At 60.8% G+C, this 57,671-nt stretch carries 47 protein-coding genes and 1 tRNA gene (2 of these 48 running past the window's edge); 29 read left to right on the top strand and 19 right to left on the bottom strand.

Features of this window, described 5'->3' with window-relative positions; genetic code table 11:
* The 4 genes from BT116_RS09030 to BT116_RS09015 form a co-directional block, all read right to left on the bottom strand.
* Positions 1-724: the 5' portion of an ABC transporter substrate-binding protein gene (locus BT116_RS09030; RefSeq protein ID WP_072342487.1), read on the bottom strand. 320 nt of this gene lie to the left of the window's left edge; 724 of the gene's 1,044 nt are visible here — the first part of the coding sequence; the start codon lies at positions 722-724; the stop codon falls past the left edge of the window.
* A gap of 49 nt (positions 725-773) precedes the next feature.
* Positions 774-1,898 (bottom strand): ABC transporter ATP-binding protein, encoded by a 1,125-nt coding sequence (locus BT116_RS09025; protein ID WP_072342484.1) that lies wholly within the window; start codon positions 1,896-1,898, stop codon positions 774-776.
* Positions 1,899-2,185: 287 nt separating this feature from the next.
* Complete coding sequence (locus BT116_RS09020) at positions 2,186-2,815, bottom strand: response regulator (RefSeq protein WP_003206156.1); 630 nt, start codon at positions 2,813-2,815, stop codon at positions 2,186-2,188.
* Positions 2,816-2,935: 120 nt separating this feature from the next.
* Positions 2,936-5,332: a PAS domain-containing sensor histidine kinase gene (locus BT116_RS09015; RefSeq protein ID WP_072342476.1), complete on the bottom strand. Its 2,397-nt coding sequence runs from the start codon at positions 5,330-5,332 to the stop codon at positions 2,936-2,938.
* A 74-nt stretch (positions 5,333-5,406) separates the two neighbouring features.
* Here BT116_RS09015 and BT116_RS09010 point away from each other — a divergent pair, with 74 nt between their 5' ends.
* Positions 5,407-6,399: an alpha/beta hydrolase family protein gene (locus BT116_RS09010; protein WP_072342473.1), complete on the top strand. Its 993-nt coding sequence runs from the start codon at positions 5,407-5,409 to the stop codon at positions 6,397-6,399.
* Positions 6,400-6,571: 172 nt separating this feature from the next.
* Here BT116_RS09010 and BT116_RS09005 read toward each other — a convergent pair whose 3' ends face one another.
* From BT116_RS09005 to BT116_RS08995, 3 genes are read right to left on the bottom strand one after another with little or no spacing between them, the layout of a single operon-like run.
* Positions 6,572-7,339, bottom strand: a complete 768-nt coding sequence (locus BT116_RS09005; protein WP_072342471.1) for a TerB family tellurite resistance protein — start codon at positions 7,337-7,339, stop codon at positions 6,572-6,574.
* Position 7,340: 1 nt separating this feature from the next.
* Entirely contained in the window at positions 7,341-8,012 is a 672-nt protein-coding gene (gene murU / locus BT116_RS09000) for an N-acetylmuramate alpha-1-phosphate uridylyltransferase MurU (protein ID WP_072342467.1), read from the bottom strand.
* Positions 8,009-9,034 carry an aminoglycoside phosphotransferase family protein gene (locus tag BT116_RS08995; protein WP_072342464.1) on the bottom strand — a complete coding sequence of 342 codons (1,026 nt, stop codon included), beginning with the start codon at positions 9,032-9,034 and terminating at the stop codon, positions 8,009-8,011. The genes murU and BT116_RS08995 overlap by 4 nt, the downstream gene beginning before the upstream one ends.
* Positions 9,035-9,164: 130 nt before the next feature.
* Between BT116_RS08995 and BT116_RS08990 the strand changes: the two genes are divergently transcribed.
* The 11 genes from BT116_RS08990 (at position 9,165) to BT116_RS08940 (ending at position 23,254) form a co-directional block, all read left to right on the top strand.
* Positions 9,165-11,963, top strand: a complete 2,799-nt coding sequence (locus BT116_RS08990; protein WP_072342462.1) for an LPS-assembly protein LptD — start codon at positions 9,165-9,167, stop codon at positions 11,961-11,963.
* Positions 11,944-13,260: a peptidylprolyl isomerase SurA gene (gene surA / locus BT116_RS08985; RefSeq protein ID WP_139197732.1), complete on the top strand. Its 1,317-nt coding sequence runs from the start codon at positions 11,944-11,946 to the stop codon at positions 13,258-13,260. The genes BT116_RS08990 and surA overlap by 20 nt, the downstream gene beginning before the upstream one ends.
* Entirely contained in the window at positions 13,257-14,246 is a 990-nt protein-coding gene (gene pdxA / locus BT116_RS08980) for a 4-hydroxythreonine-4-phosphate dehydrogenase PdxA (RefSeq protein ID WP_063324110.1), read from the top strand. The genes surA and pdxA overlap by 4 nt, the downstream gene beginning before the upstream one ends.
* Positions 14,243-15,061, top strand: a complete 819-nt coding sequence (rsmA, locus tag BT116_RS08975; RefSeq protein ID WP_018607222.1) for a 16S rRNA (adenine(1518)-N(6)/adenine(1519)-N(6))-dimethyltransferase RsmA — start codon at positions 14,243-14,245, stop codon at positions 15,059-15,061. Before pdxA ends, rsmA begins: the two co-directional genes overlap by 4 nt.
* A 115-nt stretch (positions 15,062-15,176) precedes the next feature.
* Positions 15,177-15,557: a Co2+/Mg2+ efflux protein ApaG gene (gene apaG / locus BT116_RS08970; RefSeq protein WP_003206172.1), complete on the top strand. Its 381-nt coding sequence runs from the start codon at positions 15,177-15,179 to the stop codon at positions 15,555-15,557.
* Positions 15,557-16,432, top strand: a complete 876-nt coding sequence (locus BT116_RS08965) for a symmetrical bis(5'-nucleosyl)-tetraphosphatase (protein WP_072342460.1) — start codon at positions 15,557-15,559, stop codon at positions 16,430-16,432. Before apaG ends, BT116_RS08965 begins: the two co-directional genes overlap by 1 nt.
* A gap of 32 nt (positions 16,433-16,464) precedes the next feature.
* The gene (gene glpE, locus BT116_RS08960) at positions 16,465-16,794 is read left to right on the top strand and encodes a thiosulfate sulfurtransferase GlpE (RefSeq protein ID WP_072342457.1); all 330 of its coding nucleotides are present in this window, start codon (positions 16,465-16,467) and stop codon (positions 16,792-16,794) included.
* 300 nt (positions 16,795-17,094) lie between these two features.
* Positions 17,095-19,017 (top strand): PrkA family serine protein kinase, encoded by a 1,923-nt coding sequence (locus BT116_RS08955; protein ID WP_003206178.1) that lies wholly within the window; start codon positions 17,095-17,097, stop codon positions 19,015-19,017.
* Positions 19,018-19,130: 113 nt separating this feature from the next.
* The gene (locus BT116_RS08950; RefSeq protein ID WP_072342454.1) at positions 19,131-20,402 is read left to right on the top strand and encodes a YeaH/YhbH family protein; all 1,272 of its coding nucleotides are present in this window, start codon (positions 19,131-19,133) and stop codon (positions 20,400-20,402) included.
* Positions 20,399-21,964 carry a SpoVR family protein gene (locus BT116_RS08945; RefSeq protein WP_072342452.1) on the top strand — a complete coding sequence of 522 codons (1,566 nt, stop codon included), beginning with the start codon at positions 20,399-20,401 and terminating at the stop codon, positions 21,962-21,964. The genes BT116_RS08950 and BT116_RS08945 overlap by 4 nt, the downstream gene beginning before the upstream one ends.
* A gap of 63 nt (positions 21,965-22,027) precedes the next feature.
* Positions 22,028-23,254, top strand: a complete 1,227-nt coding sequence (locus BT116_RS08940) for a multifunctional CCA addition/repair protein (RefSeq protein WP_072342449.1) — start codon at positions 22,028-22,030, stop codon at positions 23,252-23,254.
* A gap of 80 nt (positions 23,255-23,334) precedes the next feature.
* Here BT116_RS08940 and folK read toward each other — a convergent pair whose 3' ends face one another.
* Positions 23,335-23,853, bottom strand: coding sequence for a 2-amino-4-hydroxy-6-hydroxymethyldihydropteridine diphosphokinase (gene folK / locus BT116_RS08935; protein ID WP_072342446.1), 519 nt, complete (start codon positions 23,851-23,853; stop codon positions 23,335-23,337).
* Positions 23,844-24,197: a dihydroneopterin aldolase gene (gene folB, locus BT116_RS08930; RefSeq protein ID WP_003206187.1), complete on the bottom strand. Its 354-nt coding sequence runs from the start codon at positions 24,195-24,197 to the stop codon at positions 23,844-23,846. The genes folK and folB overlap by 10 nt, the downstream gene beginning before the upstream one ends.
* 74 nt (positions 24,198-24,271) lie before the next feature.
* Here folB and plsY point away from each other — a divergent pair, with 74 nt between their 5' ends.
* Positions 24,272-24,841: a glycerol-3-phosphate 1-O-acyltransferase PlsY gene (gene plsY / locus BT116_RS08925; protein WP_003206189.1), complete on the top strand. Its 570-nt coding sequence runs from the start codon at positions 24,272-24,274 to the stop codon at positions 24,839-24,841.
* 8 nt (positions 24,842-24,849) lie between these two features.
* Here plsY and tsaD read toward each other — a convergent pair whose 3' ends face one another.
* The gene (gene tsaD / locus BT116_RS08920) at positions 24,850-25,875 is read right to left on the bottom strand and encodes a tRNA (adenosine(37)-N6)-threonylcarbamoyltransferase complex transferase subunit TsaD (protein WP_072342444.1); all 1,026 of its coding nucleotides are present in this window, start codon (positions 25,873-25,875) and stop codon (positions 24,850-24,852) included.
* 199 nt (positions 25,876-26,074) lie between these two features.
* On the opposite strand from tsaD, the gene rpsU reads away from it, so the two are divergent.
* The 5 genes from rpsU to BT116_RS08895 all read left to right on the top strand — a co-directional run bounded on the left by rpsU (position 26,075) and on the right by BT116_RS08895 (position 34,607).
* Entirely contained in the window at positions 26,075-26,290 is a 216-nt protein-coding gene (gene rpsU, locus BT116_RS08915) for a 30S ribosomal protein S21 (RefSeq protein ID WP_002551877.1), read from the top strand.
* A 480-nt stretch (positions 26,291-26,770) separates the two neighbouring features.
* The gene (dnaG, locus tag BT116_RS08910) at positions 26,771-28,729 is read left to right on the top strand and encodes a DNA primase (RefSeq protein ID WP_072342441.1); all 1,959 of its coding nucleotides are present in this window, start codon (positions 26,771-26,773) and stop codon (positions 28,727-28,729) included.
* A gap of 67 nt (positions 28,730-28,796) precedes the next feature.
* Positions 28,797-30,644: an RNA polymerase sigma factor RpoD gene (rpoD, locus tag BT116_RS08905; RefSeq protein ID WP_063324103.1), complete on the top strand. Its 1,848-nt coding sequence runs from the start codon at positions 28,797-28,799 to the stop codon at positions 30,642-30,644.
* Positions 30,645-30,771: 127 nt separating this feature from the next.
* Positions 30,772-34,515, top strand: a complete 3,744-nt coding sequence (locus tag BT116_RS08900) for a bifunctional diguanylate cyclase/phosphodiesterase (protein WP_072342438.1) — start codon at positions 30,772-30,774, stop codon at positions 34,513-34,515.
* 15 nt (positions 34,516-34,530) lie between these two features.
* A tRNA-Ile gene (locus tag BT116_RS08895) sits at positions 34,531-34,607 on the top strand.
* Between the two features lie 58 nt (positions 34,608-34,665).
* Here the strand turns inward: BT116_RS08895 and BT116_RS08890 are convergent.
* Both BT116_RS08890 and BT116_RS08885 read right to left on the bottom strand, forming a co-directional pair.
* Positions 34,666-35,862 (bottom strand): type II toxin-antitoxin system HipA family toxin, encoded by a 1,197-nt coding sequence (locus BT116_RS08890; RefSeq protein WP_072342436.1) that lies wholly within the window; start codon positions 35,860-35,862, stop codon positions 34,666-34,668.
* Complete coding sequence (locus tag BT116_RS08885) at positions 35,862-36,113, bottom strand: helix-turn-helix transcriptional regulator (protein WP_170845954.1); 252 nt, start codon at positions 36,111-36,113, stop codon at positions 35,862-35,864. Before BT116_RS08885 ends, BT116_RS08890 begins: the two co-directional genes overlap by 1 nt.
* A gap of 335 nt (positions 36,114-36,448) precedes the next feature.
* Here BT116_RS08885 and BT116_RS08880 point away from each other — a divergent pair, with 335 nt between their 5' ends.
* Both BT116_RS08880 and BT116_RS08875 read left to right on the top strand, forming a co-directional pair.
* On the top strand, positions 36,449-38,812 hold the full coding sequence (locus BT116_RS08880) for a hypothetical protein (protein ID WP_305883130.1): 2,364 nt from the start codon (positions 36,449-36,451) through the stop codon (positions 38,810-38,812).
* Between the two features lie 36 nt (positions 38,813-38,848).
* Positions 38,849-39,310 (top strand): Lrp/AsnC family transcriptional regulator, encoded by a 462-nt coding sequence (locus BT116_RS08875; RefSeq protein WP_018607342.1) that lies wholly within the window; start codon positions 38,849-38,851, stop codon positions 39,308-39,310.
* Positions 39,311-39,428: 118 nt separating this feature from the next.
* On the opposite strand, the gene BT116_RS08870 is transcribed toward BT116_RS08875, so the two are convergent.
* Positions 39,429-39,743, bottom strand: a complete 315-nt coding sequence (locus BT116_RS08870; protein ID WP_072342430.1) for an XRE family transcriptional regulator — start codon at positions 39,741-39,743, stop codon at positions 39,429-39,431.
* Positions 39,736-40,014, bottom strand: coding sequence for a type II toxin-antitoxin system RelE/ParE family toxin (locus BT116_RS08865; protein ID WP_072342427.1), 279 nt, complete (start codon positions 40,012-40,014; stop codon positions 39,736-39,738). The genes BT116_RS08870 and BT116_RS08865 overlap by 8 nt, the downstream gene beginning before the upstream one ends.
* Before the next feature lie 355 nt (positions 40,015-40,369).
* Between BT116_RS08865 and BT116_RS08860 the strand changes: the two genes are divergently transcribed.
* The 9 genes from BT116_RS08860 to BT116_RS08820 all read left to right on the top strand — a co-directional run bounded on the left by BT116_RS08860 (position 40,370) and on the right by BT116_RS08820 (position 50,571).
* Positions 40,370-42,052, top strand: a complete 1,683-nt coding sequence (locus BT116_RS08860; protein ID WP_072342425.1) for a flavin monoamine oxidase family protein — start codon at positions 40,370-40,372, stop codon at positions 42,050-42,052.
* A gap of 12 nt (positions 42,053-42,064) precedes the next feature.
* On the top strand, positions 42,065-42,859 hold the full coding sequence (locus tag BT116_RS08855) for a carbon-nitrogen hydrolase family protein (RefSeq protein WP_072342423.1): 795 nt from the start codon (positions 42,065-42,067) through the stop codon (positions 42,857-42,859).
* Between the two features lie 62 nt (positions 42,860-42,921).
* Positions 42,922-45,363 (top strand): pyrroloquinoline quinone biosynthesis protein PqqF, encoded by a 2,442-nt coding sequence (pqqF, locus tag BT116_RS08850; RefSeq protein ID WP_072342420.1) that lies wholly within the window; start codon positions 42,922-42,924, stop codon positions 45,361-45,363.
* A 169-nt stretch (positions 45,364-45,532) separates the two neighbouring features.
* Entirely contained in the window at positions 45,533-45,607 is a 75-nt protein-coding gene (pqqA, locus tag BT116_RS08845) for a pyrroloquinoline quinone precursor peptide PqqA (RefSeq protein ID WP_003177660.1), read from the top strand.
* An 80-nt stretch (positions 45,608-45,687) separates the two neighbouring features.
* A complete protein-coding gene (gene pqqB / locus BT116_RS08840; RefSeq protein WP_072342417.1) occupies positions 45,688-46,599 on the top strand; it encodes a pyrroloquinoline quinone biosynthesis protein PqqB in 912 nt (303 codons plus the stop codon).
* 11 nt (positions 46,600-46,610) lie between these two features.
* Positions 46,611-47,363 carry a pyrroloquinoline-quinone synthase PqqC gene (gene pqqC / locus BT116_RS08835; protein WP_072342414.1) on the top strand — a complete coding sequence of 251 codons (753 nt, stop codon included), beginning with the start codon at positions 46,611-46,613 and terminating at the stop codon, positions 47,361-47,363.
* Positions 47,360-47,635, top strand: coding sequence for a pyrroloquinoline quinone biosynthesis peptide chaperone PqqD (gene pqqD / locus BT116_RS08830; RefSeq protein ID WP_063324089.1), 276 nt, complete (start codon positions 47,360-47,362; stop codon positions 47,633-47,635). Before pqqC ends, pqqD begins: the two co-directional genes overlap by 4 nt.
* Positions 47,607-48,776 carry a pyrroloquinoline quinone biosynthesis protein PqqE gene (gene pqqE / locus BT116_RS08825; protein ID WP_072342412.1) on the top strand — a complete coding sequence of 390 codons (1,170 nt, stop codon included), beginning with the start codon at positions 47,607-47,609 and terminating at the stop codon, positions 48,774-48,776. The genes pqqD and pqqE overlap by 29 nt, the downstream gene beginning before the upstream one ends.
* Entirely contained in the window at positions 48,742-50,571 is a 1,830-nt protein-coding gene (locus BT116_RS08820) for a S9 family peptidase (RefSeq protein WP_072342409.1), read from the top strand. Before pqqE ends, BT116_RS08820 begins: the two co-directional genes overlap by 35 nt.
* Positions 50,572-50,697: 126 nt before the next feature.
* Here the strand turns inward: BT116_RS08820 and BT116_RS08815 are convergent, their stop codons facing one another.
* From BT116_RS08815 to BT116_RS08795, 5 genes are all read right to left on the bottom strand, one after another.
* Positions 50,698-50,856: a YqaE/Pmp3 family membrane protein gene (locus BT116_RS08815; RefSeq protein ID WP_003177654.1), complete on the bottom strand. Its 159-nt coding sequence runs from the start codon at positions 50,854-50,856 to the stop codon at positions 50,698-50,700.
* Between the two features lie 345 nt (positions 50,857-51,201).
* Complete coding sequence (locus BT116_RS08810) at positions 51,202-52,980, bottom strand: acyl-CoA dehydrogenase C-terminal domain-containing protein (RefSeq protein ID WP_072342406.1); 1,779 nt, start codon at positions 52,978-52,980, stop codon at positions 51,202-51,204.
* 245 nt (positions 52,981-53,225) lie between these two features.
* On the bottom strand, positions 53,226-55,022 hold the full coding sequence (locus BT116_RS08805; RefSeq protein ID WP_072342403.1) for an acyl-CoA dehydrogenase C-terminal domain-containing protein: 1,797 nt from the start codon (positions 55,020-55,022) through the stop codon (positions 53,226-53,228).
* A gap of 91 nt (positions 55,023-55,113) precedes the next feature.
* Positions 55,114-56,403, bottom strand: a complete 1,290-nt coding sequence (locus BT116_RS08800; RefSeq protein ID WP_072342400.1) for a GGDEF domain-containing protein — start codon at positions 56,401-56,403, stop codon at positions 55,114-55,116.
* Positions 56,404-56,748: 345 nt separating this feature from the next.
* Positions 56,749-57,671: the 3' portion of a phenylacyl-CoA dehydrogenase gene (locus BT116_RS08795; protein WP_072342398.1), read on the bottom strand. It continues 883 nt past the right edge of the window; only the last 923 of its 1,806 coding nucleotides appear in the window; its start codon lies off the right edge, out of view; its stop codon occupies positions 56,749-56,751.

Here is a 57,671-nt window from a genome sequence, read left to right as displayed (position 1 = left end):
TGCTTTCTTTCTGTACCGCAGCGATTCGGCCGTTGTAGGCCGAGCTCATGACCACGTCACCAGAAGCCAGGTATTGCGGCGGCTGGGCGCCGGCTTCCCACCACTGGATATTCGGCTTGAGCTCGTCGAGCTTCTTGAACGCACGGTCCTGGCCATCCTTGCCGGCCAGCACTTTGTAGACGTCTTTCGGCGCTACGCCGTCGGCCATCAGGGCGAATTCCAGGGTGTACTTGGCGCCTTTGCGCAGGCCGCGCTTGCCCGGGAATTGCTTGGTGTCCCAGAAGTCTGCCCAACTGGTCGGCGCGGTCTTGAGTTTGTCGGCGTTGTAGGCCAGCACGGTCGACCACACGAAGAAACCTACGCCGCAAGGCTGGATGGCGCCCTTGACGTAGTCTTCGGCCTTGCCGAACAGGGCTGGGTCCAGTTGCTCGAACATGTCTTCGTCACAACCACGGGACAATTCCGGAGACTCGACTTCCACCAGGTCCCAGGAAACGCTCTTGGTATCGACCATGGCCTTGACCTTGGCCATTTCGCCGTTGTATTCACCAGCCACGATCTTGCCGTTGCCGGCGGCTTCCCACGGTGCGTAGAAGGCTTTGACCTGAGCCGCCTTGTTCGCCCCGCCGAAAGACACCACGGTCAGGTCCGGGCCCGCCGCCATCGCGCTTGCCGCACCCATCATGCCCAGTGTCAGGGCTGTGAACTTCAGGGATCTCAACATTTATTGTTCTCTCCACGTGCAGGGTTGGTGTTGGTACAGCAGGGGGCGATCAATTCGCCTCTAGAAGGGGATCGAGCGCACGCACATGCTCGACTTGCCAGCCAAGCGGAACCACGTCCCCGACGGCGAGCGCGGGATCGAGCTCGGCAATCGGCTGTTTCACGAAGAAGTCGTTCTTGCCGCAGACTTCCAGGCGAACCCGGACGTGGTCGCCCAGATAGATGAATTCCGCCACCCTCCCTGAGAAGCGGTTGACACATTGTTCGCTGACGCCGTTGAGGCTGACCCGCTCTGGACGGATCGACAGGGTCACCGGCTCGCCGGGCTGACCGACATTCACCGCCAGGGCCTCGACTTTCTCGCCGCGTGCCAACTCCACCAGGCAACGATCGCCGGTGTGGCTGTGCAGGCGACCGTTAAGACGGTTGTTTTCACCGATGAAGTTCGCGACGAAAGTGTTTTTCGGCTCTTCATACAGGGTGCGCGGTGGAGCGATCTGCTGGATTTCGCCCTGGTGGAACACCGCCACGCGGTCGGACATGGTCAAGGCTTCGCCCTGGTCGTGGGTCACGTAGACCACGGTCACGCCAAGGCGCTGGTGCAGGTGCTTGATTTCCATCTGCATGTGTTCACGCAATTGCTTGTCCAGCGCACCCAGGGGTTCGTCCATCAGCACCAACTGCGGCTCGAACACCAGCGCCCGGGCCAGGGCCACCCGTTGTTGCTGGCCGCCGGACAATTGCGCCGGGTAGCGCTGGGCGAAGCTGTCCAACTGGACCATGCTCAGGACACGCTTGACCCGATCGCTCACGTCGCTCTTGTTCAGGCCTCGCACGGTCAACGGGAAAGCAAGGTTCTCGGCGACAGTCATGTGCGGGAACAAGGCGTAGTTCTGGAACACCATGCCGATGTCGCGCTTGTGCGGCGGCACATTGTTGATCGAGCGCCCGGCCAGCAGGATCTCGCCAGCGGTTGGGGTTTCAAACCCGGCGAGCATCATCAGGCTGGTGGTCTTGCCGGAGCCGGAAGGCCCGAGCAGGGTCAGGAATTCGCCTTTGCGAATGTCCAGGTTGAGGTCTTTGACGATCAGGTTCTCGCCGTCGTAGCTCTTCTGCACACCACGAAAGCTGACCAGCACATCGCTGGCCCCCGCGCTTGAATCGACCTGGCTCATACCCGCACCTTTTGTTTTGATGACTGCTTGTGAATCAAGCCTAGTGGACCCTGGGGTCCGCGCAAATCGGGGCGCAGGAGAGAATCGCCTCAGCCGGATGGAAGAGTCGGGGTAGGGATTGCCCTACAAGGATGGCGGGATTGGGTAAATGCAGCGGCGCGTTTTAAGCGGCAAGCCGCAAGCAGGGGCAAAAAGCGCTGTCGGGGTGTGTCGCAAATGGATATGCCGAGACAAAACCCTGTGGGAGCGAGCTTGCTCGCTCCCACAGGGGGAAACTGCGGTGGGGTTCAGAGCAACTTGTGCTCCATCGCATATTTCACCAACTCGGCCAATGAGGTGATGTTGAGTTTCTGCATCAGCCGCGCCTTGTGGGTGCTGATGGTCTTGCTGCTCAGGGCCAGTTGCTGGGCGATGTCGTTGACGTTGGCGCCCTGGGCCAGGCGTTCGAAGACAGAGAATTCACGCTCGGACAGCAGCGAATGCAGCGGTCGCGTGTCGGTCAGGCCGACTTCAAAGACCATGCGGTCGGCCAGGTCCGGGTCGATATAGCGTCCGCCGGCCGCAACCTTGCGAATCGCCATGAGCAGCAGGGCCGGGTCGCTGTCCTTGGTCGCGTAGCCGGCGGCGCCGACCTTCAGGGCGCGGGCGGCCATTTGCGCTTCGTCATGCATCGACAGCACCAGGATGGCCGGTGGATTGTTCAGCGCCCGGATCCGTGGGATCGCCTCCAGGCCGTTGACGCCGGGCATGGAAATGTCCAGCAGCACCACTTCGCAGGGCACATGCCGCAAGGTTTCGAGCAACTGCTCACCATTGCTCGCCTCCCCGACCACCACCAGATCCTTGGCCAGGCCGATCAGTTGCTTGATGCCTTCACGGACGATGGTGTGGTCTTCGGCTACCAGTACACGGATCACATTGTTCTCCAGATTCAGGATCCCTCATCGCGAGCAAGCTCGCTCCCGCAGGGCGTATGTGTACATCTCAATCAACCTGGAGCGAGCTGGCTCGCGATTGGACCCGCCCCAGGCAACCCATCAGGCCTCATGCAACGGCACCCGCACCGACAGGGTCGTCCCCTCTCCCGGCTCACTCTCCAGGATCAACCGCCCGCCCATGATCAATACCCGTTCACGCATGCCGACCAGGCCAAAGGACGTTGGCCGACTCGTATCAGCAATAAATCCTACACCGTCGTCGCTGACGGTCAGACACAATTCGTCGCCCTCCTGAACCAGCGTCAGTTCTACAGTATGCGCTTGGGCATGGCGCATCACGTTGGTCAGCGCTTCCTGGAGAATCCGGAACAGGCCAATGGCCTTGGCATCGCTCAGGGCCGGCAGGTTGTCCGGCACCTGCACCAGGCATGGGATCTGCGTACGCGCCTCGAAACGCCGAGCCTGCCATTCGATGGCCGAGGCAATGCCAGCATCCAGGATCGGCGGGCGGAGCGCCGTTGCCACATCCCGCACCAGTTGGAACAACTGAGCAATCAGGCGCTTCATGCTATTGAGCCGCTCATGCAGGCCCGGATCGAGTTGCGCGTAGGCCAATTCACACATGGATGTTTCTATCTTCAACACCGTCAGCATCTGGCCCAGCTCGTCGTGGACCTCCCGGGCAATGCGCGCCTTTTCCTCTTCCCGCACACTTTCCAGGTGCGCTGATAATTCGCGCAACTGTTCCCGGGAGCTGGCCAGCTCCAGTTCGATGCGCTTGCTTTCGGTGATGTCCCAGACGATTCCGTCCCAGACATAGGCGCCATCTTCGAGACGGCGGGTGATCGCTTTGATCTCGGCCCAGCGCTCCTGGCCTTCGCGGGTCAGGATGCGGCCTTGCCATGACCAATCACTGTCGGTGTCCAGCGCCTGGTCCTGAGTGCGGTGGTAATCGGCCTTGTCCTGCGGGTGCACCAGGCTGCGCAGCCCGGTGTCGCTGCGGGCCAGGGTTGCAGGGGAATAACCCACCAGGCTTTCGCTGCCTTCGCTGATGTAGGCAAAGTCGATCTGGCCGGTCACCGGCGCCCGCTCCAGGCGAAAGACCAGGCCTGGCACATTAGCGGCGATACCTTGCAACCGCGCTTCGCTTTCGCGTAACGCCGCCAGCGCACGTCGACGTTCGGTCACATCGTTGAGGTAGACCACCAGGTATTCAGCGTCGCGAAAGCGCAGGAAGCTCAGAGAAACGTCAGCCGGCAAGATGCTGCCATCGGCTCGCACGCATTCGGTTTCGAAACTCTGCGGCCCATCTTCGCTGGCCCGGGCGCGCTTCCACAGGTTCAGCCAGCGATCCATGTGCAAACCCGGCTCGAAGTCGATCAAGGGGCGGTCGATGATGGCGCCCGAGGCATAGCCGAGCATGGTTTCAGCCGCTCGGTTGGCATAACGCACGTGGCTGTCCCAATTGACCCAGAGGATGCCGACCGTACTTTGATCGATGGAAAACTGCGTCAGGCGCAAGGCTTCTTCGCTGGCCGTACGCTGGGCGATGTCCTCCCTCGCGGCACGCAGACGACGCTCCAGTGCGCGTTGCTGGCGGCGCTGCCAGAACACGATGGCGACGCTGCTGAGCAGCAGGGCCAGAATCAATAGGGTCAAGTTCTGCCAGAAGCCCGGGGTCTCGGTCAGGCGTGGATATTTTGGCTTGAGCCAACGGCTGTGCAATTGCTCCAGCGCCTTGGCCGGGATCGCCTGCAAACCGCTGTCGATGATCTCGGCCAGTTCCGGCCAGTCCCGGCGTGTGGCAACCCGCAGCAACTGCGGCAGGCCGATGTCGCCCACCACCGCCAGCTCGGCGAATTCGGGCTCGACCATCAACCGCCCGAGCTGTGCCTCGTCGACCACCGCGTATCGAGCCTGCTGGGTCAGCAATAATTGCAGGGCCTCGCGCTCCATCGGCACACCTTGCAGATTCAGCGTCGGGTAGTTGCTGCGCAGGTAATCGGCCGTCGCGCTGGGCATGCGCACCGCGACCCGGGCCTGGCTGTCGAGTTTTTCCAACTCCACCCCTTCGGCGCCCTTCTGCGCGCCGACGATCAGTTGCGGCACGCGCATATAGGGATCGGAAAACTGCCAGAGCTTGAGCCCGCCCGGCGATTGGGTCAGGCCCGGAGCTACGTCCACCTCGCCGGCGCGCACCGCTGCTTCCAGTTGTGCCAGGTCCTGGAAATTGCGCCAGGTGAGCTCGACGTTCAACGCCTTGCCCAGCCATTGCATCAACTCGACGTTAGTGCCGGACAAACGCTGCAGGCGCCGGTCGTATTGGGCATAGGGCGCCTGCAACACCAGGCCGACCCGCCATTGCGGATGCTGCACCAACCACTGACGCTGTCCCGCATTCAATTGCACCCCATGCGTCGACGGCGCGGGCGCGGCCCACGCCATCAAGGGAAGCCATAAACAGCCGATAACCCACAGGCAGCAAAAACGCATCATCGAAGTCTCATGCACTGACAAATACTGACCAACCCATTAGGCTGCCGGAAATACTTCTGGTCATGGAATATCCGATGCCCTCTGTTTATCGCCTGGCGTTGCCAGCATTGTGCCTGTCGCTGATCCTGCCAAGTGCCTTTTCTGTACAGGCCAGCGAAACAGCGCCCGCCGCGCAGCAACCTGCCGAGGAAAAACCCGTCGAGCGCCAACCCTTGCTCGAGCGTAGCCAGGAAGAGGCGACCGCACTTGAACGAAGAGTCCCGGCCCAGGAACAACAACAGTTACAGACCGGCAGCGATGCCTTCCTGGCACTGTGGAAACCGGCCAATACCGGCGACCCCAGAGGCGCAGTCATCATAATCCCCGGCGCCGGCGAAACAGCTGACTGGCCTCAAGCTATCGGCCCTTTGCGGAAAAAATTGCCAGATGTTGAGTGGAGCAGCCTGAGTATCACCCTGCCGGACCTGCAAAGCGACGTCATTGCACCGCGCGTGGTAGAAACACCGCCCGAGACCAAGCCAACCGACACCGCTGCCGCAGCACCGGACGCCACCACTGCGGCGCCGATCGAACAGGCCGCAGGCGGCGAAGCCGATGCAGCAGATCCCGTCGTCGGCCAAACCGATGAAGAACATGCCAAGGCCGACGCCGAGCGCATCTTCGCCCGTATCGATGCAGCCCTGGCCTACGCCGAACAGCAAAGCGCACGCCGTATCGTGCTGCTGGGCCATGGCACTGGAGCCTATTGGACGGCGCGTTACTTGAGTGAAAAGCAGCCCTCACAAGTCGAACGCTTCGTGATGGTGGCCGCCCAGACCCCGGCCACCGCCAAGCCGGCCCTGGCCGAACTGACCTCGACCTTGAAACTGGCGACCGCCGACATTTTCTACATGGACAAGCCGCTGGATCGAAACGCGGCGCTGGAGCGCTTGCAGGCGAGCAAACGCTTGAAAGGCTCGACCTTCAGCCAGGTGTCCCTCAAGGCCCTGCCGAACCCGGCGGCGGAGCAGGAGCAGCTGTTTCGTCGGGTCCGGGGTTGGTTGAATCCGCAGAAGCCGGGGGAGTGAGGCGGACCCGTTCGGGATGTCGGCGCCCACTCTCCTGTGGCGAGGGAGCTTGCTCCCGCTGGAGCGCGAAGCGGTCCCCAAAGCGCGCACTGCGGTTCTTCATAAAGACCCGGACTGCGACTGCTGCGCAGCCGAACGGGAGCAAGCTCCCTCGCCACAGGGGATAGTGGCGCTACCGGAAATTCCGCCGTTCCCGTATCAAGCGATAGGCGTTGTGCAACTCCCGAGTCCTGTCAGTGGCTTCACGCACCTGCAAGGGCGTTGCCCCGCTGCCGGCAATCTTGTCCGGATGGTGGCGACTGAGCAATCGTCGGTAGGCTCGCTTGATCTGCGACGGTTCACTCGTGGCGGAAACGCCCAGCAAACGCAACGCCTCCTGATACGTCACCCCACTGCTGGGCAACGACAGTTTGTGCGGTTCGTAATCGCTGGCCAATGCCTGGACCTGTTGTTGGGTCCAGCCCAGCCACTTGCCCCACCGGGCAATCAATTCACGCTCGCCGACGCCCGCCTTGCCATCAGCCCAAACCATTCGCCAGCAGGCCCGCAGCACGCCTTCCGCCGCATGCGGTTGGGTGCTGAGACGGCGCAGATAACCGCGTAGGCGGACATCTCCAGACTTGCCCCGGTTGAATGCAGCGATGGCCCGGCGTTGCGCCGATTCGCTCAGGTCCAGGGCTCGCATTTCCTGGCGAGCCTGTTGGATGTGACCGTCGACCACACGCCCATCGCTTTTCGCCAAACGCCCCAGCAACACAAACAACAATTCATCGTTGCGCAACGCTGGGCGCCCGCCCAGGCGTTCACGAAGCTGCTCCCAGCTTTGCACGTTTAGGCGCCTATCCAACGCTTGTCCTAATAACGCCCCAAGCATGGCCCCCGGGATGCTGGCTATGGCAAAGCCCGCCCCGGCTCCAATCAGAGTCCCTGGCCACCACATATCAACCGCTCGCTTCTATCAAGGTTTCGACCTGCGCCAAACGTTCATGGGTGCCGACATCGACCCAATGCCCTTTGAGGTGCTCGCCACTGACGCGTCCCTCGGCCATGGCCGCGCGCAACAGCGGTGCGAGCTTGAACGCACCGTCCGCGCAACCGTCGAACAACCGCGGGTGCAGAACGGCGATGCCGCTATAGGTCAGGTTGTCGGCAGGGGCGTGCCTATCGTGAACCTTTCCGTCGACCAGGACGAAATCGCCGTCTGGGTGATGCTCGGGATTATCGACGAGCACCAGGTGCGCCAACCCTTCGAGCGGCCGACGCAAAGCGCTGAAGTCGTAGTCGGTCCAGACATCGCCGTTCACCACCACAAACGCTTCATCGCCCAGCAGTGGCAAGGCCCGGAAGATTCCACCGCCGGTTTCCAGCGGCTCGCCTTCAGGGGAAAACCGAATGCTCACGCCAAACCGTGAGCCATCCCCCAGGTGATCTTCGATCTGCTGACCGAGCCAGGCGTGATTGATCACGATCTCGGTGAATCCGGCCCTGGCCAGCGCCCGCAAGTGGTATTCGATCAAGGGAACACCGCCGACGCGAATCAACGGCTTTGGCGTGGTAAGGGTCAAGGGGCGCATGCGTTCGCCCTTGCCCGCCGCCAGAATCATCGCCTTCATACCGTTGCTCCGGCCGATTGCCGCAGGCTGCCCAGAAGTTCATCGAGCGGTGCCAGTTCCGGACGGCGGGCAATGACCGTTTCTATATAAGCAAAGAATCGCGGCACATCACCGAGGTAGCGTGGCTTGCCATCACGATGACAAATGCGCGCGAAGATCCCGATGACCTTTAGATGACGCTGCACGCCCATCAAATCGCTGGCCCGCAGGAAGTCCTCGAGGTCCGGCTGGACGGGAATGCCGAGGGCGCCGGCCTGCTGCCAGTAACTCTCCAGCCAGCCGCGCACGCGCGCCTCGGGCCAACTGAGGAAAGCGTCCTTGAACAGGCAGGTCACGTCGTAGGTAACGGGACCATAGACGGCATCCTGAAAATCCAGCACGCCGGGGTTCGGCACGCTGAGCATCAGGTTGCGTGGCATGTAGTCCCGGTGCACCAGCACTTTGGGCTGGGCCAGGGCGCTGTCGATCAGCAGCTCGCTGGCCTGCTGCCAGAGTTGCTGCTGGGCCGAATCCAATTCGATCCCCAGCTCGCGCTTGACGTACCACTCGGGGAACAATTCCAGCTCCCGACGCAGCAACGCGACATCGTAGCTCGGCAACGGCGCAACCATTGGCAGTTGCTGGAAAGCCAGCAGGGCTTGCAGGGCATCGCGGAATAAATCGTCGGCATTTTCGCCGCTGATCACGTCCAGATAGGTTTGATTGCCCAAGTCATTGAGCAAAAGAAAGCCGCGATCGAGGTCTTCGGCATAAATTTTTGGCACGTTAATGCCGGATTTCGCCAGCAAAAAAGCAATATCCACGAAGGGTTTGCAGTTTTCCTGGGGCGGTGGCGCATCCATTACGATCAAACTGCGACCCTCGCCTTCCCAGCGGAAATAACGCCGGAAACTCGCGTCACTGCTGGCGGCGGTCAACGTGGCCGGGGGTACGGAGCCCCAGCCCTGTCGAGTGAAAAGGATCGGCAGTTGTTCATCGAGCCAAACTTTCAGGTGTTGCAAGCGTACATCTTGGTCGGGCATTGCAAGGGTCTCCGACGGCGCTAGCCGTCAAGCGGGTCATGCTTTATTATCCAGCATCTTTTTCAGACCATCGAGAGGCGTGCGGCCCACACCGCGGGCAGATGGCACGCAGGAAGCCCGGACTAATAAGATGGCATTGAAATCCCCCGCGTTTCGTAAAAAATTTCCGTTGCTGGTCACCGGCAGTCTGCTGGCCCTGCAACCCCTGGCCTCTTCATTCGTCGTCGCGGCGCAGCAGTATGACTGCTCCGTCTCCGCTTCGGGTGCCTGGGACTGTGCGCCCAAGACACCGGCCGCCGCGTTGCCGCCGCGTCCCGTGCATGACGGCAGTGCGGTTTCCGACAGCGGCGCGGCTCCGGCCGACAGCAGCTCGGGCGAGGAAGCCGGCGAAAAGCCGATGCTCGTTACCGAAGCCAAGGGCCGTGGCCTGAAGTCGCGCAGTGCAGACTACAGTCACCTGGATTGGGTTCCACGGGAGAACCTCACCCCGGCGCAATTGGCTGAAACCGGCCCTTACTGCTCGGGTGCCTATATCGAGCCGACCCGTCCTGGCATGAACGACAAGACGGCCAAGAGCGACGCTCCTACCTTCCTGGGCGCCAAGGCTTCGCGCTATCAGCAGGAAGAACAGGTGGCGACCCTGGCCGGCGACGTGGTCATGCGCCAGGGCAGCATGCAGGTCGAGGCCGACGAGGCCAGCCTGTACCAGGCTGAGAACCGCGGTGAGCTGAGCGGTAACGTACGCGTTCGCGACAACGGTGCACTGATCGTCGGCGACCATGCCGATGTACAGCTGGACACCGGCGAAGCCAAGGTCGACAACGCCGAATACGTGATGCACAAGTCGCGCATCCGCGGTAACGCGCTGTACGCCAAGCGCGCCGAGAACGCGATCATCCGCCTCAAGGACGGTACGTACACCACGTGCGAACCGAACAGCAACGCCTGGACGCTCAAGGGCAACAACATCACCCTGAACCCGGCCACCGGCTTCGGTACCGCGACCAACGTGACGCTGCGGGTCAAGGACATTCCAGTCCTGTACACACCTTATATTTATTTCCCGATCGACGACCGTCGCCAGTCCGGCTTCCTGCCGCCGACCATCGGCAGCGGCAGCGATACCGGCTTCCTGCTGGTCACCCCGTACTACTTCAACCTGGCACCGAACTACGATGCCACGTTGTACCCGCGCTACATGGGCAAGCGTGGCCTGTTGATGGAAGGCGAGTTCCGCTACCTGACCAAGTCCAGCGAAGGTCAGTTCGGCGCGGCGTACCTCAACGACGAAGAAGACGAACGCGCCAAGCAGTCCGACTACAGCAAGACCCGTTACATGTACAACTGGCAGCACAAGGGCGGGTTGGATTCGCGTGTGCTGACGGAAGTCGATTACACCAAGATCAGCGATCCTTATTATTTCCAAGATTTGCAGACCGATCAGATTGGTGTTGAGTCCAAGGATTATGTGAACCAGCAGGGTGCGGTGAGCTATCGCGGCGACAACTACATTGCACGAGTGAACGCCCAGGCGTATCAGATGGCGACGATTTCGAAGATCACGCCCTATAACCGCCTGCCGCAGATCACCTTTGATGGCGCACTGCCTCAGCATCCGTATGGCCTGGATTTCGCTTACAAGACGGAATTGGTTCGGTTTGATCGGGATTTGAGGAATGGCCTTTACAGCAACGAAGAAGGCGATACAACACCGTGGCTGGATAACAACATCCGTGGCCTTGCGCGGGCTAACGGCAATCGCCTGAATTTGGCGCCGGTCATGAGCCTGCCGATGGAAGCCAGCTATGGCTACATCAAGCCATCCCTGAAATATCAGTACACCCAATATGACTTGGATCTGGATGGCAGAGGCAAATCGCAGGTTGCCCTACAGAACGCCGAGGCCGACCGCCTACGTGGCACGTACAGCAGTAGCCAGAGCCGTGGTGTTCCGATCGCCAGCATTGACAGCGGCCTATATTTTGACCGCGATACCCAATGGTTCGGCACCAACTATCGCCAGACCCTGGAACCACGCCTGTTCTACCTCTACGTACCAGAGGAGGATCAGAGCGATATTCCGGTCTTCGATACCAGCGAATCGACTTTCAGCTATTCCTCGCTGTTTCGGGACAACCGCTTTACCGGCTCCGACCGTGTCGGCGACGAGAACAAGCTGTCCTTGGGTGTGACCAGCCGCTGGATCGAGGAAAACGGCTTCGAGCGCCAGCGCATCAGCGTCGGGCAGGCCCTTTACTTCAAGGATCGCGAAGTCCAACTTCCAGGCATCGACTTCAAGACACGCGAAGACGCCAAGTCGGACGTTTCCCCATACGCACTGGAATACGAATACCGCTGGAACCGCGACTGGCGCACCACGGCCACCTACAACTGGGACCCGGATACCCACAGTCCTCGCTCGGGCAGCGCGATGTTCCACTACCAGCCGGAAGACAACCCGAACAAGGTCATCAACGCCGGTTATCGCTATCGCAACGATCAGGTCCGTTACGACGAGACCACTGGTCAATGGCAAGTGGGCGGTGGCGACTACGGCCGACCGGGTGATCCGAACTACGTGAAGGACTACTACAAGATCAAGCAGCACGACTTCTCGGTCATCTGGCCAATCGTGCCGCAGTGGAATGCAATCAGCCGCTGGCAGTATGACTACAACCGCAACCGCACCCTGGAAGCCTTCGGTGGTTTCGAATATGACAACTGCTGCTGGAAACTGCGCCTGATCAACCGTTACTGGGTCGACTATGAAGAGTTCAGTCAGGCCGCCCCGGAAAACGAAAAAGGCGACCACGGCGTCTTCCTCCAAATTGTTCTGAAGGGACTCGGCGGCCTTACTGGCGCCAAGGTAGAGAGCTTCCTCGACAAAGGCATCCAAGGTTATCGTGAACGTGAAGACCAAGCTTTCTGATTGTCTGCGCCCGCTGATGCTGGGCGCGCTGTTCCTGGGTACCGCGGCCAACGCCGCGGTACAGTCCATCGATAAAGTGGTGGCCATTGTCGATAACGACGTGGTCATGCAGAGCCAGCTGGACCAGCGCGTCCATGAAGTGCAGCAAACCATCGCCAAGCGTGGCGGTGGCCTGCCGCCTCCGGGCGTGCTGGACCAGCAAGTGCTCGAACGCCTGATCGTCGAAAACCTGCAGTTGCAGATCGGCGAACGCTCTGGCATTCGCATCACCGATGAAGAACTGAACCAGGCCGTCGGCACCATTGCCCAGCGCAATAACATGAGCATCGACCAGTTCCGCGCCGCCCTGGCTCGCGACGGCCTCTCCTACGAGGACGCCCGTGATCAGATCCGCCGCGAAATGGTTATCAGCCGTGTGCGCCAGCGCCGTGTGGCCGAACGCATCCAGGTGTCGGAGCAGGAAGTGAAAAACTTCCTCGCCTCGGACCTGGGCAAGATGCAGCTTTCCGAAGAACTGCACTTGGCGAACATCCTGATTCCGACCCCGGAAAGCGCCAACTCCGAAGCGATCCAGAGCGCTTATCGCCAGGCAATGGATGTCTACCAGCAACTCAAGCAAGGCGCTGATTTCGGCCAAATGGCCATTGCCAAGTCGGGCAGCGACAACGCCCTGGAAGGCGGTGACATGGGCTGGAGAAAACCCGCTCAGCTGCCGCCTCCGTTCGACCGTGAACTGAGCGCCATGGCCGTGGGCGACATCACCCAGCCAGCACGCACCCCTGGTGGCTTCATTATCCTGAAAGTGCTGGAAAAACGCGGTGGCGGAACCCAGGTCCGTGACGAAGTCCATGTTCGCCACATCCTGATCAAGCCAAGCGAAATTCGCAGCGAAGCCGAGACCAAGCGCCTGGCGGAAAAACTTTACGACCGCATCGAAGCGGGCGAAGACTTTGCTGAACTGGCGAAGAGTTTTTCCGAAGACCCGGGCTCGGCCCTCAACGGCGGCGACCTGAATTGGGTTGACCCCAATGCGCTGGTTCCCGAGTTCCGCCAGGTCATGGCCGACACGCCGCAAGGCCAGTTGTCCAAACCGTTCAAGAGCCCTTATGGCTGGCACGTGCTGGAAGTCCTTGGCCGCCGCGCCACTGACAGCACCACCCAGGCTCGCGAACAGCAGGCAATGACTGTCTTGCGCAACCGCAAATACGACGAAGAGCTGCAAACCTGGCTGCGTCAGATTCGCGACGAAGCCTACGTTGAAATCAAACTTCCTGGTGCAGACCAGGCAGCGCAGTGAAACCCAAGCGTTTCGCGCTGACCCCCGGCGAACCAGCCGGCATTGGTCCCGACCTGTGCCTGCTGCTCGCCTCGCAAGCCCAGCCACACCCCCTGATTGCCATCACCAGTCGCGACCTGCTCCTTGAGCGGGCCGCGCAACTGGGGCTGGTCGTCAACCTGTTGCCCGTGACCTCGCAAGCCTGGCCGGACGTCCCGGCGCCCGCCAACAGCCTGTATGTCTGGGATACGCCCCTGGGTGCTCCGGTCGTCACAGGGCAGTTGGACAAGGCCAACGCCGCGTTCGTCCTCGAGACCCTGACCCGCGCCGGCCAGGGCTGCCTGGACGGTGCGTTCGCCGGCATGATCACCGCACCGGTGCACAAAGGCGTGATCAACGAATCCGGGATTGCCTTTTCCGGGCACACCGAATTCCTGGCGGACCTGACCCACACCGCGCAAGTGGTGATGATGCTCGCTACCCGTGGGCTGCGTGTGGCCCTGGTGACCACTCACCTGCCCTTGCGGGACGTCGCCGACGCCATCACCCCGGAACGCCTGGAGCGGGTCACGCGCATCCTGCACGCCGACTTGCAGGAAAAATTCGGCATCGCCCGGCCGCGCATCCTCGTTTGCGGGCTCAATCCCCACGCGGGTGAAGGCGGACACCTGGGCCGTGAAGAAATCGACATCATCGAACCCACTTTGGAGCGCCTGCGCAGCGAGGGCATGGACCTGCGTGGCCCGCTGCCTGCCGACACTCTGTTTACCCCCAAATATCTGGAGCACTGCGACGCGGTGCTGGCGATGTACCACGACCAGGGCCTGCCCGTGCTGAAGTACAAAGGTTTCGGCGCGGCGGTCAACGTGACGCTGGGCCTGCCGATCATCCGCACCTCCGTGGACCATGGCACTGCCCTGGACCTGGCCGGCAGCGGCAAGATCGATACCGGCAGCCTCCAAGTCGCGCTGGAAACCGCCTACCAGATGGCCGAGACCCATTTATGACCGAGCAATACCAACACCGCGCGCGCAAGCGTTTCGGCCAGAACTTCCTGCATGACGCCGGCGTGATCGATCGCATCCTGCGCTCGATCCGGGCCAAGCCCGACGACCGCCTGCTGGAAATCGGCCCGGGCCAGGGCGCCCTGACCGAGGGCCTGCTCGACAGCGGCGCGCAACTGGACGTGGTGGAACTGGACAAGGACCTGGTGCCGATCCTCAACCAGCAGTTCGCCGGCAGGAGCAATTTCAGCCTGCACCAGGGCGACGCGCTGAAGTTCGACTTCAATAGCCTGAACGCTGCGCCGAACAGCCTGCGGGTGGTGGGAAACCTGCCGTACAACATCTCCACGCCGCTGATCTTCCACCTGCTGAGCAACGCCGGCCTGATCCGCGACATGCATTTCATGTTGCAGAAAGAAGTGGTCGAGCGTCTCGCTGCCGGCCCTGGCGGTGGTGACTGGGGTCGCCTGTCGATCATGGTCCAGTACCATTGCCGGGTCGAACACCTGTTCAACGTAGGCCCGGGCGCGTTCAACCCGCCGCCGAAAGTCGACTCGGCCATTGTCCGCCTGGTGCCCCATGCCGTCCTGCCGCACCCGGCCAAGGATCATCGCCTGCTGGAGCGGGTGGTACGCGAAGCGTTCAACCAGCGCCGCAAGACCTTGCGCAACACCCTGAAACTATTGCTCAGCAGCACCGAAATCGAAGCTGCCGGCGTCGATGGCAGCCTGCGCCCAGAGCAGTTGGACCTGGCAGCGTTCGTGCGCCTGGCCGACAAACTCAGTGAACAGGTCGCCCCGCAAGTCGACGCCAACTGAACGGGTGACGATCGCTATCGGGCAGTACACCAGTCTGGTCTACTACCCGATACTTGGCCTAGACTGATCTCCTGAGTCGCGCCCGCGTCCCGCTTCGTTTTTAAGGCCTTTTTGCATGTCCGATCCTCGTTACCAGGTCGACGTCAGCGTCACCACCCGTTTTCTGGCAGAACAGTCGCAACCCGAGCATGACCGCTTCGCTTTCGCCTACAGCATTACCGTGCGCAATAACGGCTCCTTGCCGGCCAGGCTGCTGTCACGGCATTGGATCATCACCGACGGCGATGGCCATGTCGAAGAGGTGCGTGGCGAAGGGGTGGTCGGCCAGCAGCCGTTGATCGATGCAGGCAAGAGCCACAGCTACAGCAGCGGCACGGTGATGACGACCAAGGTCGGCACCATGCAGGGCACCTACCAGATGCTCGCCGAGGACGGCAAACGCTTCGACGCCGTCATCAAACCCTTTCGCCTGGCCGTGCCCGGGGCCCTGCACTAATGGCCACGTATGCGGTCGGCGACCTGCAAGGCTGCCTCGACCCGCTCAAATGCTTGCTGGAGCGCGTTGCTTTCGATCCTCAAAAAGACACGCTGTGGCTGGTGGGCGACCTGGTCAACCGTGGCCCGCAGTCCCTTGAGACGTTGCGTTTTCTCTACCGCATACGCCAGTCGCTGGTGTGCGTGCTCGGTAACCACGACCTGCATCTGCTGGCTGCCTGGCAGAACATCGAGCGCCTGAAAAAGTCCGACACCTTGAGCGAAATTCTCGACGCCCCCGATTGCGTTGAACTGCTGGAGTGGTTGCGCCAGCAGAAGCTCATGCACTACGACGAGGCGCGCAACCTTGCACTGGTCCATGCCGGCATCCCGCCCCAGTGGTCCCTGCGCAAGGCGCTCAAGTGCGCTGGCGAAGTCGAACAGGCATTGCGCGACGACAACCTGTTCGCCCCCTACCTGGACGGCATGTACGGCAACGAGCCGGTCAAGTGGGACAACGACCTCACCGGCAGCGCTCGTCTTCGCGTCATCACCAATTATTTCACGCGCATGCGCTTCTGCACCCGCGACGGCAAGCTCGATCTCAAGGGCAAGGAAGGTATCGAGACGGCGCCACCCGGCTATGCCCCCTGGTTCAAGCACAGTGAGCGCAAGACCCGTAACCTGAAGATCATTTTCGGGCACTGGGCCGCACTCGGCGGCCAATCCGACGAACCCGGCGTCTTCGCCCTCGACACCGGTTGCGTGTGGGGCAGCGCCATGACCCTGATGAACGTCGACACTGGCGAGCAACTACATTGCGATTGCGATGAACAGGGCCACGCCAAAACCCATCACCCGTCCACTGCACCATTGCCGGCCGGCACTGCCGTTTGACCGGCGTTGCGCTTCAGCTACAGGAGCCCCTCATGAGCGAATTCAAACGCATCCCCCCGGAACAGGCCCAGGCCCTGCGCGAGCAAGGCGCGGTCGTCGTCGACGTCCGCGACCCAGCCACTTTTGCGGCTTCGCATATCAGTGGCTCCCGGCATCTGGACAACCATTCCATCGCCGACTTCATCCGGGCCGCCGACCTCGATGCGCCTACGGTCGTGGTCTGCTATCACGGCAACTCCAGCCAGAGCGCAGCCGCCTATCTGGTCAGCCAGGGCTTCCGCGACGTCTACAGCCTGGACGGCGGTTTTGAGTTGTGGCGTGCGACTTATCCTTCAGAAACAGCGCAAGACAATCACGAATAATTTTTTATGCCGTCCAAGCCCGCGTGAACCGTGGGCTTGAGCAATGGCAGACGAACGGTCTGCCATAACTAATTACGTATTCCACCTTTACCTCCGTGATTCCGAACTATCCTTAGCCTCAGGCCATCCAAAACAGGGGAGAGCCGGTACACCGGCGCGCGGGTCATCGGGAGTCAGCTTTCAAGAGCCTGCATGCTTGAAAGCATTCTGGGGGGTAAAACGGCAACTGGGTTCCCAGCGGCTGTCCAGCATCGACTGATTGATCCGACACCGGCTCCACGTATCGAGCGAGGTGACGTCATGAGCATTTTTAGCCACTTCCAGCAACGTTTCGAGTCCACGCGGCAGGAGGAATACTCGCTGCAGGAATACCTCGAACTCTGCAAGCAGGACCGCAGTGCCTATGCATCGGCTGCGGAGCGTCTGTTGCTGGCCATCGGAGAACCGGAGCTGCTGGATACCTCGACCAACTCGAGGCTCTCGCGAATTTTTTCCAACAAGGTGATTCGCCGCTATCCGGCCTTTGCGGACTTCCACGGGATGGAAGAATGCATCGAACAAATCGTGTCCTATTTCCGCCACGCCGCCCAAGGCCTGGAGGAGAAGAAACAAATCCTTTATCTGCTCGGCCCCGTGGGTGGTGGTAAATCGTCCCTGGCCGAGAAGCTCAAGCAACTGATCGAAAAAGTGCCCTTCTACGCCATCAAGGGCTCACCGGTGTTCGAATCGCCTCTAGGACTTTTCAACGCCACTGAAGATGGCGCGATCCTCGAGGAAGACTTCGGTATTCCACGCCGCTATCTCAATACCATCATGTCGCCCTGGGCAACCAAGCGCCTGGCCGAGTTCGGCGGTGACATCAGCCAGTTCAAGGTGGTCAAGCTCTACCCATCGATCCTCAACCAGATCGCGGTGGCCAAGACCGAACCGGGTGACGAAAACAACCAGGATATTTCCGCCCTGGTGGGCAAGGTCGATATCCGTAAACTGGAAGAATTCCCACAGAACGACGCCGACGCCTACAGCTATTCGGGTGCGCTGTGCCGGGCCAACCAGGGCCTGATGGAATTCGTCGAAATGTTCAAGGCGCCCATCAAGGTGCTGCACCCGCTGCTGACCGCCACTCAGGAAGGTAACTACAACAGCACCGAGGGGCTGGGGGCCATTCCGTTCACCGGCATCCTGCTGGCCCACTCCAACGAATCGGAATGGCATACCTTCCGCAACAACAAGAACAACGAGGCCTTCATCGACCGGATCTACATCGTCAAGGTGCCGTACTGCCTGCGAGTGAGCGATGAGGTGAAGATCTACGACAAGCTGCTGTTCAACAGTTCGCTGTCCAAGGCCCATTGCGCACCCGACACCCTGAAGATGCTTGCCCAGTTCACGGTGCTGTCGCGCCTCAAGGAACCGGAAAACTCCAACATCTATTCGAAGATGCGCGTGTACGACGGTGAAAACCTCAAGGACACCGATCCGAAGGCCAAATCGATCCAGGAATACCGCGACAATGCGGGGGTCGACGAAGGGATGAACGGGCTGTCCACACGCTTCGCGTTCAAGATCCTGTCCAAGGTCTTCAACTTCGACCCTCACGAGATCGCGGCCAACCCGGTTCATCTGCTGTATGTGCTGGAACAGCAGATCGAGCAAGAGCAATTCCAGGCCGAAACCCGCGAGCGCTACCTGCGTTTCCTCAAGGAATACCTGGCCCCGCGCTACATCGAGTTCATCGGCAAGGAAATCCAGACGGCGTACCTGGAGTCCTACAGCGAGTACGGCCAGAACATCTTCGACCGCTACGTGCTGTACGCAGACTTCTGGATCCAGGACCAGGAATACCGCGACCCGGAAACCGGCGAAATCCTCAATCGCGTGGCCCTCAACGAGGAACTGGAAAAAATCGAGAAACCGGCGGGCATCAGCAATCCGAAGGACTTTCGCAACGAGATCGTCAACTTCGTATTGCGCGCCCGGGCCAACAACAACGGCAAGAACCCAACCTGGCTCAGCTATGAAAAGCTGCGGGTGGTCATCGAGAAGAAAATGTTCTCCAACACCGAAGACCTGCTGCCAGTCATCAGCTTCAACGCCAAGGCCAGCAAGGAGGACCAGCAAAAACACAACGATTTCGTCACACGCATGGTCGAACGTGGCTATACCGACAAACAGGTACGACTGCTCTCCGAGTGGTATCTGCGGGTCCGGAAATCGCAGTAAGCAGCGGCAAGCTTCTAGCTACAGCCTGTAAGGGACCGGCGTTGAGCCCATGGCTCGACGCCACGCCCCTTGCAGCTTGAAGCTTACGACTTGAAGCTCCTCTGGAGGGGCCTATGAGCTATGTGATCGACCGACGCCTTAATGGCAAGAACAAGAGCACGGTGAACCGCCAGCGGTTTCTGCGGCGTTACCGTGACCACATCAAGAAGGCCGTCGAAGAGGCGGTCAGCCGGCGTTCCATTACCGACATGGAACACGGCGAACAGATCAGTATCCCCGGTCGCGACATCGACGAGCCGGTGCTTCACCATGGTCGCGGTGGCAAACAGACCGTCGTGCACCCCGGCAACAAGGAATTCACCAGTGGCGAGCACATCCCCCGTCCCCAGGGCGGAGGCGGCGGCAAGGGCCCCGGCAAGGCCGGCAACTCCGGCGAAGGCATGGATGAGTTCGTGTTCCAGATCACCCAGGAGGAATTCCTGGAGTTCATGTTCGAAGACCTGGAGCTGCCGAACCTGGTCAAGCGTCACCTGACCGGCACCGACACCTTCAAGACCGTGCGTGCCGGTATCAGTAACGAAGGCAATCCATCACGCATCAACATCATCCGCACCCTTCGCTCAGCCCACGCCCGGCGTATCGCGCTGTCGGGCAGCAGCCGGGCAAAACTACGCGAGGTGAAGGAAGAACTGGCCCGCCTGAAACGCGAAGAACCCGACAATTTTGGCGACATTCAGGACCTTGAAGCGGAAATCGAGAAACTCAGCGCCCGCATCCATCGCGTACCGTTCCTCGACACGTTCGACCTCAAGTACAACCTGCTGGTGAAACAGCCAAACCCCAGCTCCAAGGCGGTGATGTTCTGCCTGATGGACGTCTCCGGCTCTATGACCCAAGCCACCAAGGACATCGCCAAGCGCTTCTTCATCTTGCTGTACCTGTTCCTGAAACGGAACTACGACAAGATCGATGTAGTGTTCATCCGCCATCACACCAGCGCCCGGGAAGTGGATGAAGAGGAATTCTTCTATTCCAGGGAAACCGGCGGCACCATCGTCTCCAGCGCCCTGAAGCTGATGCAGGAAATCATGGCCGAGCGCTACCCCGCCAACGAATGGAACATCTATGCGGCCCAGGCGTCGGACGGTGACAACTGGAACGACGATTCACCGATCTGCCGTGACATCCTGATCAACCAGATCATGCCGTTCGTCCAGTACTACACCTACGTGGAAATTACTCCACGCGAACACCAGGCCTTGTGGTACGAATACGAACGGATTGCCGAAGCTTTTTCCGACACATTTGCCCAACAGCAATTGGTCTCGGCCGGGGATATCTACCCGGTCTTCCGTGAACTCTTCCAGCGCAGGTTAGTGACATGACCGCCAAAAAAGAGCAGAAGCGCCAGCCTATTTCCACCGGCTCCGAATGGACATTCGAGCTGATCAAGGCCTACGACCGCGAAATCAGCCGTATCGCGGACCGTTATGCCCTCGACACCTACCCGAACCAGATCGAAGTGATCACCGCCGAGCAGATGATGGACGCCTACGCGTCGGTCGGCATGCCGCTGGGCTATCACCACTGGTCCTACGGCAAGCACTTCCTCAGTACCGAGAAATCCTACAGCCGGGGCCAGATGGGGTTGGCCTATGAGATCGTCATCAACTCCGATCCTTGCATCGCCTACCTGATGGAAGAAAACACCATCTGCATGCAGGCCCTGGTGGTGGCGCATGCCTGCTATGGGCACAACAGCTTCTTCAAGGGCAACTACCTGTTCCGCACCTGGACCGATGCCAGCTCGATCATCGATTACCTGGTGTTCGCCAAGCAGTACATCATGCAATGCGAGGAGCGCCATGGTATCGACGCGGTGGAGGACCTGCTGGACTCCTGCCACGCCCTGATGAACTACGGCGTGGACCGCTACAAGCGGCCGTATCCGATTTCCGCCGAAGAAGAACGTCGGCGCCAGAAGGATCGCGAAGAGCACCTGCAAAAACAGATCAACGATCTGTGGCGCACCATTCCCAAAGGTGCAGACAAGTACAACGAAAAAGACAATGCCCGGTTCCCTGCCGAGCCCCAGGAGAACATTCTCTATTTCATTGAAAAACATGCGCCGCTGCTGGAGCCGTGGCAGCGGGAAATCGTGCGCATCGTGCGCAAGATCGCCCAGTACTTCTATCCACAGCGCCAAACCCAGGTCATGAACGAGGGCTGGGCCACGTTCTGGCACTACACGCTGATGAACGACCTGTATGACGAGGGCCTGGTCACAGACGGCTTCATGATGGAGTTCCTGACGTCCCACACCAGCGTGGTGTTCCAGCCTGGTTTCGACAGCCCGTACTACAGCGGTATCAACCCTTACGCACTGGGTTTCGCCATGTACCGCGACATCCGGCGCATGTGCGAAAACCCCACCGAGGAAGATCGTCGCTGGTTCCCGGAAATTGCCGGCTCGGACTGGTTGTCCGCCATTAAATTCGCCATGAGCAGCTTCAAGGATGAAAGTTTCATCCTGCAGTACCTCTCGCCCAAGGTGATCCGCGACCTGAAACTGTTCAGCATCCTCGATGACGATCAGAAAGATGACCTGCTGGTACCTGCCATTCACGATGAGAGCGGCTACCGCATCATTCGCGAAACCCTGGCGGCGCAGTACAATCTGGGCAATCGCGAACCCAATGTGCAGATCTACGGCATTGACCGCCGCGGGGATCGCTCGCTGACCCTGCGGCACCAGGCACACAACCGCAAACCACTGGGCGACTCCACCGACGAAGTGCTCAAGCACCTGCATCGCCTCTGGGGTTTCGACATCCACTTGGAAACCCTGCAAGGCGACCAGGTGATGAAAACCCATCACGTCCCCCCAAGAGGCGAACAAGCCGAAGGAGACTACGGTCGCCTGGACCTGGCCGTCATTCATCTTTGATTCCGTTTTCGCCTCCGGACGTCCGACGCAAAGGTTATCCTGTCGGACCAACGGAGGTTTTTTATGCAGATCTATAAAGTCGGCGGCGCCGTTCGCGACCGCCTGCTAGGCATTCCCGTCACCGACATCGATCGGGTCGTGGTGGGTGCCACCGCCGAGGAAATGCTCGCCAAGGGGTTTCGCCCGGTGGGAGCCGATTTTCCGGTATTCCTAGACCCAAAGAGCGGCGAGGAATACGCCCTCGCCCGCACCGAACGCAAGAGCGGCCGAGGCTATGGCGGCTTCGTGTTCCATGCCAGCCCTGAAGTGACCCTGGAAGAGGATCTGGTTCGCCGGGACCTGACGATCAACGCCATGGCCGAGGATGACCACGGCAACCTGACCGATCCGTACCACGGCCAGCGCGACCTGGAAGCCCGGGTGCTACGCCACGTTTCCCCCGCTTTCGCCGAAGATCCGCTCCGAGTCCTGCGGGTTGCCCGCTTCGCCGCGCGTTATGCCCCGCTGGGTTTCAAGGTGGCAGGCGAAACCCTTGAACTGATGCGCCAACTCAGCGAGTCCGGCGAGCTGGAAGCACTGACGGCCGAGCGCAGTTGGAAAGAAATTTCCCGCGCCCTCATGGAAAAACAGCCGCAGGTATTTATCCAGGTCTTGCGCGACTGCACGGCCCTCAAGGTCCTGATGCCAGAGGTCGATGCGCTGTTTGGCGTACCCCAGCCTGAAGCCCATCACCCGGAAATCGACACCGGCGTCCATACCCTGAGCGTGCTGGAACAAGCCGCCCTGCACCAACAACCACTGACAGTCCGCTGGGCCTGCCTGCTCCATGACCTGGGCAAAGGCCTGACGCCCCAACACGAATGGCCGCGACACATCGCCCATGAGCACACGGGGTTGAAGCTGATCAAAGCGGTCAACGAGCGCTTCAAGGCGCCTCGCGACTGCCAGGAATTGGCGTTACTGGTAGGCCAATACCACACCCATGGTCATCGCGCGCTTGAACTCAAGGCGTCCACTTTGCTTGAGCTGCTGCAGAGTTTCGATGTGTACCGTCGACCTCAGCGCTTCGAGGAATTCATCGCAGCCTGTGAGATGGATGCGCGGGGGCGCAAAGGGCTTGAAGACAGAAGTTATCCACAGGCTGATTATTTGCGCGGCGCAGCGGCAGCAGCCCGCGCAGTGGCGGTGCAGCCCTTGCTGGAGAAAGGCTTCAAGGGACCGGAGCTGGGTGAGGCGATCAAGCGCGAGCGGCTCAAGGCGTTGAAGGCCTATAAGGAGGCGGCGAGCTGACGGGCGTTTTCAGGTCAGTTCGCATTCCGGCCGGATGTAACGCCGCCATCGCGAGCAGGCTCGCGATGGCGGCAGGCGCCTCACAGCAGATTCGAAGGCGTGAGCGGCTGGCCACGCCATTCGAACGCCACTGGCGCCAGTACCTGATCAATCTGCGACTCATCCCACAAGGTAGCGAAGCTTTTGCCTACACCGGGATGAATCCGGTCCGGCGCAATCAACGACAAAGGCCATAGGACGAAGGCGTTCTTGAGGATTTCCGCGCGCGGCAAGATCAACCCATCGAAGTTGCCGACCTGTTCGCCATACAACAACACGTCGATATCCAGCGGCAGCCCCTTGCGGTCCGGCGCATAGCGACCGTTGTCCGCCTCGATGAACTTGAGACGACGATCCAGCTCCATCAGCGGCAGATCCGTGAAGGCCGAGACGACGAAATTGAAGAATGGCCCGCTCTTGATACCCACCGGCTGGCTCTCGAACACGGCCGAACAGCGGATGTCCACCAGGAAACCGGCCAGGGCTTCAAGACCGGCGCACAGATGGGCTTCGCGCTCGATATTGCTGCCGAGCCCGAGAAAAACCTGAGTCAGCGACATCCGCGCTCGATCTCCACACCAACGCCGCTGGCCGCCGGTACGGCGCCAGGCTTGGTTAATTTCAGACGCAGCCAGGTGATCTTGAACTCATCCATGAGCTCCTGGGCCAGTCGCTCGGCAAAGGTCTCGACCAATTGGAACTGCGCCTGTTCGGCAAATGCCTGGATGCGCGACGACACGCTGGCATAGTCGAGCGCCAGGGTCAGGTCGTCGCCAGCAGCGGCCGGACGGTTGTCCCAGGCGAAGCTCAGGTCAAGCCGCAGGCACTGCCGGATGCCTCGCTCCCAGTCGTAGGCCCCGATTACCGTGTCGACTTCCAGGCCCTCGATAAACACTCTGTCCAAGCACTCTTCTCCGCAGCACGACAAGGGCGCAATGCGCCGTTAGAATCAGGGCGTCCTCGCCCGGAATAGTTAGCATGTTTTGGTTACTGGCGATTCTCGCCTACCTGCTCGGCTCGCTGTCCTTCGCCATTTTGCTCAGCCGCCTGACCGGTCGCCCGGATCCGCGAATGAGTGGCTCAGGCAATGCCGGCGCCACCAACATGCTGCGCCTGGCCGGACGCAAACTCGCCATCCTGACCCTGCTGGGCGACCTCTGCAAAGGCCTTGTCCCGGTATTGATCGCCAGCCTCGCAGGGCTCTCGTTGCAGCAACAGGCCTGGATTGGCGTCTGCGCCGTCATCGGCCATCTATTCCCGCTGTACTTTCGCTTTCGTGGCGGCAAGGGTGTCGCCACCGCCGCCGGCATGTTGCTGGGTTTGTACCCGCCCGCCGCCCTGCTGGCTGTCTGTGCCTGGCTGCTGACGTTCTACCTGACCCGCACCAGTTCCCTGGCCGCGCTGATCGCCACGCCGCTGACCCTGCCGTTGCTGGCCTGGCAGGAACCGGCGGCCTTGCTACCGATGACCGCGCTGGTTGCGCTGATCGTCTGGCGTCACCGGGGCAATCTACGCGACCTGTTCGCCGGGCGCGAACGGCATTTTTAAATGACGCTTCACAGGGGCGCCAACTGCTCCATCGGCCAGCGCGCCTGTACGCTGATCGCCAGGCTTTCGTGCTGGCCGGCCTGCAAGCGCTGGCAACCGGCAAAGGCAATCATCGCGCCGTTATCGGTACAGAACTCCGGCCGGGCGTAGTAAACGTCGCCCTTCATGTCGCCGAGCATTTTCTCCAGCGATGTCCGCAAGGCCTTGTTCGCGCTCACGCCGCCCGCGATGACCAGGCGCTTGAGCCCGGCCTGCTTGAGGGCACGCTTGCACTTGATGGTCAAAGTCTCCACCACGGCCTGCTGGAACGCCAGCGAGATGTCGCAACGGGCTTGTTCACTGTCGTCCCCGGCGCTGACGCACTGCTGCCAAGTGTTCAGGGCGAAGGTCTTCAACCCGCTGAAACTGAAATCCAGGCCGGGACGGTCGCACATCGGCCGCGGGAACACGAAACGCCCATCGACCCCTTGCGTCGCAAGCCGGGAAATTTCCGGCCCACCGGGATAATTGAGGCCCATCATTTTTGCAGTTTTGTCGAACGCTTCGCCGGCAGCATCATCGAGCGTCTCGCCGAGCAACTCGTATTGGCCGATGCCATCGACTCGAATGAGCTGCGTATGGCCGCCCGATACCAACAAAGCGACGAACGGAAATTGCGGCGGTTGCGACTCCAGCATCGGCGCCAGCAGATGACCTTCCATGTGATGCACGCCCAAGGCCGGAATCCCCCAGGCAAAGGCCAGCGCCTGGGCACAGGAGGCGCCCACCAGCAACGCGCCCACCAGGCCCGGGCCGGCGGTGTAGGCGATGCCGTCGATCTCGGTCGGCACGCAGCTGGCTTCGGCCAGGACCTGACGGATCAAGGGCAGCATGCGCTTGACGTGATCGCGGGAGGCAAGCTCAGGCACCACCCCGCCGTAGGCACGGTGCAGGTCGATCTGGCTGAACAGCGCATCGGCCAGCAGGCCACGTTCACTGTCGTAAAGTGCGACACCGGTTTCGTCGCAGGAGGTTTCTAATCCCAGTACTAGCATGGGTTTGCGCCTTGTAGAGGCTGAATTCGAAGGCGCGCATAATAGTCGCCGCGTTGTGCCCCGACCAGCGGTTTTCGATCAGAGGCTTTGCATTCCGAGCGTTGAGGGGTTAACATCCGCAACCCTTAAAAACCGACGTCTTCAAGTGCTCTTTTGCCGCGAGGATGTTGACCCCGGTAATGAATGAAGGTAGCTCTGGATGCCAGCCGTCAAAGTAAAAGAGAACGAACCCTTCGACGTAGCTCTGCGTCGTTTCAAGCGCTCCTGCGAAAAAGCCGGTGTTCTGGCTGAAGTTCGTAGCCGCGAATTCTACGAGAAGCCGACTTCTGAGCGTAAGCGCAAGGCAGCAGCCGCTGTTAAGCGTCACGCCAAGAAAGTTCAGCGCGAACAGCGCCGCGCCGTACGTCTGTACTAATACACAGACGTCCGTAGCAAGCTTCTGCCAAGCCCGGCCTTCAAGCCGGGCTTATGGCATTTGCGGAATAACGCTTGATGCTTCACTGTCAAATGTCGCAGACGCGACATAGACAACCTGCTTCACCGCGTCAGACCTGGCTCTTTTGCCAGCGGTGCACGTCTTTCCTGACGAGCCTTCCAAGGCTACCGACGAGCACACCCTGATTCCTCTAACGACGATCAGCCCAAGGCACCTGCCTGCGTGTCCGCTTCATGAGCTATCCGAGGCCTGAACAGCCGTTACCGGACTCAGCGCAACACATTCAAACAGTCGAATACTGATAGTTATTAACGTCAGTGGATTATCGGCAGATACACTTCCCGACAGCGATGATGCAGACGACCCGGTCGAGCCACCGATTTAGCGTGCCTCAAACCCAGACTCGGTTACGCCTGCCGATTTCGGGTCCATATTTCGCGCAGTGATGATGAGAACGCCATGGCCGGGCTGATTCCCCAGAGCTTTATTGACGACCTCCTGAACCGCACCGACATCGTCGACGTGGTCAGCTCTCGCCTGCAAATGAAGAAAGCGGGCAAGAACTACACGGCCTGCTGCCCGTTCCATAAAGAAAAAACGCCTTCTTTCAGCGTCAGCCCCGACAAGCAGTTCTACTATTGCTTCGGCTGCGGCGCTGGCGGCAATGCCCTCGGCTTCATCATGGACCACGACAACCTGGACTTCCCCCAGGCCGTCGAAGAACTGGCCAAAGCCGCCGGCATGGAAATACCCCGGGAGGAAAGCGGTCGACAGCACAAGCCACGCCAACCGACCGATTCTCCGCTTTACCCACTGCTGACGGCGGCGGCGGATTTTTATCGCCAGGCCCTCAAAAGCCATCCGGCACGCAAGGCTGCGGTGGATTATCTCAAGGGCCGCGGCCTGACCGGCGAAATCGCCCGGGACTTCGGCCTCGGCTTCGCCCCGCCCGGCTGGGACAACCTGTACAAGCACCTAAGCAGCGATACGCTGCAACAGCGCGCCATGATCGACGCCGGCCTGCTGATTGAAAATGCCGAAACCGGCAAGCGCTACGACCGCTTCCGCGACCGGGTCATGTTTCCGATCCGCGACACGCGCGGACGGATCATCGCCTTTGGTGGCAGGGTGCTGGGCGACGACAAGCCGAAATACCTAAACTCCCCGGAAACCCCGGTGTTCCATAAGGGCCAGGAACTCTATGGCCTGTACGAAGCACGCAAGAACAACCGCAACCTCGATGAAATCATTGTCGTCGAAGGCTACATGGACGTTATTGCCCTGGCCCAACAAGGCCTGCGCAACGCTGTGGCGACCCTGGGCACGGCCACCAGCGAAGAGCACATGAAGCGCCTGTTTCGCGTCGTGCCCAACGTGCTGTTCTGCTTCGACGGCGACCAGGCCGGTCGCAATGCTGCCTGGCGCGCACTGGAAGCGACCTTGCCGTGCCTGCAGGACGGCCGGCGGGCACGCTTCCTGTTCCTGCCCGAGGGCGAGGACCCGGACACACTGGTGCGCTCCGAAGGCACCGATGCGTTCCGTGCGCGGATCAACCAGCACGCACAGCCGTTGGCCGACTATTTTTTCCAGCAATTGACCGAAGAAGCCGATCCACGCTCCCTCGAAGGCAAGGCCCACATGGCCACCCTCGCGGCACCGTTGATCGACAAGGTGCCCGGCGCCAACCTGCGCACACTCATGCGCCAGCGCCTGAGCGAGATCACCGGCCTGAACAGTGAAGCGGTCAATCAACTGGTGCACAGCGCCCCCCAGGAGGCGCCACCAGCTTATGACCCGGGCATCGATTACGACGCGATGCCGGATTTCGCCGACTATCATCAACCTCAGCAGGATTACGCCCCCCAGCAGGAATGGACACCGAAAAAACCCGGCAGTGGCGGCAAGAAATGGGACAAGAAACCCTGGGACAAGAACGGCAAGCGCGGCGATCGCGACCAGCCACGTGCCCCGCGCGTGCCGGCCGCCGTCGAACCACCAACACTGGCCGCCTTGCGCACCTTGCTGCATCACCCGCAACTGGCGGAAAAAGTAGAGGACGCCGGGCACTTCGCCGCCGAGGACCACAGCAATACGCAATTGCTGGTCGCACTCCTTGAAGCCGTGCAGAAGAACCCCAAGCTAAACTCTTTCCAGTTGATTGCACGGTGGCACGGCACCGAGCAGGGGCGCCTGTTGAAGGCCCTGGCCGAGAAGGAATGGCTGATTGAGGGAGACAACCTTGAACAACAGTTTTTCGACACCATTACTAGCTTGTCCGCCCGCCAACGCGAGCGAAACCTGGAACAACTTCTGCGAAAAGCTCGCCAGAGCGAGTTGACCAGCGAAGAGAAAAACCAATTGCGCGACTTACTCAGCCGCAATGTTTGCGCATCAAACCCGACCTCAACTGGCGCGTGAGGTCACAGCTCAGGTATAATCCTCGGCTTGTTTTTTGCCCGCCAAGACCTTCAGTGGATAGGGTGTTATGTCCGGAAAAGCGCAACAGCAGTCTCGTATCAAAGAGTTGATCCTATTGGGTCGTGAGCAGGGCTACCTGACTTACGCGGAGGTCAACGACCACCTGCCGGAGGATATTTCAGATCCGGAACAGGTGGAAGACATCATCCGCATGATCAACGACATGGGGATCAACGTATTCGAGGTTGCTCCAGATAAGGATGCCCTTATGCTGGCCGACGCCGATACCGACGAGGCGGCCGCTGAAGAAGCGGCCGCAGCGTTGGCAGCGGTCGAGACCGACATTGGTCGCACCACGGACCCCGTGCGCATGTACATGCGTGAAATGGGTACGGTAGAGCTCCTCACACGTGAAGGCGAAATCGAAATCGCCAAGCGTATTGAAGAAGGCATCCGTGAAGTGATGGGCGCTATCGCGCACTTCCCTGGCACGGTTGACCATATTCTCTCCGAGTACACCCGCGTCACCACCGAAGGTGGCCGCCTGTCCGACGTCTTGAGCGGTTATATCGATCCGGACGACGGCATTGCGCCGCCTGCCGCCGAAGTGCCGCCACCGATCGACGCGAAAGCCGTCAAGGCCGACGACGACACCGATGACGACGACGCCGAAGCGAGCGACGACGAGGAAGAAGCCGAAAGCGGTCCAGATCCGATCATCGCAGCACAGCGTTTCGGCGCTGTGGCCGACCAGATGGAAATCACCCGCAAGGCGCTGAAAAAGCACGGCCGCAACAACAAGCAGGCGATTGCCGAGCTGTTGGCACTGGCCGAGCTGTTCATGCCGATCAAGCTGGTACCCAAGCAATTCGAAGGCCTGGTCGAACGTGTTCGCAGCGCCCTGGATCGCTTGCGCCAGCAAGAGCGCGCGATCATGCAGCTTTGCGTGCGTGATGCCCGCATGCCGCGTGCCGATTTCCTGCGCCAGTTCCCTGGCAACGAAGTCGACGAAAGCTGGACCGATGCGCTGGCCAAGGGCAAGAGCAAATACGCTGAAGCCATTGCTCGCTTGCAACCGGACATCGTTCGCTGCCAGCAGAAGCTCAGTGCGCTGGAGGCCGAGACTGGCCTGAGCATCGCCGAGATCAAGGACATCAACCGTCGCATGTCGATCGGCGAGGCCAAGGCCCGTCGCGCGAAGAAAGAGATGGTCGAAGCGAACTTGCGTCTGGTGATCTCCATCGCCAAGAAGTACACCAACCGCGGCCTGCAATTCCTCGACCTGATCCAGGAAGGCAACATCGGCCTGATGAAGGCGGTGGACAAGTTCGAATACCGTCGCGGCTACAAGTTCTCGACTTATGCCACCTGGTGGATCCGTCAGGCGATCACTCGCTCGATCGCCGACCAGGCCCGCACCATCCGTATCCCGGTGCACATGATCGAGACGATCAACAAGCTCAACCGTATTTCCCGGCAGATGCTGCAGGAAATGGGTCGCGAACCGACGCCGGAAGAGCTGGGCGAACGCATGGAAATGCCCGAGGACAAGATCCGCAAGGTATTGAAGATCGCCAAAGAGCCGATCTCCATGGAAACCCCGATCGGTGATGACGAAGACTCCCATCTGGGTGACTTCATCGAAGACTCCACCATGCAGTCTCCGATCGATGTCGCCACTGTCGAGAGTCTCAAGGAAGCGACTCGCGAAGTACTCTCCGGCCTCACTGCCCGTGAAGCCAAGGTACTGCGCATGCGCTTCGGCATCGACATGAATACCGACCACACCCTTGAGGAAGTCGGTAAGCAGTTCGATGTAACCCGTGAGCGGATTCGTCAGATCGAAGCCAAGGCGTTGCGCAAACTGCGCCACCCGACGCGAAGCGAGCATCTGCGCTCCTTCCTCGACGAGTGACCTTCAAAACCCCCGGCCCTGCCGGGGGTTTTGCTATGCACAGATAAAATCCCCTTCGCTACGCTCCTCAGCACCCTGTTGCCCGTCTACACTCGAATCATCCTCACCAAGCCATGACGAGACAGTGATGCCCAGACTGACGGCCGCGCTTTTGCTGTCATTGATGACCTGGACCGCAACAGCTGGCGCGTTGACGCTCACCGACGAGGAGCTCCGCTGGCTCAAGGACCACCCCGACCTGCGCCTGGGTGTCGATGCCTCATGGCCGCCGTTTGAGTTTCGTGACGACCAGGGCCGCTATCAGGGCTTGGCCGCCGACTACGTCGACATCATTCGTGAACGGCTGGCCATCAAGCTCACACCCATCGAGCCGGTCAGTTGGACCGCCGTGCTGGAGCAGGTCGCACAGGGCAAGATAGACCTTTTGCCGGGCATCATGTCTACACCGGAGCGTCAGAACTACCTGGCATTTACCCGCCCTTACCTGGATTTCCCCATCGTCATCCTGGCCCACCGCGGTGGCGCCCAGCCGCACAACCTCAAGGAACTGTACGGGCTGAAAATAGCCGTGGTGGAGAACTATGCCCCCCATGAATTGCTGCGCAACCACCACCCCGACCTGAACCTCGTGGCGCTGCCCAACGTCAGTTCAGCCCTGCAAGCCCTGGCGACCGACGAGGTGGACGCGGTAGTGGGCGATCTGGCCTCCAGCGTCTGGAGCCTGCGTCAACTCAAGCTCGAAGGCCTTTATGTCAGCGGGGAAACGCCGTATCGCTATCAGTTGGCAATGGCCGTCCCTCGAGACAACAAGATATTGGTGGGCATCCTGGACAAGGTCATGGCGGACATGAGCCCCGCCGAAGTTGCCGAGATCCAGCAGAAGTGGGTCGGCAATGTGCACGACTACCGCCAGCTCTGGTCAGACTTGCTGCTTTACGGCCTGCCTGCGTTGCTGCTCCTGGTCGGCATACTGGCAGTGGTGATTCGCATCAACCGCCGACTCAGCTCGGAAATCGCCCGGCGGGTCGAGCTGGAACAGGAGCTGCGCAGCAGTGAATACCATTACCGTGGGCTGGTGGAGAGCCTGTCGGCCATCGCCTGGGAGGCAAGGGTCAGCGACTTCACTTACAGCTACGTTTCGCCCCACGCAGAAGACTTGCTGGGCTATCCCCTTTCCCATTGGCTGATACCGGGCTTCTGGCGCAACATCATTCATCCCGCCGACCTGATCCGTGCCCAGACCTATTGCGATCATGAAGTGCTGGCCGGTCGCGACCACTGCATCGATTATCGTGTGATCACTGCCGATGGCCGTTGCCTGTGGGTGCGCGATATTGTCAGCCTGATCGAACACGGGCACGAACCGGTAATGCGTGGGCTAATGATCGACATCAGCGAAGCCAAGCGCACCGAAGAAGCCCTGCGCCTTTCGGAGCAGAAATTTGCCTCGGTGTTCCGCCAGTGCCCGGACATCCTGGTGATTGCACGGTTATTGGACGGTTGCCTGCTGGAGGTCAACAAGGCCTTCGAAGAGCAGATCGGCCTGAGCGCCGCCGAGGTGGTGGGACACAGCGCAACCGAACTGAATATCTGGGGCATCCAGGGCGTGGGGCCGGGCCTGTTGCAGCGCTTGCAGGCCGGTAGCATTCGCAACCTGGAAATGCCCTTCCGCCGTAGCAATGGCCAGGTGTTCACCGGGCTGATCTCCGCCGAGCCCTTCGACCTCGACACGACGCCAGCCCTGGTCGTGGTGGTGCGGGACATCAGCCAGCTCAAGGAAACCCAGCAGCAATTGCAGACATCCGAAGAGAAGTTTGCCAAGGCGTTCCACGCCTCGCCCGATGGCCTGCTGCTGTCCCGGCAAAGCGACGGCCTGCTGATCGAAGTCAACGAAGGCTTCAGTCGCATTACCGGTTTCAACAGTGCCCTGTCGGTGGACCGCTCTACCCTGGACCTGGGCATCTGGGTCAACCTCAACGAGCGAAAGCAGATGCTCGACCTGCTGAAGCGGGACGGCTTCGTCAGGGACTTCAGTTGCCACATCCGTCGCAACGACGGGCAGATCCGGCTCTGCGAAGTCTCCAGTCGCCCGCTGCCCATCGGCAACGAAGACTGCATGCTGACCATCGCCCGGGACATCACCGAACGCCATCTCATGCAGGAGAAACTGCAACAGGCCGCCACCGTGTTCGAAAGCACTGCCGAAGGCGTGCTGATCACCGATACGCAACAACACATCAGCGCGGTAAACCGAGCCTTCACCGAAATCACCGGCTACAGCGAAACCGAAGCCTTGGGCCATACGCCCCGGTTGTTGGCTTCCGGCCTGCACGACAGCGCGTTTTACGCCGCGATGTGGCATCAGTTGACGGCCGAAGGGCACTGGCAAGGAGAGATCTCCAACCGACGCAAGAACGGCGAGCTGTACCCCAGTTGGCTGACCATCAGCGCGGTGCGCAATCGGGACCGACAGATCACCCATTTCGTCGCGGTCTTCGCCGATATCTCCAGCCTCAAACACGCCCAGGCCCGCCTCGACTACCAGGCCCACCACGACCCGCTGACAGGCCTGCCGAATCGCACGCTGTTCGAAAGCCGCTTGCAGGCAGCTCTCAATGGCCAGCAGGAAAACGGTAGCCAGGGTGCCGTGCTGTTCCTGGACCTGGACCGCTTCAAGCACATCAATGACAGCCTCGGACACCCGGTCGGCGACCTGTTGCTCAAGGGCATTGCCGTGCGCTTGCGCGAGCAGTTGCGCGACATCGACACCGTGGCGCGCCTGGGCGGCGACGAGTTCATTATCCTGCTGCCGGGCCTGCAACAGCCCAGCGATGCGGAGCACATCGCCCAAAAACTGTTGAACTGCTTTGCCGCTCCGTTCCAGGCCGGCGAGCACGAGTTCTTCATCAGTGCCAGCATCGGTACCAGCCTCTACCCGCAGGACGGCTGCGACGTCGCCACGCTGGTGAAGAATGCCGACGCGGCGATGTACCGCTCCAAGGCCAAGGGACGCAACCGGGTGGAAAGCTATACCCGCGACCTCACCGCCCAGGCCAGCGAACGAGTGGCCTTGGAACATGAGCTACGACGGGCGATTGAACGCAACGAGTTGTCATTGTCCTTCCAACCCAAAATCAGCCTCGTCGACAACCACCTGGTAGGTGCCGAAGCATTGATCCGCTGGACGCACCCCACGTTTGGCGACGTGCCGCCGGAACACTTCATCCCCCTGGCGGAAGAAAACGGCATGATCCTGCAAATCGGCGACTGGGTACTGGAGCGCGCCTGCCGGCAGCTGTGTGAATGGAATGACGCCTACGACAGCCTCGGCCCCCTTTCGGTCAATCTGGCCGGAGCCCAGCTGCGTCAACCCAATCTACTGGGGCGTATCGAACAACTGCTGCGAGAGCACCGGCTCGAACCCGGCTTATTGCAACTGGAAATTACCGAAAACTTCATCATGAGCCAGGCCGAAGAGGCCCTGACAGTGCTGCACCAGCTGAAAAAACTCGGCGTGCAATTGGCCATCGACGACTTCGGCACGGGCTATTCCTCCCTGAGCTACCTCAAGCGCCTGCCACTGGACATCCTCAAGATCGACCAATCCTTCGTCCGCGGCCTGCCCGACGATCCCCACGACGCGGCCATCGTACGGGCAATCATCGCCCTGGGCCGCAGCATGCAATTCACCATCATCGCCGAGGGCGTCGAAACCCTGGCCCAACAGCAATTCCTGACCGAGGAAGGTTGCGAACAGATCCAGGGCTACATCGTCAGCCTGCCCCTGTGCGCCGAGGAGTTCGCCGCAACGTTTCTTCGTGTGCGCGTATCGGATTTTTCGGATAGCACAGCCGAGAAACCGTCGTTATAATCCGCGACCTACTGAGGGCCTATAGCTCAGTTGGTTAGAGCAGAGGACTCATAATCCTTTGGTCCACGGTTCGAGTCCGTGTGGGCCCACCATACAAAAAGCCGCGCATTGCGCGGCTTTTGCGTTCTTGAGCCTGTTGACTCTTGCGCCCTAGGCGAAGGTCTTCATAAATGGCTCAGCACACTGCCTGATGGCTGCGACCACATTCGGTGCCTGTTCACAAAGTTCAGTCGAGCGGGCCAGCACTTGTTCCAGTGCTTGCAACTGTTTGCGGATTACTTCTTCTGGCCGGACAACATCACATACCCGAGCGAAGTCCAACAGGCCCTGTCGCGAGGCAAATAGCGACTTGTTGCCGACCAGATCAAGGGCCAATACATCTCTTGGAATATAGGCCGTGGTGTTGACGATGTCGTAGGCAGGCGCCAACCGCGCGTCGCGCTGGGTAGGGTCGGAATAGAGCAGCCCGAAGTTCTTCAGATGGGCGTCACCATTGCCGACGATGCAACTCAAGGCCACGATGGCAAATAAATGGGCCAGGGAGTCCTGCACTTGCTCAGACGGGCAGAACAGACGGATGGCTTTGGCAATGGCTGAATAGCTCTTGCTGTACTTTTGCCCCGCAGCAAGCCCCATCAATGCGGCCATGTCCTCGAAGCCGATGGGGTTGAGCTGCTCGTCTCGATCGAAGCGACGCATAACGAACAGCTTGGAATTATCGGAAAGGTAGAACTCCGGCACCTTGATCCCGGCCTCCCTGGCTACAGACATGCAGAGGAACTCATTGATCGCCAGCCCCGGAAATTCGTCCCGGCCGCTCTTGATAATCAGGTCGGAGGTTTTCGAGGTAAACCGTTGCGCAGCACCATCCTGACGCTCTGGAACGAGCACCTTGGGCTGCACGCCCGATATCCCGGCACGCAGAACGTAACGATCCACCAAGTCGGCAAAAATGTCCTGCGCACCATCCCAGGCCAGGATTTCCTCCAGCCGTTCTCCAGGAAATTGTTGGCGTAGTAGAAGCGCATCGACCTCCGGTGAACTCACCTCCACCCGCCCGATAGGCGAGCTACTGCCAGACAGTGCAAGCAGCAGCATGGGGTCGACGTTCGTCACCTTGGCCAGACGGTTGCGTAGCTGCTCCAAGACGTAACCTTCGGGCAGATTCATCTGGAAGATCGGGTGCAGCTCTCGATGACGGTATTCATCCAGACGCACAGGCATCAATAAACTGATTGCCGCCTGTGCATCAGCATCTTCGCGATAACGAAACAGGTAGTCTCCAGTGCTGGAGAGGATCCTCCCGCTATCACCTTCAGGTGTTGCTACCCGTAGCAAGGTCGTCATCAGTCGAACACTCCCTGGATTTCCTCAAGCGTAGGCATCGCAGCCGGTACCACGGCGAACTCACAATCCAGGGCCCCCAGGACTCGTGCATAGGCAAGCATCCCCACCGACGGGTCACCCTTTTCGATGGCAATGACCTTCTGCCGAGTGACACCTGCCAAGGTAGCGAGATTGGCCTGGGTCAGGCCGCGATTGCGGCGGCGCTTGCGAACCTGCTCGCCCAGACGCATGAGGATGAGGGAATAATCCATGTTATGTATACAAGACAAATAAGATTAAATGTAACGTATACCTAACTTCCCAAAAAATCAAAGCAGATATGCCCTCGAAGTTAACGTGCTCACCTTTCACCGGAACATCCGTCCCCGAATCGACTTCAAAAGCTCTCCGTTGCTTGACCGCGATAGCAACTTTGGCAACTGGCCGCCCCCTTTCCTTGTTCCTCGACTCACCTGGAAGTAATACTCTGGGGAATTAACGACGGGCGAGGCCCGTTCAACCTTCCTCAAGCGAGATCCCCATCATCGCCAGCCCCAGCCTCTCCCGACTGTTTCTTGAACTGTTCTGGCAACTCGGCATCCTGCTGGTGCCGGCTTTTTTCGTCACGATATTGCCTCCCCCATTGGCTTTGTTGGCGGTGTTGTTCTTCGGCCTGCTGATGGGGCTTGCCGCGCGATTCGGTTTTCTGTCGGCCGGGCGAGTCTGTGGCAGGTTGATCGTCGGCGCCGTGTTCGGCCTGGGTTTCAGTGTGGGTCGGGCCTTGCCTGAGTGGTGGGGCATCCTGGCGGCCATTGCCAGCATCGGTGTCGGGCTGGCGTGTGTCAGCATCTGGGAGCGGCGCCTGGGCTTGGTGCCCGTTTCCGGCAAAGGCGCCAGTGCCTGGGGTGGAAGCGAGCCGCAACTGACGCCTGAAGGGGAGCCGATCCGGGTGTTCAACCACAGTGAAATCGCCATGGGCGGCCCCACTTATTGCGACTATCTGTTTCCCGATGGCGTGCTCCTGCAAGGCCTTGGCTCTTCGTCCATGTTCTCCCGCGACGGGCGCTATTTTGCGGCGACTGTACCGTCCCGGCAGAACTGGGGGCTGGTCGTCCTCGATCGTCAACAGCGCCAGGTGTACCGCTGTGCCGACAGCGAACTCTGGGAGTTGGACGCTTTTGATCTCGGCGTGTTGAGCGGGCGCCATAGCCCGCTGGTGGACGACAGCGTTCGCGAAATCCGACTGGATGAGCTGCTCCAGACGGCCAGCGTTACCCACCTGGTCGCCTTCGCCGACCTGTGGCTGGACTCCGATTGGCATCCCGAGCAGGTTCAACCTACCTTCGAGCGGCGTTCGGCGGACGGCCAGCGCTGCCTGCGGGGCGACATTGTCTTGCCCGTGACGTTTCGCGACCTGGCCCAGCCGCTGGAACCGCTGGTTTCACCGCGCTACGCCATCAGCGTCAACGGGCAACCGTCCGGCCTGTTGATGGCGGCCGATGCGCCGTTGGTATGGAGCAGCGATCAACGCGCCCTGGTGTGTCTGGCCCAGGAACAAACCCCTCATGCAGACGGCGACCAGTATTGGCTGTGGCAGCTGGACCTGGGCTGGCGCGCCCTGCCCTCGCCGTGGGTGAAGTGCGAAGCAGAACCGTCCTTCTATTGGCACGAGCTGCTGGGTCTCGACGCAAGCCATGTGCAGATCGGCTCGTACCTTGACTATCCGCGACCGGGCTCCGGGCGTTATGGCTACCGCTTGGACAGCATCCACGGCGATACCGAGACCCAGATCGGTCACGACGCCCAAGGTCGCGTGCAGGTTGGCGAATTTGCGCTGACCCGCATGACCATCGCCATGCCGTTGGACAGCCAAGGCCAGCGCGGTGACTCGTACATCGAGACGCAGCCGATGCAGGACGGGGTGCGCGCGCGGTTGACCTGGCTTGGCGATAATCCCGATGGGCTGGGCGGTTATCGCTGTCAGATCGGCGACTGGCAATTACCTGGCCGCTGGTTGTTGGACCATCGGGTCTCCGATTGCGGACGTTACCTGGCCCTGCTGCCCTTCGACGGTGCCACGACGGTCGCAACCCAGGGGGTGGTTGCCGATATGAAGGAACGACAACTGCTGCAGGGGCCCGCGATGTGGGTCGCGCGCCTGCTCGATTTCCGCGCCGGCCGGCTGAGCCTGGCAGTGGTTGCCGGACGTCTTGATCAAGACCTGGAGAGCAGCGCACTGCAACGCTTCAACATCCCCGCGCCGCAGAGCGATAGCGTCCCTTCGTTCTTTCAATCCGACGAACAATCCCGGCTGTTCTACAACACCGTGGAGCTGCAGGTGAGCGATTCACACCTGCACAGCGTTGCCCCCTGGCGCCTGGTGGATCGTCCGCAAGCGGCCACCGCCGACGGCGACTTCATCCAGCCTGCCCCCGACCATCAAGATGCCGCCTGGCTGTTCGGCAGCGAGACGGAATATGCCGACAGTTGGGTGCGTGCACAGGCGCCCCGGCTCGGAGGCCATTTGCTGACAGCCTCAGGCTGCGCGTTGGTTGACCTGGCACCGTCGATGATCTGGTCGACCGATAGCCGTTACCTGGCCCTGACCTGCATGGAAACCGATGTGACAGAACAGTGTGGCAGTTATCGAGGCTGGCAATTGCTCCTCCTGGATGTCGAGGAACACACGTTGCGAGTGCATCCGCAGTGGCTGGGCAACCGGCCGCTGTTTGAAAGCTTCGACGACGAACAGCTGCATGTACGCTGCTTTGAGCGCGATTGGGAAGCGCAAGACGATGACGACCCAGGCTCAGCGCAGTCATTCTCACTGGATCTCTTGTTGCAGTTGCCCGCCGAACAGTTGGTTTGCCAGGACGGTCTCTGGTTCAGGACTTCACAGGTACACCGGGCCTGCGCCTGGCGCGCACTGGCTTTGCCTGCCATCGACTATTTCGCGCATGAGAGCCTGTAACATGCTCGCCATCGAATGCCTGCGCCGGAGCCCACTTTGACTGATACTCGCCCTCCCGTCCTCGACGAAATCGACCGGCAATTGATTGCGGCGCTGCAAATCAACGCCAGGGAAAGCGTCGCCATGCTCGCCCGGCAACTGGGTATCGCCCGCACGACCGTGACCTCGCGGCTGGCACGCCTGGAAAAGACCAAGGTGATTACCGGATATGGCGTGCGCCTGGGCCAACGGGTGATTGACGGCGGCTTGCAGGCTTACGTGGGCATCAAGGTCCAGCCGCGCTCCGGCAAGGACGTGCTGCGACGCTTGAGCGCCATGGCCCAGGTACAGCAACTGTGCGCGGTCAGCGGTGAGTTCGACTATGTCGCCTGGTTGCGCACGGACTCGCCGGAACAGCTGGACCAGTTGCTGGACCAGATCGGCAGCGTGGACGGTGTGGAGAAGACCACCACCTCGATCATCCTCAGCAGCAAGATCGATCGAGGCCAGCCGGTCTAAGCCTGGCGTCACTTGACCTGTGGGAGCTTGCTTGCGATGGCGATCTGTCAGTCCATGAAATTGCTGACTGAACCGATGCTATCGCGAGCAGGCTCGCTCCCAAAGGGAACAACGCAAGTTACGGTGTTGGATGGGAGAAATTTTCGATCCTGACCTGCCCCTCCGGGAAGGTCGCGATAATTTCCAACTCCCCCCCCATGGCCCGGATGTAGTTGCGCAATGTGCTGATGTACATGTCCGTACGGCGCTCCATTTTCGAGACTGCCGCCTGGTTGATATGCAGTGCCTTGGCCAAGGCCTCCTGGCTCAACTCCTGTGCCTGACGCAACTCGTGCAACGGCATTTCTGCACGCAACCGCTGATACAGAGCCTGTGCACGCGCCTGGGAGTCAGGCGAACGACGCGCCATCAAATCGGAAAATTTCTTAGCCATGGTCAAAGCCCTCTCTCTTCAATACTTCCAAATGCTCGTCATAGAGGCGTTCGGCCAAAGGCACATATTGCTGATACCAACGGTCCTGGCCGGTCTTGTCTCCCCCAATCAGCAGGATGGCGCAGCGTCGTGGATCAAACGCATAGAGCACACGATAAGGCCCGGTATCGCCGAGCAGCATCACCGAGACCTGTACCGAGTCCTGCTCTGGCTCACTGAGCCGGTCCCACCACAACTCAAATTCGTCAGTGTATTCAACGTCCCATTTCATACGAATATGCCACCCAGGATATATAACCTCAAGGGAATAATCATAGGAGTTTCGGCGGGTATCTGTTGCTGTTGATCGCGCAGACAATTGTTAGGGCGCGTTTCTGTGGGAGCGAGCTCGCGATGGCGTTAATTCACTCAGCACCTTCATGGACTGACGCACCGCTATCGGGAGCAAGCTCCCACAGTGGAGAAACTTCGTCATTATGATTTATGGATAGATCAAAATGACTGCCATACGCTCAAAACGACGACATATTGTGTCTTATTAACGTGTTCCACCCTCCCTAGAATGGCTGGCATCTTTCCTATACTCAGACGCGAACACCGCGTCGAGTCGCCCATCAAGGTCAGCCATGAACAAGAACAATCGCCACCCAGCAGACGGTAAGAAGCCCATCACCATTTTCGGGCCGGACTTTCCTTTCGCCTTTGACGACTGGATCGAGCATCCGGCTGGCCTGGGCAGCATACCCGCCCACAACCACGGTACCGAAGTGGCGATTGTCGGGGCCGGGATCGCCGGCCTGGTGGCGGCGTACGAGCTGATGAAGCTGGGTCTCAAACCCGTGGTCTACGAGGCGTCGAAGATGGGTGGGCGCCTGCGCTCACAAGCGTTCAATGGCGCCGAAGGGGTGATCGCCGAGCTGGGCGGCATGCGTTTTCCAGTGTCCTCCACCGCGTTCTACCATTACGTCGACAAGCTGGGGCTGGAGACCAAACCATTCCCCAACCCGCTGACCCCCGCGTCCGGCAGCACGGTCATCGACCTGGAAGGCCAGACCTACTACGCACAGAAACTGGCGGACCTTCCCGTGCTGTTCCAGGAAGTCGCCGACGCCTGGGCCGATGCGTTGGAGGATGGCTCGCGCTTCGGCGACATCCAACAGGCGATCCGCGACCGCGACGTGCCACGCCTCAAGGCGCTGTGGAACACCTTGGTGCCACTGTGGGACGACCGCACCTTCTACGACTTCGTCGCCACCTCCAAGGCCTTCGCCAAGCTCTCTTTCCAGCACCGCGAAGTGTTCGGCCAGGTCGGTTTCGGCACCGGCGGCTGGGATTCGGACTTCCCCAATTCGATGCTGGAAATCTTCCGGGTCGTGATGACCAACTGCGACGACCACCAACACCTGGTGGTCGGCGGCGTCGAGCAGGTGCCCCACGGCATCTGGAACCACGTGCCGGAACGCTGCGCGCACTGGCCGCAAGGGACCAGCCTGAATTCGCTGCACCTGGGTGCCCCACGCAGCGGCGTGAAGCGCATCGCCCGCGCGGCTGATGGCCGGTTCAGCGTGACGGACGTGTGGGAAAACACCCGTGAGTACGCCGCTGTGCTGGTCACCTGCCAGAGTTGGCTGCTGACCACCCAGATCGAATGTGAAGAAGCGCTGTTCTCGCAAAAGATGTGGATGGCCCTGGACCGCACCCGCTACATGCAATCGTCAAAGACCTTCGTGATGGTCGACCGGCCATTCTGGAAGGACAAGGACCCGGAGACCGGCCGCGACCTGATGAGCATGACCCTGACCGACCGTCTTACCCGTGGCACCTACCTGTTCGACAACGGGGACGACAAGCCAGGGGTGATTTGCCTATCGTATTCCTGGATGAGCGACGCGCTGAAAATGCTCCCGCACCCGGTGGAAAAACGCGTGAAGCTGGCCCTCGATGCCCTGAAGAAAATCTATCCCAAGGTGGACATCGCCGCGCGGATCATCGGCGATCCGATTACCGTGTCCTGGGAAGCCGACCCGCATTTCCTCGGCGCATTCAAGGGCGCCCTGCCCGGCCACTATCGCTACAACCAGCGCATGTATGCGCATTTCATGCAGGACGACATGCCGGCCGAACAACGCGGGATCTTTATCGCCGGTGATGACGTCTCATGGACACCGGCCTGGGTCGAAGGCGCGGTACAGACCTCACTCAATGCCGTGTGGGGGATCATGAAGCACTTCGGCGGTGAAACTCACGCCGAGAACCCGGGTCCTGGTGATGTGTTCCATGAGATCGGTCCGATCGCCCTGCCCGAATAAAAGGAGTTTTCGATGCGTGTAGCCCTCTACCAATGCCCGCCGCTGCCACTGGATCCGGCCGGCAACCTGCACCGCCTGCACCAGGTGGCGCTGGAAGCCAGGGGCGCCGATGTGCTGGTGCTGCCGGAGATGTTCCTGACCGGCTACAACATCGGCGTCGACGCAGTGAATGTATTGGCCGAGGTCTACAACGGCGAGTGGGCGCAACAGATCGCCCGCATTGCCAAGGCTGCCGGCCTGGCGATTGTCTACGGCTACCCTGAGCGCGGCGAAGACGGGCAGATCTACAACGCCGTGCAACTGATCGACGCCCAGGGTGAGCGCCTGGCCAACTACCGCAAGAGCCACCTGTTCGGCGACCTCGATCACGCCATGTTCAGCGCCGGCGACGCCGCATTGCCCATCGTTGAGCTCAATGGCTGGAAGCTTGGCCTCCTGGTCTGCTACGACCTGGAATTTCCGGAAAATGCCCGACGCCTGGCCTTGGCCGGCGCCGAGCTGATCCTGGTGCCGACCGCCAACATGCAACCCTACGAGTTCATCGCCGACGTCACCGTGCGGGCCCGGGCCATCGAGAACCAGTGTTTCGTGGCGTACGCCAACTACTGCGGCCACGAAGGTGAATTGCAGTATTGCGGCCAAAGCAGTATCGCCGCGCCGAATGGCAGCCGCCCGGCGCTTGCAGGGCTGGATGAGGCCTTGATCGTCGCAGAACTGGATCGACAACTAATGGACGACTCCCGTGCGGCCTACAACTACCTGCACGATCGCCGTCCTGAGCTTTACGACGACCTGCACAAACACTGATTGAGGATTGAGAACGCGGCCTAATCCGCTAGCATGAGCGCATCTTTGTTCTGGAAGCGCTCATGCCGGCCCCCGACTCCCTCCGCCCCCACACTGAAACCCTGGCCAACGGCTTGCGGGTGACATTGCGTCACGTCCCAGGCCTCAAGCGCAGCGCTGCAGTACTGCGAGTCGCGGCTGGCAGCCATGACGCGCCCCTGGCCTGGCCGGGATTGGCGCACTTGCTCGAGCATCTGTTCTTCCTCGGCACCGAGCGTTTTCCCGCTGGGGAGAACCTGATGGCCTACGTGCAGCGCCATGGCGGCCAAGTCAATGCACGCACCAGCGAACGCACCACGGATTTTTTCTTCGAATTGCCACCCGCAACCTTCGCCGAGGGACTGGAACGGCTGGGGGACATGCTCACTCACCCACGCCTGGATGAGGCCGATCAGTTGCGCGAGCGAGAAGTGCTGCACGCCGAGTTCATCGCCTGGTCCCAGGATGCTGCAGCCCAGCGACAGCTTGCCTTGCATGACGGCCTGTCGGCGAGCCATCCGCTGCGGGGTTTCCATGCCGGCAATCGCGACAGCCTCGCGGTGGCGCAAAGCGAATTCCAAAGCGCATTGCACGACTTCTATCGCCGCTTTTACCAGAGCGGCCAGATGACCCTGAGCCTGGCCGGCCCGCAAAGCATCGACGCCTTGAAAGCGCTGGCTGAACAGTTCGACAGCCACCTACCTGCCGGCGAAGCGCTTGCCAGGCCGGCACCACCAAGTTTGATGGCATCGTCCCCGACAAGTTATCAACAGGCCCGCGAGGGTTGCCTTGATCTGCTGTTCGCCTTCGAAGATTTACCGGCCGCCTCGCCTCAAGCCCTGGACTTTCTCTGTATGTGGCTGAACTCCAGCAAACCGGGCGGCTTGCTCGCCACGTTGCGTCAGCGCGGCCTGGCTGACAGCCTCAAGGCCACCGCGCTGTATGAGTTTGCCGGGCAGGCGCTGCTGCACATCGAATTCAAACACGCCAACGCTCCGGCATCGGCGCAAATCCAGCCTTTGCTGCACGACTGGCTGGGGTTCTTTGCCGCCCAGGTCGACTGGGCGCCGTTGCGCCAGGAGTTCACCGCACTGTTGCAGCGCCGGCAGGAGACAGGATCGGCCTTGCAGGTGGCCCGCTGGGACGGTGAAGGACGTGACGGGCCGCTGTTGGCAAACGACCTCGTGAGGCTCAGGGAAATCCTCAGGCAACTGCACCCCGCCGATAACGTCGTGGAACCCTGGCAGTTGCCCGCACCCAATGCGTTCCTGCAAACGCCAAGCGAAGCGCCCCGCGCCGGGCTGATACGCGGCCAGACCAGCGCCCACCGCGGCTTGCGAACCTTCGCCCAGGACCGCTCCCGGGGGCGTCGGGAACGCTCACCCATGCAGTTCAGCCAGGCGCTGCCAGACAACGGTCGTGAAGGCGCGGTGTACCTGCGCTGGCAACTGGCGACCCAGACACCGCAGGACTTTCAATCCAGGCTCGACCGGCACCTGCAGGATGTGCGAGAGGATGCTCGCCAGGCCGGCGTGGATGTCAGCTTCCAGTCCTCCGGTAATCAATGGCTACTGAAACTGATTGGCTTACAGGCGCCGATACCGTTGGTGCTCGAACACATTCTGACGAAGCTTGCGCAACCGCTGCCAATGGCCCTGGCCCGTCACGAACCCCCGCCGATGCCGATTCGGCATCTGTTGAAGGCGCTGCCAGATCACTGCCGCCCCAACCGCCAAGCGTCAGCGTTGCCAATGCCCGACAGCGACCAAAGCGTGTGGACAACGGCCCGATGGGACGGGCTGTGCATCGGCCTGTCGGCGGCCACCCAAGGGGCGTTGGGCCCTGCGTTAGCCCGAGTGCCGGGCATTGCCGGTGATGAAGCCAGCCTGGCGCCGGCACCTCGCGGACAACGCCTCTGGCATACGCTCCAGACTCACGGCGAAGAACCGGCCGTGTTGCTGTTTTGCCCGACAGCCATCCCGACGCTGGCCGACGAAGCCGCCTGGCGATTGCTGGCACAGCTGTGTCAGACGCCGTTCTATCAGCGCCTGCGCGTCGAGTTGCAGTTGGGCTACGCGGTGTTCAGTGGGTTGAAGCAGATCGACGGGCAAACCGGGATATTGTTCGGCGTCCAATCGCCCAGCCTTTCGGCGACGCAACTGAGCGCCCACATCGAACAGTTCCTGGCCGGGCTACCGGCGTTGCTCCAGCAACTCGATGATGTCTCCCTGACCGGCCAGCAGCAGGCGCTTGCCGCCCAATTCCAGAGCACCGCCCTGCCCTGCGCCCAGGCCGCCGAACTGCTCTGGCAGGGCAAGCTGGCCGGCCACCCGTCGGATTATCTTGAACAACTCTCCGCTGCCATCGTGTACCTGGATCGCACGCAGCTACAAAGAGCCGCCCAACGTCTGATCGAGGCTGAAGGGGGATGGTATTGCCTGAGCAATGGAGCCTGCCCGGGAGAGCGCTGGCAAGCGCCGCAGTGATCATTGCAGCGGCCGTAATGAGCTTTCTTCGAGAATCGCGGCGAACGATCTGTCAGATTTAGTAACATAGCCGCCTAAGCATCTGAACATCTCCGCGCGGAGGTGGACTATATGTATAGGTCTCAACCGTTCCAACTAACGAAAGCATCCCAACCAAAGGAGTATTCCCATGTCCTGGTCCAAACCCGCATATATCGACCTGCGTATCGGTTTCGAAGTCACCATGTACTTCGCCAGCCGTTGAATGCTGCAGGCGGTTAAGCACGCAGCACTACGCCTCGGCCAGCCGAGGCGTTTTTATTTCGGTTTGCAGATGGAGCAGCCATGTTCGTCCAGATTCTAGGTTCTGCCGCCGGTGGCGGTTTCCCCCAGTGGAACTGCAACTGCGCCAATTGCGCAGGTTTTCGCGACGGCAGCCTGCGGGCCCAGGCGCGCACCCAATCGTCCATCGCCCTGTCCGATGACGGTGTGAACTGGGTGCTGTGCAACGCCTCCCCGGACATTCGCGCCCAGCTCCAGGCGTTCGCCCCGATGCAGCCGGGCCGGGCCCTGCGCGACACCGGCATTGGCGCGATCATCCTGATGGACAGCCAGATCGACCATACCACCGGCCTGCTCAGCCTGCGTGAAGGTTGCCCGCACCAGGTCTGGTGCACCGACATGGTCCATGAAGACCTGAGCACGGGCTTTCCGCTGTTCAACATGCTGACCCACTGGAACAGCGGGTTGAGCTGGAACCGTATCGAACTCGACCAATCGTTCACCATCCCGGCCTGCCCGAACCTGCGCTTCACCCCGCTGCCCCTGCGTAGCGCCGCACCGCCCTATTCACCGCACCGCTTCGACCCACATCCAGGCGACAACATCGGGCTGATCGTCGAAGACCTGCGCACCGGCGGCAAACTGTTCTATGCCCCCGGCTTGGGCAAGGTCGACGAGTCATTGCTGGAGATCATGGCCGGCAGCGATTGCCTGCTGGTGGACGGCACGATGTGGGACGACGATGAAATGCAGCGCCGTGGCGTTGGCACCCGCACCGGCCGGGAAATGGGCCACCTGGCACAGAATGGGCCCGGCGGAATGCTGGAAGTGCTGGAGTGCCTGCCCAATCAGCGCAAGATCCTTATTCATATCAACAACACCAACCCGATCCTCGATGAAGACTCCGCCGAACGGGCCGAGCTGGTGCGGCGCAATGTCGAAGTGTCTTACGACGGCATGAGTATTGAACTGTAGGAGCAACTGAAATGACTGACACCCCCCTGTCCCCCGCCGAGTTCGAAGCCGCCCTGCGTGCCAAGGGCGCGTATTACCACATCCATCACCCCTATCACGTGGCGATGTATGAGGGCCGCGCCACTCGCGAGCAGATCCAGGGCTGGGTCGCGAACCGTTTTTACTATCAGGTGAATATTCCGCTCAAGGATGCCGCGATCCTGGCCAACTGCCCGGACCGGGAGATCCGCCGCGAGTGGATCCAGCGCCTGCTCGACCACGACGGCGCGCCCGGCGAAGACGGCGGTATCGAAGCCTGGCTGCGGCTGGGCCAGGCGGTGGGCCTGGACCCCGATCAACTGCGCTCTCAGGAATTGGTGCTGCCAGGTGTGCGTTTCGCCGTGGACGCCTACGTCAACTTCGCCCGGCGGGCCTGCTGGCAGGAAGCCGCCAGCAGCTCGCTGACCGAACTGTTCGCCCCGCAGATCCACCAATCGCGCCTGGACAGCTGGCCGCAGCACTACCCGTGGATCGACCCAGCCGGCTATCAATACTTCCGCACCCGCCTGGGCCAGGCCCGGCGTGACGTGGAGCATGGCCTGGCGATCACCTTGCAGCACTACACCACCCGCGCAGGGCAAGAGCGAATGCTGGAGATTCTCCAGTTCAAACTGGACATCCTCTGGAGCATGCTCGACGCCATGAGCATGGCTTACGAATTGAACCGCCCGCCCTATCACAGCGTGACCGCCCAACGGGTTTGGCACAAAGGAATTACCTTATGAGTTTTAACCGCAGCCAAACCCCACGCTGGCGCCCCGGCTATCGCTTCCAGTACGAACCGGCGCAGAAAGGCCATGTGCTGCTCTATCCTGAAGGCATGATCAAGCTGAACGACAGCGCTGCGCTGATCGGCGGGCTGATCGACGGTGAACGGGATGTCGCGGCCATCGTCGGCGAGTTGGCGAAGCAGTTTCCCGACGTGCCGGAACTCGGTGACGACATCGAGCAATTCATGGAGGTCGCCCGTGCACAGCACTGGATCGAACTTGTCTGACACCGCCGGGCTGCCGCCCAAGCCTGAAGTCGGCCTGCCATTGTGGCTGCTGGCCGAGCTGACCTACCGTTGCCCGCTGCAATGCCCGTATTGCTCCAACCCGCTGGACTTCGCCGAGCAGGGCCAGGAGTTGAGCACCGAACAGTGGTTCAAGGTCTTTCGCGAAGCCCGCGAGATGGGCGCCGCGCAGTTGGGCTTTTCCGGCGGCGAGCCGTTGGTGCGCCAGGACCTGGCCGAGTTGATCGGCGAGGCGCGCAGGCTGGGTTTCTATACCAACCTGATCACTTCCGGCATCGGCCTGACCGAGCAGAAAATCAGCGACTTCAAGAAGGCCGGCCTCGACCATATCCAGATCAGTTTCCAGGCCAGCGACGAGCAGGTGAACAACCTCCTGGCCGGCTCGAAGAAAGCCTTTGCGCAAAAACTGGAAATGGCCCGGGCGGTGAAGGCTCACGGTTATCCGATGGTGCTGAACTTCGTGACCCACCGGCACAACATCGACAAGATCGATCGCATCATCGAGCTGTGCATCGCCCTGGAAGCCGACTTCGTCGAACTCGCCACGTGCCAGTTCTACGGCTGGGCGCAGCTCAACCGCGTCGGCCTGCTGCCCACCCGGGAGCAATTGGTACGCGCCGAGCGCATCACCAATGAATACCGCGCCAAGCTGCAAGCGCAAGGCAATCCATGCAAGCTGATCTTCGTCACGCCGGACTACTACGAAGAACGCCCCAAGGGCTGCATGAACGGCTGGGGCAGCATTTTCCTCACCGTCACGCCGGACGGCACGGCATTGCCCTGTCACGGTGCCCGCCAGTTGCCGGTGCAATTTCCCAACGTGCGCGACCACAGCATGCAGCACATCTGGTACGACTCATTCGGCTTCAACCGCTTCCGCGGTTATGACTGGATGCCCGAACCGTGCCGCTCCTGCGATGAAAAAGAAAAGGACTTCGGCGGCTGCCGCTGCCAGGCGTTCATGCTCACCGGCGACGCCAGCAACGCCGACCCGGTGTGCAGCAAATCCGCACATCACGGGGTGATTCTGCAGGCGCGGGAAGACGCCGAGCACGCCACGCAAACCATCGAACAATTGGCCTTTCGCAATGAACGAAACTCGCGCCTCATCGCCAAAGGCTGAGCCTTTCAGCGCCGCCCAGGCCGTTGCCGCCGGCACCGACTTCGCCGAACTGCAGCTCGGGCCTTTGGGCCTGTTCTGGAATGAATACCGCCCCGCAGACGGTGCTTGCCGGATCTGGCATTGGCAAGACGCCACGCCCCGCTGCCTGACACCGGACGGATTCAGCGCGCGCAGCCGGGTCTATGAATACGGCGGTGGATCATTCTGCCTGAGCCATTACGGTGTGCTGTTCGTCAATGAGGCCGACCAGCAGCTGTACCACCAATCCCTGAACGACGAACGCCCCATAGCGCTGACCTCGGGTGACTGCCGTTATGGGGATCTGAGCTTCGCCGACGGCCAGGTACTGGCGGTGGAAGAACGGGCCAACCAGCATCGCCTGGTGTCGATCGGGCTGGAGGATCATCAGCGACACCTGCTGGCCGAAGGTGCGGATTTCTACGCGTCCCCTACCGTGAGCCCGGACGGCCAGCGGCTCGCCTGGATTGAATGGAGCCGCCCGCATCAGCCCTGGACCGCAACGCGCTTGATGCTGGCCGAGCGCAATACCACGGGTTGGGGTACGCCGCGCTGTGTCGCGGGCAACGGTGAAGAAGAGTCCATCCAGCAACCGCGCTTCGATACGGCCAGTCGTCTTTATTGCCTGACTGATCGCGGTGGTTATTGGCAGCCTTGGCTAGAGTCGGACCAGGGCCTGGAACCGCTGTCTGCCGCCCAAGCCGATCACGCCCCAGCGCCGTGGCAACTGGGTGGCTGCACCTGGCTGCCGCTGGACCAACACACGTACCTAGCCAGTTGGACCGAAGCGGGTTTTGGACGCCTGGGCCTGTGCCACGTTGACGATGTCGCTGAGGACTTCACCGGCACCTACACCCGCTTTCGCAGCCTGGCGCTGGATGAGCGGTTCATCTACGCCGTTGCAGCCTCGCCGACCGGCCCATCGGCGGTCATTGCCATCGAGCGGCACAGTCATGAAGTGGCGGTGCTGGCCGGCGGCGTCGCGCCATTGCCCGTCGAACAGATCAGCCGGCCCCGCACCCTGCGATACCCCTCAGGCTCAAGTGAAGCCCATGGGTTCTTTTATCTGGCCATGACTGCCATCGAGAAACCGCCGCTGGTGGTGTTTATCCACGGCGGACCGACCTCAGCCTGCTACCCCATCTTTGATCCGCGTATCCAATACTGGACCCAACGCGGTTTCGCCGTCGCCGACCTCAATTATCGAGGCAGCAGTGGTTATGGCCGGGCGTATCGACAGGCGCTGCACTTGAATTGGGGGGTGGTGGATGTCGAGGATGCTTGCGCGGTGGTCGCGTATCTGGACGAACAAGGCCTGATCGATGGTCGCTGCGCATTCATTCGTGGCGGCAGTGCCGGTGGATATACAACCCTGTGCGCCCTGGCGTTCCATGAGGTGTTCCGGGCCGGCGCCAGCCTCTATGGCGTCAGCGACCCCGTCGCCCTCGGCCGCGCGACGCACAAGTTCGAAGGGGATTACCTGGACTGGCTGATCGGCGACCCGCAAAAGGATGCCGAACGCTACCGCGCCCGGACGCCGCTGCTGCATGCCGGGCGGATTCGCGTACCGGTGATCTTCTTTCAAGGCGAGCTGGACGCCGTGGTCGTGCCACAGCAGACTCGGGACATGGTCAGGGCTTTGGAGCAGAACCGCGTTACGGTCGAAGCGCACTACTACCCGGATGAGCGTCATGGTTTTCGCAAGGCGGCGAACCAGGCTCATGCGCTGGAGCATGAGTGGTTGTTTTATCGCAGGGTGATCAATTGCGGTCTATGACAACGGCGCTCATTGTGGCGAGGGAGCTTGCTCCCGCTGGAGCGCGCAGCGGTCCCAATGTTTTTGCGATTGCTGCGCAATCGAGCGGGAGCAAGCTCCCTCGCCACAGATAAATCCCTCATGGCCTCAGCGCTTGGCGATGATGTACACCGCATGCACGATGCCGGGGATATAACCCAGCAGCGTCAGCAGGATATTCAGCCAGAAAGCCCCGCCAAAACCCACCTGCAGAAACACACCCAATGGCGGCAGCAGGATGGCGATAATGATACGAATGAAATCCATGGATGACTCCCTGATCGACGATGGCCAAATTGCCATATAGCTCATTGACCCCAGCCCGCTCGCCAGGGTTCAGTGAAACGCAACCAGAAGCAGGCCCGATGGAGGGCGCCTGCCAGGAACAAAAAACGCACGCAAAAGAAAACCCCGCCGAAGCGGGGCTTTGCAGACTGTTTCCCTGACATCCATTTCACTCCGCCTTCCTGGCAGAATCCTACGTGTCCGTGTTGTTACTTTTGCGCATCCTGCGCGGCGTCCATGTGAAGTAGATTAGCCTTGGATCCAACCTGCCGATAGAGGGAAAACGCCAGCACATTGTGTAAGCGTTTGCTTACACAATATCAGTTTTTAGAACTGTCCGGGCTCCAGCAAGAACAGCGACTCGCTCCCTGCCTTCACCGAAGCACTCAAGGAGTGAATACGCGGCAGCAGGCGGGCGAAATAGAACCGCGCCGTGCCCAATTTGCTCGCGTAGAAATCATCCTGGCTTTCTTTGCCCAAGGCCGCCCTGGCCATCAACGCCCACATGTAGGCATACGCGGTGTAGCCAAACGCCTGGAGATACTCCACCGACGCCGCGCCGATTTCGTTCGGGTTGCTTTTCGCCCGGTCCAGCAACCATTCGGTCAGCTCATCCAGCGTACCGACCGCATCGTTCAGCGGCTTGGTGAACTCCGCCAGGTCGCTGCTCGCGGTGGCCGTGAAGTGACGGATTTCATCGGCAAACAACTTGTAGAACGCACCGCCGCTGCCGACGATCTTGCGCCCCACCAGGTCCAGCGCCTGGATACCGTTGGTACCTTCGTAGATCTGGGTGATGCGCACGTCACGCACCAGTTGCTCCTGACCCCATTCACGAATGTAACCGTGGCCGCCGAACACCTGTTGACCATGGACTGTGGTTTCCAGGCCCAGGTCGGTCAGGAAGGCCTTCGCCACCGGTGTCAGCAACGCCACCAGGTCTTCGGCGCGCTTGCGCGTGACTGGATCTTCGCTGAACTTGGCGGTGTCCAATTGCATCGCCACGTAGGTGGAAAATGCCCGGCCGCCTTCGTTCGAGGCTTTCATGGTCAGCAGCATCCGACGCACGTCGGGATGGACGATGATCGGGTCAGCGACCTTGTCCTTGTTCTGCGCACCGGTTGGCGAACGACTTTGCAGGCGGTCACGGGCATATTCGATGGCGTTCTGGTAGGAACGCTCACCGGAGGCCAGGCCTTGGATACCGACGCCCAGACGTTCGTAGTTCATCATGGTGAACATCGCCGCCAGGCCCTTGTTCGGCTCGCCTACCAGGTAACCCACGGCTTCGTCGAAGTTCATCACGCAGGTAGCGGATGCCTGGATGCCCATCTTGTGTTCGATCGAGCCGCAGTTGGCCGCGTTGCGCGCGCCCAGGCTGCCGTCGGCATTGACCATGAACTTGGGCACCAGGAACAGCGAGATGCCCTTGGGGCCTGCCGGCGCGTCCGGCAGTTTCGCCAGCACCAGGTGAATGATGTTCTCGGTGAGGTCGTGTTCGCCGCCAGTGATGAAAATTTTCGTGCCGCTGACCTTGTAGGAACCGTCGGCCTGGGGTTCGGCCTTGGTGCGGATGATCCCCAGGTCCGTACCGGCATGAGGCTCGGTCAGGCACATGGAACCGGCCCAGACGCCGGCGTACATGTTCGGCAGGTACGCCGCTTTCAGTTCTTCACTGGCGTGGGCATTGATCGACAGGCAGGCGCCGGCGGTCAGCATCGGGTACAGGCCGAAGGACAGGCTGGCGGAGTTGACCATTTCCTCGACCTGGGCCGAAACGGCCTTGGGCATGCCCATGCCGCCGTACACCGGGTCACCGCCGACACCGACCCAACCACCTTCAGCGTAAGTCTTGTAGGCCTGTGGGAAACCTGCCGGCGTGGTGACGGCGCCGTCGGCCCAATGGCAACCTTCTTCGTCAGCGGCGCGGCTGAGGGGCGCGATGCTTTTGCTGGTGACTTTGCCGGCTTCTTCAAGGATCGCTTCGACCGTTTCGGCATCCACGGTATCGGCCAACACCGGCAATTGGGCCCAGAGTTTCGCGACCTCGAACACTTCATTGAGGACGAAGCGCATATCGCGCAGGGGCGCTTTGTAGTCAGCCATGGCAAACCTCGCAGGATCTAAACAGTTGGTTCGTGAGAAAACGGTTTTTACATGGATTGGAGTGTACCTCAACAACTTTTGCGACACATAGGGTCAACCTATGACTGTTTTGTTATTTTTAGTCAACATACAGACTTGAATGTGATGGTGGCGAGGGAGCTTGCTCCCGCTTGAGTGCGCAGCACTCACAAAAAAGGGGCTGCTGCGCAGCCCAGCGGGAGCAAGCTCCCTCGCCACAGGTTCAGTCAGAGGGCAAACAACTCTGCAGGTAGCTTCATCAGGCAGTCGCTCCCGGCCTCGACCGCAGCCCGATGGGCGGTCGTACGCGGCAGCAGGCGCTTGAAGTAGAACTCGCAGGTCGCCAGTTTGGCCTGGCAGAAATCGCCGTCACCGTTGCCGCTGTCGAGTTGCGACTGGGCCACCACTGCCATGCGCAACCACAGGTAGGCCAGGATGATGTAACCGCTGTACATCAAATAATCCACGGAGGCGGCGCCGACTTCATCTGGATTCTTCATGGCGGCCATGCCAACCCGAGTGGTCAGCTCGCCCCACTGCTGGTTGAGCCCGTCGAGTTGCGCGACGTACGCCTTGAGCTGCGGATGTTGCACATTGGCAGCGCAGAACTTATGGACGATTTTGGTGAAGCCGCGCAACAACTTGCCCTGGCTGCCCAGCACCTTGCGCCCCAGCAGATCCAGGGCCTGGATACCATTAGTGCCCTCGTAGATCGGCGCGATGCGGCAATCTCGCACCAACTGCTCCATGCCCCACTCACGAATGAAGCCGTGACCGCCAAACACTTGCATGCCGTGGTTGGTCACCTCCAGCCCGGTGTCGGTCATGAAAGCCTTGCAGATCGGCGTGAGGAACGCCAGCAGGTCCTCGGCCTCCTGGCGGGCGGTTTCGTCCGGACTCAGATGCGCGGTGTCCAGCAGTTGCGCGGTGAAATACGTCAGCGCCCGATTGCCTTCGTTGAAGGCTTTCATGGTCAGCAGCATCCTGCGCACATCGGGATGGACGATGATCGGGTCGGCGACTTTTTCCGGTGCCTTCGGGCCGGTCAGCGCGCGCATCTGCAAACGGTCGTTGGCGTACCTGATGGCGCCCTGGAAGCTCGCCTCGCCCAGGCACAGGCCCTGCATGCCAGTGCCGAGCCGGGCGTGGTTCATCATGGTGAACATGCAATTGAGGCCCTTGTTCGGCTCGCCGATGAGGAACCCCTTGGCCCCATCGAAATTCAGCACACAGGTGGCCGATGCCTTGATGCCCATCTTGTGTTCAATCGAACCACAGGACACGCCATTGCGCGCCCCTGCCTCACCCCTGGCGTCGGGCAGGAACTTGGGCACGATGAACAGCGAGATGCCCTTGGTCCCGGCGGGAGCGTCCGGCAACTTGGCCAGCACCAGGTGGATGATGTTATCGCTCATGTCGTGTTCGCCGGCGGAAATGAAGATCTTGCTGCCGGTGATCCCATGGCTGCCGTCGGCCTGGGGCACGGCGCGGGTCTTGATGATGCCCAGGTCGGTGCCGCAGTGGGCTTCGGTCAGGCACATGGTGCCAGTCCATTGGCCGGCGGTGAGTTTACTCAGGTAGGTCTGTTTCTGTTCTGCCGTGCCGTGGGCATGGATCGCCGACATGGCGCCATGAGTCAGGCCCGGGTACATGCCCCAAGACGTATTGCTGGAGCCGATCATCTCGCTGATGACCAGGCCCAGGGAGCTGGGCAGGCCCTGGCCGCCATACGCCGGGTCCGCCGCCAGCCCATGCCAGCCGCCCTCCACGTACTGTGCGAAAGCCTGCTTGAAGCCTGTCGGCGTGGTGACTACACCGTTGTCGAAATGGCAACCCTCTTCATCACCGCAGCGATTGAGCGGCGCCAGCACGTTCTCACAGAACCTGGCACCCTCTTCGAGGATCGCGCTGACCATGTCCGGGCTTGCGTCGCTGACGCCCAGCTCGGCATAGCGACCATGGAAATCGAAGACGTGATCGATCAGAAAGCGCATGTCACGCAGTGGGGCTTTGTACTCGGGCATGGTGGTTTTCTCCGGTAGCAGATCGTTTCAACCTACTGCCGGCCACCTAGGCCCACAATCACAGTCCAGACGCTGAATGCGCCGTCATCACTCAACCCGCGGCAGCCTCCATGCGCACAGCACCGCGGCGGTTCTGCCCGAAGGCAATCACACAGTTACGCCCCGCGCCCTTGGCGTTATAGAGCGCCTGGTCGGCGGACTTGAGCACTTCTTCAGGCGTGCGTTGCTCGAGGCGTTCCGCGACACCGATGCTGACCGTCACCGAGACGCTGGACGCGCCGGCACCGGAGCGACGCTGGCGGCCTTGTTGGTCGTCCTGGGGACGACTGTCAGGGTTGCGCAGTTGGATGGCGTACGTCTCGATGGACTGGCGAATGACTTCCAGATGGGGCATGCACTCGTCGATGGTCTTGCCTGCGAACACCAGGGCAAATTCCTCACCGCCGTAGCGATACGCCCTACCGCCACCGCCGATTTTCGACAATTTGCTGGCCACCAGGCGCAGGACCTGGTCCCCCACATCGTGGCCGTGGGTGTCGTTGAATTTCTTGAAGTGGTCCACGTCGCTCATCGCCAGCACATAATTGCGCCCCAGGCGCTGCATGCGTTCGTTCAGCGCCCGACGGCCCGGCAGGCCGGTGAGTTCGTCACGGAAGGCCATTTGATAGGCCTCATGGGCGACCGCTGCCGCGATCATCAACATCACCTGGCTGCACATGATGTTCAAGGTGAACGGCAGGATGAAGGTTTTCGGCAACATCCAGAACAACCCCAGCACCCCCACCAATTGCGCAGCATGCAGTGGCCGGGGGTTGCGCCAATATTGCCAGGCCAGCAGCAGGAACGCGGCGGCGAACATCGGGTAAGACAATTGGATCAGGCTCATCCAGGCACCGTGCAACGCCGGCCAGCGGATCTCCGAAAGCCACAACAGCAAGGCCTGGGGGTAACTCTGCTCCAGGGCCAGCGCCACGCTGCCAAAGACCAGCAACACGGCGAACCGCGCCACCATGTCCTGGAACAGATGGGTGCGCTCCTGCCACGCGGCGAACAGCCCGAACAACAGCGGCAACAACAGGCAAACGAGATGGAACACCACCGCCGCGTCTTCGCGCACCTTGCCGTTATCGCGATAGAAGTCAGTCTGGGTGTCCAGCAGGAAATAGGCGATGTACACCGTGACCATCAGAAACAGTTCACGTTGACGTCGGTAGACAGCGCAATACGCCCCACCCAGCAACAACACCAGCGTCGGGAGCACGTTGAACAGCGAGGTGAAGAAAACGTTGAGATCCTTGACGTAGGCAGCCGCAAGCCCCGCCAGCAACAGCAGCAATGACGGTAGGAAATGGCTGAAACGTACAGCGGAAGAACGCGGCAAGGGTAAAGCTCCGACCGGGCTGAGCAAAGATGGCATTGTGCCTGCAACTGGAGCAGTAAGGCACGCGAGATGTGACAGATGTCACACTGCCATCGCTGTAACGGCAGAGGTGACGGTTTTCTTAGGGTCGAGTTGGATGAATATTGTTTCAGGATCCTAGTTGGCCCTGGAGGAGCGAGCCTGCTCGCGATAGCGGTGTGTCAGCCATGAAGGTACTGACTGAACAAACGCCATCGCGAGCAAGCTCGCTCCCACAAGGGCCTGCGGTGAATACAAATTTGTGGCAGACATGAAAAAGCCGCTGCTCCCGAAGAAGCAGCGGCTTTTGGAAGAAGCGCGTGAGGCTTAATAGCCCAGTGCGAAGTCCTCTTCCTTCATATCCATCAGGTTGTTGGCGCCCGACAGCATGGCAGCCACGTGGGTGCGGGTACGCGGCAGGATGCGCTGGAAGTAGAAGCGCGCGGTCTGCAGCTTGGCAGTGTAGAAGGCTTCTTCAGTGGTGCCGGCTGCGAGTTTTTCCGCCGCCAGGCGCGCCATGTCGGCCCAGAAATAGGCCAGGCAGGCGTAACCGGAGTACATCAGGTAGTCCACCGACGCCGCGCCGACTTCTTCGCGATCCTTCATGGCCGCCATGCCGACCTTCATGGTCAGCTCGCCCCATTCCTTGTTCAGCGCAGCCAGGGGTTCTACGAACTCCTTGACCGCGTCGTTGCCTTCGTTGCCCTGGCAGAACTTGTGGACGATCTTGGTGAAGCCCTTGAGCGCCTCGCCCTGGGTCATCAGCACTTTACGGCCCAGCAAGTCGAGTGCCTGGATGCCGGTGGTGCCTTCGTACAGCATCGAGATACGGCTGTCACGAACGTTCTGCTCCATGCCCCACTCGGCGATGAAGCCGTGGCCGCCATAGATCTGTACGCCGTGGTTGGCCGACTCGAAACCGACTTCGGTCATGAAGGCCTTGGCGATCGGCGTCATGAATGCCAGCAGTGCATCGGCCTTTTTCTTCGCTTCTTCATCCACGCCGTACTTGACGATGTCGACCTGCTTGGCGGTGAAGTAGACCATCGCCCGGTTACCTTCGGCGAAGGCCTTCATGGTCAGCAGCATGCGACGCACGTCAGGATGGACGATGATCGGATCAGCGGCCTTGTCTGGCGCTTTCGGGCCGGTCAGGGAACGCATTTGCAGACGGTCGCGAGCGTATTTCAGGCCACCCTGGAAACCGATTTCGGCGTGGGCCAGGCCTTGCAGCGCGGTGCCCAGGCGTG

The organism is Pseudomonas sp. NFACC16-2, assembly GCF_900119205.1.
GTDB lineage: Bacteria > Pseudomonadota > Gammaproteobacteria > Pseudomonadales > Pseudomonadaceae > Aquipseudomonas > Aquipseudomonas fluorescens_Q.
This window is presented reverse-complemented; position numbering and strand designations above follow the sequence as displayed.

Coding starts and splice junctions, on each gene's coding strand:
- BT116_RS09025 (WP_072342484.1), bottom strand. CDS start 1,898: ATGAGCCAGGTCGATTCAAGCGCGGGGGCCAGCGATGTGCTGGTCAGC.
- BT116_RS09015 (WP_072342476.1), bottom strand. CDS start 5,332: ATGATGCGTTTTTGCTGCCTGTGGGTTATCGGCTGTTTATGGCTTCCC.
- BT116_RS09010 (WP_072342473.1), top strand. CDS start 5,407: ATGCCCTCTGTTTATCGCCTGGCGTTGCCAGCATTGTGCCTGTCGCTG.
- BT116_RS09005 (WP_072342471.1), bottom strand. CDS start 7,339: ATGTGGTGGCCAGGGACTCTGATTGGAGCCGGGGCGGGCTTTGCCATA.
- murU (WP_072342467.1), bottom strand. CDS start 8,012: ATGAAGGCGATGATTCTGGCGGCGGGCAAGGGCGAACGCATGCGCCCC.
- BT116_RS08995 (WP_072342464.1), bottom strand. CDS start 9,034: ATGCCCGACCAAGATGTACGCTTGCAACACCTGAAAGTTTGGCTCGAT.
- BT116_RS08990 (WP_072342462.1), top strand. CDS start 9,165: ATGGCATTGAAATCCCCCGCGTTTCGTAAAAAATTTCCGTTGCTGGTC.
- rsmA (WP_018607222.1), top strand. CDS start 14,243: ATGACCGAGCAATACCAACACCGCGCGCGCAAGCGTTTCGGCCAGAAC.
- apaG (WP_003206172.1), top strand. CDS start 15,177: ATGTCCGATCCTCGTTACCAGGTCGACGTCAGCGTCACCACCCGTTTT.
- BT116_RS08965 (WP_072342460.1), top strand. CDS start 15,557: ATGGCCACGTATGCGGTCGGCGACCTGCAAGGCTGCCTCGACCCGCTC.
- glpE (WP_072342457.1), top strand. CDS start 16,465: ATGAGCGAATTCAAACGCATCCCCCCGGAACAGGCCCAGGCCCTGCGC.
- BT116_RS08955 (WP_003206178.1), top strand. CDS start 17,095: ATGAGCATTTTTAGCCACTTCCAGCAACGTTTCGAGTCCACGCGGCAG.
- BT116_RS08950 (WP_072342454.1), top strand. CDS start 19,131: ATGAGCTATGTGATCGACCGACGCCTTAATGGCAAGAACAAGAGCACG.
- BT116_RS08945 (WP_072342452.1), top strand. CDS start 20,399: ATGACCGCCAAAAAAGAGCAGAAGCGCCAGCCTATTTCCACCGGCTCC.
- BT116_RS08940 (WP_072342449.1), top strand. CDS start 22,028: ATGCAGATCTATAAAGTCGGCGGCGCCGTTCGCGACCGCCTGCTAGGC.
- folK (WP_072342446.1), bottom strand. CDS start 23,853: ATGTCGCTGACTCAGGTTTTTCTCGGGCTCGGCAGCAATATCGAGCGC.
- plsY (WP_003206189.1), top strand. CDS start 24,272: ATGTTTTGGTTACTGGCGATTCTCGCCTACCTGCTCGGCTCGCTGTCC.
- tsaD (WP_072342444.1), bottom strand. CDS start 25,875: ATGCTAGTACTGGGATTAGAAACCTCCTGCGACGAAACCGGTGTCGCA.
- rpsU (WP_002551877.1), top strand. CDS start 26,075: ATGCCAGCCGTCAAAGTAAAAGAGAACGAACCCTTCGACGTAGCTCTG.
- dnaG (WP_072342441.1), top strand. CDS start 26,771: ATGGCCGGGCTGATTCCCCAGAGCTTTATTGACGACCTCCTGAACCGC.
- rpoD (WP_063324103.1), top strand. CDS start 28,797: ATGTCCGGAAAAGCGCAACAGCAGTCTCGTATCAAAGAGTTGATCCTA.
- BT116_RS08900 (WP_072342438.1), top strand. CDS start 30,772: ATGCCCAGACTGACGGCCGCGCTTTTGCTGTCATTGATGACCTGGACC.
- BT116_RS08890 (WP_072342436.1), bottom strand. CDS start 35,862: ATGACGACCTTGCTACGGGTAGCAACACCTGAAGGTGATAGCGGGAGG.
- BT116_RS08885 (WP_170845954.1), bottom strand. CDS start 36,113: ATGGATTATTCCCTCATCCTCATGCGTCTGGGCGAGCAGGTTCGCAAG.
- BT116_RS08870 (WP_072342430.1), bottom strand. CDS start 39,743: ATGGCTAAGAAATTTTCCGATTTGATGGCGCGTCGTTCGCCTGACTCC.
- BT116_RS08865 (WP_072342427.1), bottom strand. CDS start 40,014: ATGAAATGGGACGTTGAATACACTGACGAATTTGAGTTGTGGTGGGAC.
- BT116_RS08860 (WP_072342425.1), top strand. CDS start 40,370: ATGAACAAGAACAATCGCCACCCAGCAGACGGTAAGAAGCCCATCACC.
- BT116_RS08855 (WP_072342423.1), top strand. CDS start 42,065: ATGCGTGTAGCCCTCTACCAATGCCCGCCGCTGCCACTGGATCCGGCC.
- pqqF (WP_072342420.1), top strand. CDS start 42,922: ATGCCGGCCCCCGACTCCCTCCGCCCCCACACTGAAACCCTGGCCAAC.
- pqqB (WP_072342417.1), top strand. CDS start 45,688: ATGTTCGTCCAGATTCTAGGTTCTGCCGCCGGTGGCGGTTTCCCCCAG.
- pqqC (WP_072342414.1), top strand. CDS start 46,611: ATGACTGACACCCCCCTGTCCCCCGCCGAGTTCGAAGCCGCCCTGCGT.
- pqqD (WP_063324089.1), top strand. CDS start 47,360: ATGAGTTTTAACCGCAGCCAAACCCCACGCTGGCGCCCCGGCTATCGC.
- BT116_RS08820 (WP_072342409.1), top strand. CDS start 48,742: ATGAACGAAACTCGCGCCTCATCGCCAAAGGCTGAGCCTTTCAGCGCC.
- BT116_RS08815 (WP_003177654.1), bottom strand. CDS start 50,856: ATGGATTTCATTCGTATCATTATCGCCATCCTGCTGCCGCCATTGGGT.
- BT116_RS08810 (WP_072342406.1), bottom strand. CDS start 52,980: ATGGCTGACTACAAAGCGCCCCTGCGCGATATGCGCTTCGTCCTCAAT.
- BT116_RS08805 (WP_072342403.1), bottom strand. CDS start 55,022: ATGCCCGAGTACAAAGCCCCACTGCGTGACATGCGCTTTCTGATCGAT.